The organism is Cupriavidus sp. 05N40, assembly GCF_056397305.1.
Genome location: NZ_JBFTND010000051.1, coordinates 1 through 57671 on the forward strand (window position 1 = coordinate 1; position 57671 = coordinate 57671).

The window sequence follows — 57671 nt, forward strand, 5'->3', positions numbered from 1 at the left end:
GCCGTAGCTTGTGGCCGATCGCGTCAGCACCAGCGGCACCGGCTTGCCGTTGACCATGCCGCTCACCAGCGAGCCGCTCAGCGTGCCGCCGCCCGCCGTGGGCGATCCACCCACGAAATAGTCGAAGGCATTGCGCGCGCTGTTCCAGCTGATATAGCCCTTGGTAGTCGCGGTGCAGGCCGCGTCGTAGGTGATGAAGCCGCCGGTGACCGGATCCGCGCAGGTCTGCCAGGTCGCCGCCGAGGACCGCAGCCGGGCCGAGCCGTTCACCATGCTGGCCGCGCCGCCCGCCACGGCATACTGGATGCCGTTGACGTTGTAGATGTCGGCCACCGCCTTGTAGTCGCTGCTGACGCTCTGGAAGGCCAGCAGCGGCGCGAAGCCGGCGCCTGCCGCGTTGGCCACGCCGCCCAGCATGACACCGCCGCCGGTGAGCGTGAACAAGGCCCCGTTCTCGCCACTGGCGAAAGTGCAGCCGCCCTGCGCCACCAGCTTGCCGCTGCGCGCGGTGCCGGCGGCACGCTGCAGGCTGGCGTCGACGGTCACGGTGTAGTCCAGCGTGGCCGGATCCAGCCGCACCGTCAGCTCCTCGCCAAGCATATTGCCGCCCTTGTAGTTCGTCACCGCGGACGGCAGGTTCAGGCAAGCCTGCGGCGGCCCGCTGGCGCCCGCGCAGCTGTAGTTGATGGCGGCGTCCATGCTGCCCGATCCCTTGTACTTCGGCCACGACGGGTACTGGCACAGCGGCCGCGCGCGGCCATAGGTCTGGGCATTGGTATCCATCACCGTGCGGGTGCCCGGCGCCACGCCCTGCTCGACCCAGTTCTCCAGCGCGGTCAGCGAGTTCCACGCCGGCAGGAAACTGCCGGTGCCATGGCCCATGCCGGGCACGGTGTAGAAGCGGATGCCCTGGTCCACCGCGGCCTGCCCCATGCGCCCCGTCACTGCCTGGAACCAGGCGATGGTGGAGTTCGGGCTGATCACCTCGTCRGCCAGGCCGTGCAGCAGGATCAGCCGGCCGCCGTGGCCGAGGAAGCCGGACAGGTCCGGATTGGTGGCGTCGGTCAGCGCCGAGACCTGCTGCACGCGCGCGACATGGGCGCCCGGGCTGGCGGGATCGAAGGTCAGCGTGTCGAAGCCGGGCACGCGCGTGACGAAGTACTTCACCCACTGGTCGCCGGTCAGGTAGACGTTGGCGTCCGCCGTGGTGGCCGGATTCCCCGGCACCGGCCGCGTACCCAGGTCAYGCGTGGTGAACGGCCCCGCCACCAGCGCACCTTCGAGCAGGTTGTAGCCGCCCGCCACGGTCACGCCGTTGGCGATCGGGTAGCTCAGTTGCAGCGGGTTTTCGATGGTCTTGACGGTGTCGATCTGTGCGTCGGACAGGCAGGTGTCGCCGGTATCGGTGCCGCCCGGGCAACGCAGGCTGGCCAGCACCTGCAGCGATCCCACGCGGCAGCCCTCCACATTGCTGACCACCTGGTCGGCCGCGCCGTCGAGCTTGTCGCAGACGGCCATGGCCGCGCCCTGCACCAGCAACGTCTTGTTGATATTGAGCCAGCCCGCGCCGCCGTTGCGGTAGAGCGCACGGCCCACCGCCACGTTCGACAGGCGCGTGCCGGTGTAGTTGAGCGCAGGCTCGTTGGCGATCACCCCATCGTAATCCGCCGGCCAGCGCTGGATGTAGCTGAGCGCGTCGCGCCCGCCGGTGGAAGTGCCGAGGAAGTAGGCACGATCCGGCGCACGGCCGTAGCGCTGCCTGAGCAGGGCCAGCGCGGCGTCGTGGGTCTTCTTGAGCGTGTCGCCGCCGTAGTTGGCCAGCGCCTCGTCATTGGCGGCGAAGGCACCGTCGGTGATGCTGCCGCTCTGGTGGCCGGAATCGTCGCCCCAGGTGGCGTAGCCGCGCGCCACGGGCGCCGGGTCGTCCGGCAGCGCGAAGCGCACCGTCTCCGTGCCGTCGATCAGCTTGCCGTCGAAGCCCCCGCCGCCGAACTGGATGGCCTTGCCGTTCCAGGCCGTCGGCAGGTTGAGGGCGAAATTGATCCTGGGCGCGCTCGCGTCCACGGGCAGGATCTGCCCGCGTACCGCGCAGTACTCGCCCAGCGTATTGCCGGCCGCGTCGGCGGCTATCAGCACGGCGCTGGCCACCTGCGCGCCGCCGCTGGCCAGCGCCAGGGCCGATGCGGGCAGGCTGGCACTGGCCAGCGCCGTGCAGGCATCCAGCGGCGACAGGGACGGCGCGCCGGGAACCATCGGCGTGCCGGGCGCGTCGCCGCCGGCCGTGCTGCCCGGCACCGTCGACAGCGAGCTTGCGGGATCGTCCCCGCCGCAGCCGGCCAGCAGCAAGCTGGCCGACATGGCGACGATCAACACCGGCCACGCCAGTGCGCGGCCACCACGAACGGTCTTCATCTGGTCTCCTCCAAGGCTCCCGGTTGGAATGGCCCGGGATGTGGAGCGAGACGGTAGCACCGGCGTTGCCGCAGGTAAAATATATGGATATTGCCGTTTCCATATCTGTTAAATATGGATTTGGCATGGGACGGGCTGGCTTTGGCCTTGTGGCTGAAAGGCCGGGCCTGTGTGGGTGTGGGGCTGGAGGCTGGCTCGATGAGCAGCCCATGATGGATGAACTCGCTACGGAGCGCCTGGCAACCCTCGACCGAGGCGGCCGCCACGATGCCGCCCAGGCAGCAATGCCAGCAGAACCACCGGGGCGGCTGCGCTCAAGACGTCCGGCCTTCGATCCTCAAGCGCCCGGGAAGCCATCCTGCCTTCCCGGACAACCTCAATCATCGCTATTGGGTGGCAAATCCGGAAACAACACCTCCGTAAATCCAAACCGCGTAAAGTCCTTCACCCGCATCGGGTACAAGACCCCCTGCAAGTGATCGCACTCATGCTGCACCACGCGCGCATGGAAATCCTCGGCAACGCGCTCGATGGGTGCCCCCATGATGTCGAAACCGGTGTATTTCAGCCGCGTATAGCGCGGCACCACGCCGCGCAGTCCCGGCACGGACAGGCAGCCTTCCCAGCCATCTTCCTGCTCATCGCCAAGCGGCGTCAGCACCGGGTTGATCAGCACGGTCTTGGGCACGGTCGGCGCATCCGGGTAGCGCGGATTGCGGTCGAAGCCGAAGATCACGACCTGCAGGTCCACGCCGATCTGCGGCGCGGCCAGGCCGGCGCCGTTGGCATGGTCCATGGTGTCGAACATGTCGTCGATCAGCGTACGCAGTTCGGGTGTGTTGAAACGCGTGACGGGGCGTGCCACCTGCAGCAGCCGCGGGTCGCCCATCTTGAGAATGTCGCGGATCATGGTTGTTCTCCGGTTCCGGCCTCGGCCAGCAAGGCCAGCATGGCGGCCTCGTCCAGCACGGGCACGCCGAGCGCCTCGGCTTTTTCAAGTTTGCTGCCGGCTTCCGCGCCGGCCACCACATAGTCTGTCTTCTTCGACACCGAGCCGGCCACCTTGGCGCCGGCCGCTTCCAGCCTTTCCTTGGCGTCCTCGCGCGACAGCGTGGGCAGCGTGCCGGTCAGCACGAAGGTCTTGCCGGCCAGCGGCGCCGGCGCGGCGCGGGCGGCCGGCTCGCTCTCCGTCCAGTGCACGCCGGCCGCGCGCAGCTGCTCGATGACTTCCACGTTGTGCGGCTCGGCAAGGAAGCCGGCGATGGATTGCGCGACCACCGGCCCCACGTCGTTGACCTCCAGCAAGGCCGCTTCGTCGGCTGCCATCAGGTTGTCGAGCTTGCCGAAGTGCTTGGCCAGGTCCTTGGCCGTGGCTTCGCCCACGTGGCGGATGCCGAGCGCGAACACGAAGCGGTTGAGCGTGGTCTGGCGCGAAGTCTCGATGGCCGCCACCAGGTTGGTGGCCGACTTGTCGGCCATGCGCTCCAGCGCGGCCAGCTTGGCCACGCCGAGCTTGTACAGGTCGGCCGGCGTATGCACGATGCCGTGGTCCACCAGTTGCTCGACCACCTTGTCGCCGAGGCCTTCGATATCCATGGCGCGGCGCTGCGCGAAATGCAGCAGCGCCTGCTTGCGCTGGGCGGCGCAGATCAGTCCGCCCGTGCAGCGCGCGATCACCTCGCCTTCGAGCTTCTCGATATGCGAACCGCACACCGGGCAGGCCGTGGGCATGACAAAGGCACGCGCATCGGCGGGCCGGCGTTCCGCCACCACCGCCACCACTTCGGGAATCACGTCGCCGGCGCGCCGCACGATCACGGTATCGCCGATATGCACATCCTTGCGGCGGATCTCGTCCTCGTTGTGCAGCGTGGCATTGGTCACGGTGACGCCGCCGACGAACACCGGCGCCAGCCGCGCCACCGGCGTGATGGCACCGGTACGGCCGACCTGCACTTCGATGTCCTCGACCACCGTGGTCATTTCCTGCGCCGGGAACTTGTGCGCCAGCGCGAAGCGCGGCGCGCGCGAGACAAAGCCCAGCCGTTCCTGCTCGGCCAGCACATTGACCTTGTACACCACGCCGTCGATGTCATACGGCAGCGACGCACGGCGTTCGCCCACGCCGCGATAGAAATCCAGCAGCCCCTGCGCGCCGCGCACCACGGCGCGCTCGGCGCAGACCGGCATGCCGAGCGCGGCGAACCAGTCCAGCATGGCACTGTGCGTCTCGGGGCGTGGCCCACCCTGCAGCTCGCCCAGCCCGTAGGCGAAGAACGACAAGGGGCGCCTGGCAGTGATGCGCGGATCGAGCTGGCGCAGGCTGCCGGCCGCGGCATTGCGCGGATTGACGAAGGTCTTTTCCTCGGCCTCGGCCTGCCGGGCGTTGAGCTTGTCGAAATCGCGGCGGTACATGAACACCTCGCCGCGCACTTCCAGCACGGCCGGCAGCGATGCCGCATCGCCGCGCAAGCGCAGCGGAATGGCCTTGATGGTGCGCACGTTGGCGGTCACGTCCTCGCCGGTCTCGCCGTCGCCGCGCGTGGCGGCCTGTACCAGGCGGCCACCCTCGTAGCGCAGCGACATGGCCAGGCCATCGAACTTCAGCTCGGCGGCGTATTCCACCGCTTCGACGGCGCTGAACAGGTCCACGGCGCCTTCGGCCTGCGCGGGGCGCCCCAGGCCCTGCGCGCAGCGACGGTCGAAACCGAGCACGTCGTCGTCCTCGAACGCATTGTTGAGCGACAGCATCGGGATGGCGTGGCGCACCGTGTCGAAAGCCGACAGCGGCTGGCCGCCCACGCGTTGCGTGGGCGACTCCGGCGTCAGCAGGTCGGGATGGGCCGTCTCGATGTCCTGCAGCTCGCGGAACAGCGCGTCGTAGTCCGCATCGGGAATCGACGGCGCGTCGAGCACGTAATACTGGTAGTTATGGCGCTCGAGCTCGGCGCGCAGCCAGTCGGCGCGCGCGGCTGGAGAATCGCCGGCAGGCGCGGGGGCTTGCGCCGCCGCACCGTCTCGTTTGGGACTCATATTGTATTTCCGGATCCGTTGCCGGTCAGGGGCTGAAAATCACAGGCAGAAAATCACAGGCTGAACAAGCGCAGCGCCACCGGCGAGCCGGCAGGCATGCCGCGTGCCTCGAGCTTGTCGTAGAGCGCTTGCAGGTGGCCGAAGATGGCGACGAAGGATGCCTCGCTCAGCGGATGCATATTGTCGTCCACCAATTGTGCGCCCATGCGCTGCGCCAGGCTGTAGCCATACTCGCAGACGGTCTTGAACGGCTTGGTCGCCTGTGCCGCTGACGGTACGTCGAGCAGCAACGTGATCTGGCGGCCGGCCTTGGCGGTGAGATCGTCGCGCAGGAAGTTGGTGTCGCCGAACTGCAGCGTGAACAGGGCGCGCTGCATGCCGTCCGGGCCCGGCTGGTAGCGCGTGAAGCGGGTACCGTCGCGCGACAGCACCAGGCCGTCCTGCGTGGCCACGGTCTGCACGTAGGCAGCCGACCACGGCGCGCCGTCGGAGATCACGTTGACGCCGAGCTGCACGTCGCAGCTGGCGGCAAAGGCGTCCAGTTCGCGGCCATTGGCCACGGTCTCGCTCATGTCGGGCAGCCCGGCCGAGGCGTCGAGCGACTCGGCCAGCGCTTCCACCGCGTTGACGAACTCGGAGAATTCGAGCGCGTTGAGCGCGCCGCCGCGATTGGCCAGCTGCACCGCCACCTGCAGGTCTTCGTACTGGTGGCCGGCGGTGACCGCTTCCCAGGCATTGGACTCGGCGCGCAGCCCTTCCAGGTGCACCTGCTTGGTGCCGGCGCGGCGCAGGCGGCCGGTCAGCGGCAGGATGCGGTCGCCGGACTGCTTGCGCTCCAGGTGCAGCGGCACGATGCAGTCGATCAGCGGATCGATGACGGCCGGCGCGGGCTGGCCGTCGGCCACCAGCGGCTCGGGCTCGCGCGCAGCGGGTTTTGCTTGCTCGCGCGGTGCGGCAGGCGCCTCGGCGGCGGGCACGGTATCGTCCTCCGCCTCGGCGTGCGCGGCGTGCGCATGCTCGTCCGCCGCCCCGGCCTGCGATGCTGCATGGGGGGCCGCTTGCGAGGTCGCAGCGGAAGTGGCCTGGGCTGCCACATCGCCAGGCTCGCGCTGCGCATGCGCGGACGCCGGCGCGGCAGCGATGGCCAGTTCGTCGGCAACGATCTCGTCGGCGTCCGCCGTCGCCGCGGACGCGGCGGCCATGCTCGCCGCCACGGCGGCGGCATCCGGCGGCGACGTCCCCAGCGTGGGTTCGCGCCGCTCGGGCTGGCGGTCTGCCGGGGCCTCGTGCAGCTTGGCGTGGACTTCCGGCGTCACCACCGGATTGACCACCGGCTCGCGCATCGGCGGCAGGTCGTCTTCGGGCTGCAGCGCGCGCGGGCGGCGTGCCTTGCGGATCTGCCACTGGTTATAGGCCACGACCAGCAGCAGCAGGACCACGCCTGCGACGATGAGGGCAGTCTGTAGCGTCATGCTGCCTCCGCCATCGAGATCGCTGCGTCCATGTCCACCGCGACGATACGCGACACGCCCTGCTCCTGCATCGTCACGCCAATCAACTGATGTGCCATTTCCATTGCGATCTTGTTGTGGGAAATGAAGACAAACTGGGTCTTGTCGGACATGCGCGCCACCATATTGGCGTAGCGCTCGGTATTGGCGTCGTCCAGCGGCGCGTCCACCTCGTCGAGCAGGCAGAACGGCGCCGGGTTGAGCTGGAACATGGCGAACACCAGCGCAATCGCCGTGAGCGCCTTCTCGCCGCCCGACAGCAGGTGGATGGTGGAGTTCTTCTTGCCCGGGGGCTGTGCCATCACCTGCACGCCGGCGTCGAGGATTTCGTCGCCGGTCATGATGAGCTTGGCCTGGCCGCCACCGAACAGCGACGGGAACAGCTCGCCGAAGTGGTGGTTGACCTGGTCGAAGGTGCCCTGCAGCATCGCGCGGGTTTCCTGGTCGATCTTGTGGATCGCATCTTCCAGCGTGGTGATGGCGTCGAGCAGGTCGGCCGACTGCGCATCGAGGAAGGTCTTGCGCTCGCGCGCCGCGGCCAGTTCGTCGAGCGCGGCCATGTTGACCGGGCCCAGCGCGTTGATCGCGTTGTTCAGGCGCGTGACTTCGCCCTGCAGGTAGGAAGGCTTGAGGTCCGGCGAGAGCTTTTCGGCCAGCGCGGCTTCATCGACCTCGGCCGTGGTCAGTTGCTCGCTGAACTGCTCCTGGTTCAGGCGCGCGGCCTGTTCCTTGAGCTGGTACTCGGTGATGCGGTCGCGCAGCGGCTGCAGGCTGCGCTCGGCGGCCAGGCGCTGGTCGTCGTACTGGCGCAGTTGCGCCGACAGCGCATCGAGCTCGGTGCGGGCGAGCTGGAGCTTTTCTTCCTTCTCGGCGCGGCGCTCCAGCGCTTCCTGCAGGCCGGTGTGGGCGGTCTGCTCGTTGATGGTCTCCAGCTCGGCGCGCGCGTCTTCCAGCGACTGTTCGAGCCGTTCGGACTGGTCCCCCGCGGTCTGGATATTGCGGCGCAGCTCCTCGATGCGGTTGGCCAGGTTGCGCTCGGCGAACAGCGCTTCCTGCGCGGCGCGCTCGAAATCGCGCAACTGGTGGCGGGCCGACGACAGCTTGCTGTCCAGCGCTTCGAAGGCCATCTGGTGGTCTTCGTGGGTGGCCTGCATCTCGGCCAGCGCGGCGTCGTGCTGCTCGAAGCTGGCCTCGGATTCGGCGCGGATGGCGCGTTGCTCCTCGATCTGCGCGCGGATCTCGTCGAGTTCCTCGCGGATCTGTCCGCTGCGCGCGGCGTAGCGCTCCATCGCCTGCGACAGCTTGAGCACGTCCATCTGCAGCGCGTGCACGCGGCGGGTGGCCTGCTCGCTGCGGCTGCGCGCATCGATCAGCACGGCGCTGGCGTGGGTGTAGGCCGCCTCGGCGCGCACGGCCTGGGACTTGGCCTCGTCCGCCAGCAGCATCTGCGCGCGAGCCTGCTTCTGCAGGTTCTCGATCTCCTGCTCGCGGGCCAGCATGCCGGCCTGCTCGGAATCGGCGGCGTACAGCTGCACCGAACTGCGGCCGACCAGGTGACCCTCGGCCACCACGAAGCTGGCGCCCTCGGGCAGCGTGCCGCGTGCGGCCATGGCCTGGGCCATGTCGGTGGCGGTGTAGATATCGGCCAGCCAGTCCTGCATCACGGCGCGGATGCCGGGCTCGGTGATCTGCACCAGCGCCATCAGCGGGCGCAGGCCGGCCGGGGTTTCCTGCGGGCGCGCGGCCGGCGGCGGCGAATAGAAGGCCAGCTTGGCGGGCGGYGCGTCGGACAGGAAGGACTTGATCCAGTCCAGGTTGGAGACTTCCAGCGCGGCGAGCTTTTCGCGCAGCACGGATTCCAGCGCGTTTTCCCAGCCCGGCTCGATATGGAGCTTCTTCCACAGGCGCGGCAGTTCGGCCAGGCCATGCTTGGCCAGCCAGGGCTGCACCTTGCCTTCGGTCTGCACGCTCTCCTGGAGCTGCCTGAGCGCGGACAGGCGCGCTTCCAGCGAGGAGATCGCGGCAGCCTCGCTCTGCACGCGCGCCTGCGCGGCGCGGCGCTCGCCGTCCAGGCGCGGCACGCTTTCCTCGGCATCGGCCAGGATCGCCTGCGTTTCTTCCTGCACGGCCTCCTGCTCGGCCAGCTCGGCGCGCAGTTCTTCCAGGCGCACTTCGTCGGGGCGGTCGAGACCCTTTTCCTCGCCGGACAGGCGCTCGCGGCGCTGCTCGAGCTGCTGCAGCATCTGGTCGGCGCTGCGCTGCTGCGCGGCTTCGAGCTTGAGGGCCTGCTCGGCCTGCATGATGCTGGCGCGCTGCTCGTTGGAGAGCGTCTGGGCATCGCGCCACTGGGCTTCCAGCGTGGGCAGTTCGTCGGTCTTGTGGGCCACCGCTTCCTGGGCTTCGACCGTGCGGCCTTCGGCCACGGCCAGCTCTTCCTCGGCCTGGGCCAGGCCGTCGGTGGCCTGCTCGGATTTGCCCTGCCACTGCTCGCGCTGCGCGCTCAGCGCGGCGATCTGCGCCTGCACGCGGTTGCGCGACTCCACCACATAGCGGATCTCGGCTTCGAGCTTGCTGACTTCGCCGTTGGCTTCATACAGCGCGCCCTGCGCGCTGTGCATGTTGTCCGAGGCCGCGTAATGCGCAGCGCGCATGGTTTCGAGCTCCGCCTCGACGTGGCGCAGCTGCGCGGTCTGCGCTTCCAGGTCGATCTGGGCCTGCTCGATGGCGCGCTGGTGGCGCTCCTGCTCGGCTTGCGCCTCGTTCTTGCGCAGCAGCCACAGCAGGTGCTGCTTTTCCTCGCCGTCGGCCTGCAGGGTCTTGAAGCGCTGGGCCACTTCGGCCTGGCCTTCGAGCTTCTCCAGGTTGGCGCCGAGCTCGCGCAGGATGTCTTCGACGCGGGTCAGGTTCTCGCGCGTGTCGGACAGGCGGCTTTCGGTCTCGCGGCGGCGCTCCTTGTACTTGGAAACGCCGGCCGCTTCTTCCAGGAAGATCCGCATGTCATCGGGCTTGGCCTCGATGATGCGGGAGATCATGCCCTGGCCGATGATGGCGTAGGCGCGCGGGCCGAGGCCGGTACCCAGGAAGATGTCCTGGATGTCGCGCCGGCGCACCGCCTGGTTGTTGATGTAGTACGAAGAGGTGCCGTCGCGGGTCAGCACCCGCTTGACGGCGATCTCGGCGTACTGGCTCCATTGCCCGGCGGCACGCCCTTCGGGGTTGTCGAACACCAGCTCGACGCTGGCGCGGCCGGCCTGCTTGCGGGCGGTCGAGCCATTGAAGATGACGTCCTGCATGGACTCGCCGCGCAGTTCGGATGCGCGTGACTCGCCCAGCACCCAGCGCACCGCATCGATGATGTTCGATTTGCCGCAGCCGTTGGGACCGACGATGCCGACCAGCTGGCCGGGCACTTGAAAATTGGTGGGATCGACGAAGGACTTGAAGCCCGCCAGCTTGATCGAGGACAGTCGCACGGTTGGTCGTGGGGTATCTAGGGTATTGCAGCGTTCAGGAAAGGCGGGACAGCGCAGAGGCAGTCGGCGCGTGCCGTCTGGGCCTCGCGCCGGGCTCTTGTGCCCGATAGTTGGCGCTAATCATACCATCGCGCCTTCCACGCCCGGGCGCTTTCCGGGCCGCATGGGCGGCCATTTTCCACTGCCCCGTTAAGCCCCGTCCGATTCACTTTGTGCGGTCCGCGCCCTACACTCGGACCAGGCATCGCGCCGCCCGGCGCCTGCCCTCCGTGCGCGGCGGCAACAGGTGGCGGGCAAGTGACAGGGGAGCGGCGGGAAACTTCTAAGGGTTAGTGCTAGTCTCTCCATAGTCAGCGTGATCCCTGATGCCCATTGCAACCAAATCCTGTCGAGCGGGCAGGTGACGCAAAACGGCGTCTCCGGCCCAACGCGGAGTCCGCGCTCCGCGAYACTTCTGGGAGTGTTCAGCATGACCGCCTCGATTCTGGCGACCTCAGACGAAAGATTGACCGGCCCCGGCGCCGGTGATGACAGGCAACGCATGCCCTGGTCCATCGGCGAAATCGACTTCGCCGCCATCGATGTGGCCCGCGTGCGTCCGGACCGCGAACTCTTCTACCTGCTGGTGTCCGCCTCTTTCGTCGAAAGTGGCTCCGACACCTACGCGGGCAACCTCGCCAGCTATTACGCCGCCAACCCCGAGGCGTCCGGCTGGCTTTCCGGGCAGTGGGAAGCCGAGGAACTCCAGCATGGCCTGGCGCTGCGGCGCTATGTGGAGCATGTGTGGCCTGGATTCGACTGGGAGCGCGGCTATGCCCGCTTCTTCGACGAATACCGCCATACCTGCTCGGTCGACAAATTCGAACCCTCCGAGGCGCTGGAGATGGCCGCGCGCTGCGTGGTGGAGACCGGTACCGCCGCGCTTTACCGCTCGCTCGAGCAGGCCAGCGACGAACCGGTGCTGCGCAACCTCACGCGCCGCATCGCCAACGACGAAGTGCGCCACTACAAGCACTTCTACCGCTATTTCAATACCTTCAACGATCTCGAACGGCTGGGCCGGCTGCGCGTGCTGGGCGCGCTGGTGCGCCGCCTGCTGGAAATCAAGAACGAGGATGCGGAGATCGCGCTGCGCAATGTGCTGCGCATCGAGCGCGGCGCGGAGGATATCCCGCAGAAGGATGTGCGCCGGCTCAATTCGCGGGTCAGCGCGGTGATCCGCCGCAACCTGCCGGTCGACATGACCGTGAAGATGCTGCTGCGCCCGCTGGACCTGCACGCCGGCGTCGAGCGCGCCATCCGCAAGCCGCTGGTGGCGGTGGTTTCGCGGGCGATGCTGTACTGAGCGCTTGCCGAAGCTGACGCGGCCCGGCGCCTATTGCGGCTGCAAGACGCATTCGCCCGCGTCCTCGCCCTTGCGCCGCGAACGATGCACCAGTCCGGACAAGGCCCCGGCCGCCACGATGCACAAGCCGCCGGCGGCTTCCTTCCAGCTCAGCGTCTCGGTGGCCAGCCACCACGACGACACCGCCGCGATCACGATCTCGAACAGCATCAGCAGCGAGACCCGGTTGGCCGGCAGGCGCTGCAGCCCATACTGCACCACCGAATTGCTCAGCACCAGCGTGGCGGCCAGGCCCAGCACCAGGGCCAGGCCGCCCCAGCCGATCGCCGGCGCCAGCGCCATGCCACCCGGCTCCAGCCACAGCGCGCACGGCAGCCCGACCGCGGTGCACCCCAGGTAGACCATGATCGTGCGCAGGCGCGCGTCCATGTCCGGGTAGAGCTGCCCGGCCCGGCGCGACAAGACGTTGTTGACCGCGAAACCCATGCCGCCCACCAGGCCGGACCATTCCGCCGCCTTGGCCGGCAGCGGCAGGCCGACTTCGGGCGTCCACAGCATCAGGCCCGCGCCCCCCAGCGCCAGCGCCACCAGCATCAGCCCCGCGGCGGACAGCTTCTCGCCCAGGAACAGGCGTGCGAACAGCGCCGTCCACACCGGCGTCAGGTAGAACAGCAGCAGGACCCGCATCACATGGCCGTTGACGCTGCCCCAGACGAAGCCGGCGTTGGTCACCCCCGCGGCCAGCCCGATCGCCACGAACAGCCAGGACCAGCGCAGCCCGCCCAGGTGGCGGGCAAAGGACAGCAGCGCGATTGCCGCCGCCGCCGCGCTCACCAGCGCCGCCGCCGTCATCCCGCCCAGGCCCCAGCCGGCCAGCACGCGGTAGGGAAACCAGGCGATGCCCCAGACCGAGGCACCCAGCAGGATCGACAGCGCGGACTTGAAGCCGTGCGCGTCGGCCGGGGCGGCGGACAAGGCGGATGAGGTAGGCAGATTGCTCATAAAAACGAAAGGAACCGCCGGCGTGGCGGTTGATTTGTGACGACAAAGGAAAATCGATGGTGCGGGAACGGGCGGCCGCCAGCGGCGCCGGCCCCGCGCCAAGTTGCCGGGAAGCCCGCCGAACCCCCGCACAGAGCGCGGGAGAGCCCGGCAATCCTCTATAATGTCCGGCTTTGAGCCTTGGCCCTGGCGGCCCGAACCTGACCGTGAACCCCCGACTCGACCTGCTCCAGCCCTATCCGTTCGAGAAACTGCGGGCGCTGGTGGCCAACGTGAAGCCGAACGCCGCATTGCCCGCGATCAGCTTCGGCATCGGCGAACCCAAGCATCCCACGCCCGAATTCATCAAGCAGGCGCTCACGGACTCGCTGGCGGGGCTGGCGAATTATCCCACAACGGCCGGTTCCGATGCACTACGACAGTGCATAGCGGCGTGGCTCCAGCGCCGCTACAACCTGCCGGCGGTCAATCCCGCCACCGAGGTGCTGCCGGTGACCGGCTCGCGCGAAGCGCTGTTCGCCTTCGCCCAGACTGTGGTCGACGCCAGCCGCCCCGGCGCGCTGGTGCTGTGCCCGAACCCGTTCTACCAGATCTACGAAGGCGCGGCGCTGCTGGCCGGCGCCACGCCGGTGTTCGCCAACAGCGACCCGGCGCGCAATTTCGCCCCGGCGTTCGACCGCATCTCGGCCGAGACCTGGGCCCGCGTGCAGCTGGTCTACGTGTGCTCGCCGGGCAACCCGACCGGCGCCGTGCTGTCGCTGGACGACTGGCGCGAGCTGTTCGCGCTGTCTGACCGCCATGGCTTCGTGATCGCCTCCGACGAGTGCTATTCCGAAATCTATTTCAAGGAAGGCGAGCCGCCGCTGGGCGCGCTCGAAGCCGCGCGCAAGCTGGGCCGCGCCGAAGGCGCCCACCCGTTCGAGCGCCTGGTGATGTTCTCCAGCCTGTCCAAGCGCTCCAACGTGCCGGGCCTGCGCTCGGGCTTCGTCGCCGGCGACGCCGCCCTGCTCAAGAAATTCCTGCTATACCGTACCTATCACGGCGGCGCCATGAACCCCGCCGTGCAGGCCGCCAGCGTGGCGGCCTGGAACGACGAGGCCCACGTGCGCGACAACCGTGCCGCCTACGTGCGCAAGTTCGCCGAGGTCACCCCGATGCTGGCCGAGGTGCTCGACGTGGCGCTGCCCGACGCGGGCTTCTACCTGTGGGCCGACGTCTCGCGCACCGGCCTGACGGATACCGCGTTCGCCACCCGCCTGCTGGCCGAGCAGAACGTCACGGTGCTGCCCGGCAGCTACCTGGCGCGCGAGGCCGACGGCATCAACCCCGGCGCCAACCGCGTGCGCATGGCGCTGGTCGCCACGCCCGAGGAATGCCTGGAAGGCGCGCGCCGCATCGTCGCCTTCTGCAAGTCGCTCGGCTGAACGCCGAACGCGGCTGCCCCGAATTTTGTTGTAGACAACGATCAACCACTGAAAACACGCATATGACGCAAGCACTGCAAGCCCTGATCGACCAGGCATGGGAAGACCGCGCCAGCCTCTCGCCCAAGTCGGCCCCCAACGACATCCGCGAAGCCGTGGCCACCGTGATCGGCCAGCTCGACACCGGCGCCCTGCGCGTGGCCGAGAAGCAAGGCCGCGACTGGATCGTCAACCAGTGGATCAAGAAGGCCGTGCTGCTGTCGTTCCGCCTGGAAGACAACGCGCCGATGAGCGCCGGCGGCTTCGCCCAGTTCTATGACAAGGTACCGACCAAGTTCGCCGGCTGGACCGCCGACGACTTCGCCAAGGGTGGCTTCCGCGTGGTGCCGCCCGCCGTGGCCCGCCGCGGCTCGTTCATCGCGAAGAACGCGGTGCTGATGCCCTCCTACGTCAACATCGGCGCCTACGTCGACGAAGGCACCATGGTCGACACCTGGGCCACCGTCGGTTCGTGCGCGCAGATCGGCAAGAACGTCCACCTGTCCGGCGGCGTCGGCATCGGCGGCGTGCTCGAGCCGCTGCAGGCCAACCCGGTCATCATCGAAGACAACTGCTTCATCGGCGCCCGCTCGGAAGTCGTGGAAGGCGTGATCGTCGAAGAGAACTCGGTGATCTCGATGGGCGTGTATCTGGGCCAGTCCACCAAGATCTATGACCGCGAAACCGGCGAGATCCACTACGGCCGCGTGCCGGCGGGCTCGGTGGTGGTGGCGGGCAACCTGCCCTCCAAGGACGGCAAGTACAGCCTGTACTGCGCCGTGATCGTCAAGAAGGTGGACGCGCAGACCCGCGCCAAGACCAGCCTGAACGACCTGCTGCGCGGCGACTGATCGCGCCTAGCGCGGAGCTTGCGCGGGCGCCTGCCCGCGCAGGCTCCGCCGTCAGACCGATGCACCCCTTGCGCAAGCGACTCATGGCCCTGGATCCCGCGACCGTCAGCACCGTGCTGTCCCTTCTGCCAACCATTCTCGAGCAGGCCAACAAGACCATCGAGAAGATCAAGAAAGGCCGGCRCAAGGATGGTTCGCCCGAGCATGCCGGGCCCGAATCCCTCGAGGCGCGCGATGGCTCCGTCGCCGCCCGCATCGCCGAGCTCGAAGCCGCCGCCGTGCAGCAGGCCGAAGCCGTCAAGATGCTGGCCGAGCAGCACGCCATCACCATCGAGGCCCTGCGCAAGGAAGCCGCGCGCCTGGACCGCCGCCTGCGCCTGATGACCAGCGTGGCCATGGCCGGCGTGGCGCTGGGCCTGGGCGGGCTCGTCATCGCACTGAACCTGTTGTTCCGTTAATGCTGTTCCGCTAAGCCATCCAAGGCGCACCGCACATCATGACCGTCCTGCTCTACGGCATCCCCAACTGCGACACCGTCAAGAAAGCCCGCACCTGGCTGGACGCCAACGGCGTGGCCTACGACTTCCACGACTTCAAGAAGCAAGGCGTGGACGAAACGCTGCTGCGCGGCTGGCTCAGGCACGTGCCGCTGGCCACGCTGCTCAACCGCAAGGGCACCACCTACCGCGCGCTGTCGGATGCCGACAAGGCGCGCGCCGAGAACGAAGCCGGCGCCATCGCACTGATGCAGCAAAGCCCTTCGCTGATCAAGCGGCCGGTGCTCGATCACGGCGGGAAGATTTCCGTCGGGTTCTCGGCAGACAACTACGCCGGCCTGTTTTAAGCGGCTATCGCAGGGCTGGCGGCCGATTGTTCGCCGTCARCTCCGGGGTACGCCGGCCAGCATCGACAAAGGCGTAGACTCCACGCCCGACACCCCTATTCCGAACCTCGGCCCCGACGCCGCAGACTCGCCATCATGAACCCCACCCTCGCCCTTACCGAAGACCTGATCCGCCGCCGCTCCGTCACGCCCGCCGACGAAGGCTGCCAGGCCGTGCTCGAAACCCGCCTCAAGGCCATCGGCTTCGAATGCGAGTGGATCGTCAGCGGCCCGGACGACTTCCGCGTCACCAACCTGTGGGCCGTCAAGCGCGGCACGCAGGGCAAGGCCGGCAAGCTGCTGGCCTTCGCCGGCCACACCGACGTGGTGCCCACCGGCCCGCTCGAGCAATGGGGCTCCGACCCGTTCCAGCCCAGCCACCGCGACGGCAAGCTCTACGGCCGCGGCGCCGCGGACATGAAGACCTCCATCGCCGGCTTCGTCGTGGCGACCGAAGAGTTCGTGCAGCAGCACCCCGCCCACGCCGGCTCCATCGCCTTCCTCATCACCAGCGATGAAGAAGGCCCCGCGCACGACGGCACCATCAAGGTGGTGGAAGCGCTCAAGGCGCGCGGCGAGCGCCTGGACTACTGCGTGATCGGCGAGCCCACCTCGGTCGACACCCTTGGCGACATGGTCAAGAACGGCCGCCGCGGCTCGCTCTCGGGCAAGCTCACCATCAAGGGCGTGCAGGGCCATATCGCCTACCCGCACCTGGCGAAGAACCCGATCCACCTGGCCGCGCCCGCGCTGGCCGAGCTGGTGAACGAGCGCTGGGACGAAGGCAACGAATACTTCCCCGCCACCACCTGGCAGATGTCCAACATCCACGGCGGCACCGGTGCCACCAACGTGATCCCGGGCCATATCACCGTCGACTTCAACTTCCGCTTCTCCACCGCCAGCACCCCCGAAGGCCTCAAGGCGCGCGTGCACGCCATCCTCGAGCGCCACCAGCTCGACTACGAGCTGGCCTGGACCCTGGGCGGCGAACCCTTCCTGACCGCGCGCGGCGAACTCTCGGAAGCGCTCAGCGGCGCGATCGAGGCGGAGACCGGCGTCAAGACCGAGCTCTCCACCACCGGCGGCACCTCCGACGGCCGCTTCATCGCCAGGATCTGCCCGCAGGTCATCGAGTTCGGCCCGCCCAACGCCAGCATCCACAAGATCGACGAGCACGTCGAAGTGCGCTTCATCGAGCCGCTCAAGAACGTCTACCGCGGCGTGCTCGATCGCCTGATCGCCTGATCGCCTGACCTGACTGACCTGAATACCTGGACCACCGCACCATGGCTACGCCCTCCCCCCTGCAAACCGTACGCGACCTGCTGCGCCTGGYCGTCTCGCGCTTCACCAAGGCCAGGTTGTCGTTCGGCCACGGCAGCGCCAACGCCTACGACGAAGCCGCCTACCTGGTCCTGCACACGCTCAACCTGCCGCTCGACACGCTCGATCCCTTTCTCGACGCGCGCCTGCTGCCCGAGGAAGTCGAGGCCGTGCTGCAAGTCATCGAGCGCCGCGTCACCGAACGCGTGCCCGCCGCCTACATCACCAACGAAGCCTTCATGCACGGCCTGCGCTTCTACGTGGACTCCCGCGTGATCGTGCCGCGCAGCTTCATCGGTGAGCTGCTCCAGGAAGGACTCGAGCCGTGGGTGGGCGATATCGCCGATATCGGCCCGGTGCTGGAGAGCCTGTACGAGGGCGACCTCTACGCCCCGCTGCCCGCAGGCGCCAGGTACGACGTCATCCTCACCAACCCGCCCTACGTCAACGAGACTTCCATGCAGGCGCTGCCGGCCGAGTACCACGCCGAGCCGCGCATCGCGCTGGCGGGTGGGGACGACGGCATGGACGTGGTGCGCCGGATCATCGCCGGCGCCAAGGCGCGGCTGAACCCGGGTGGCGTGCTGGTGGTGGAAATCGGCAATGAGCATGCCAATGTGGAAGCGGCTTTCCCCAACCTCGAACTGATCTGGCTGCCGGTCAGCGCGGGCGAGGAGCAGGTCTTCCTGGTGACCTACGAAGGACTGCCGGGTTAAGCCGGCGCGCAGCGGCGGGAAGCCTTCCTGCCGCCGCGCCTGCCGTCATCGAGGCCGGGCGCAGACTTCGCGCCCGGCCTTCTTTCATGCCTCAGAGCGGCGCAGCGCACGTGAAGTTGCGCTCGTCGTCGATGCTGCCGCTGCCCTTGTAGCGTGCCACCTGCGGATAGGCGCACAGCGGCCGCGTCCTTCCTGCATTGCCCTTCACCGCCGCGCTGCTCGCCAGCCCCCCCACCTTGTCGGTGGCATCGGCCTTGAGCGCGACGATGCGCGCGGGCGCCTGGCCCTTCTCCACCCAGTCCTCCAGCGCGCCGATGGCGTCGAACGCATTGGGGCCGATGCCGCTGCGGCAATGTCMCATGCCCGGCGCCAGGAACAGGCGCGCGAAGGCCGGCGTGTCGCTGACGGTTTTCCCGACCGCCTCGTAGTACTGGATGGTGTCGTAGGCATTGCCGATCGGGTCCGCCAGGCCGTGGTACAGGATCAGCTTGCCGCCGCGCTTGCGGAATGCGCCAAGATCGGGATCAGTGGCATCCACCGTGGCGCCGATGCGCGCCTTCACGATGGCGACGTCACGGTCCCAGTCGAACGAGCGCCAGTCCCAATTGGCATCCTTGAATACCCAATCCTTGAAGAACTCGGTGCGGAACGCCTGCGGTCCTTCGATCGCATAGCCCCAGCCGCCGAGGTAGCCGAACTCGCTGCCCACCGGCCAGCCCGGGTAGATCTGCGCCCTGGTGCGCGGGTTCTGCGCACCGGCGTACAGGCGCCTGAGCGTATCTACCTGCGCCCCGGTCAGGCATTGCGCGCCGTCGGCGTCGTCCTTGCACTGCAGGACCTTGGGATCGAAGCGGCACTGGCGCGGATCGCCGATCAGCCCGTCGGCGAGGCCATCCTGCGCGTCGCAGGCGCTGATCGCCGCCTGGTTGATCAGCGGCAGCTTCGACGGCGGGATATAGCCGGCCTTGGTCTTGAGGTTCTGGGTCGCTCCCCACAGGAAGCCCTGGTTCAACGCGGTCCGGTTGTTGCCGGGCGCGCCCGCGATGATGCCGTCGAAGTCGTCGGGGTAGCGCTGCGCGGCCATCAGGCCCTGCCCGCCGCCGGTCGAGCAGCCGAAGTAGTAGGCGTGGGAAGCGTCGCGACGCTCGAATGTCCTGACGATGGCGCGCGACGCCGCCGCCGCGGCATGGACCGAGCGATAGGCCCAGTCCGCGATCTTCTCCGGGTGGCCCACGCCCCAGTTCAGGTTCTCGTTGCGGTACCCGGCGGCGTCCACATGGCCGCTGTCGCTCGAGATCACCGCGTAGCCCCGCCGGATGGCCGGCTCGAGTTCGTCGTAGCGGATCGAGCCGACGTAGCCGCCGTTGCCGACCACCAGCGTCTTGCCGTTCCACGCCTCGGCGGGCGGCATCCAGAGCTCGAACCCGATGTCGGAGTCCGGCGTGGGCCTGAGCTGGCCGGCCACCCGGCAGAACGCCGGGAGATTGTCGATCTTGTGGCCGTTCGGCAGGGCCAGCGCTCCGGCGGCCTGCATCGCGGCGGACGTCATCTTCACGTCCGGCAGGCCGATATCCGCCAGCGATTCGCAGGCGTTCGCGGCGCGCGCGCCATGGGAAAAGAAAAGCGTGGCCGCCAGCAGCGCTGCGGCCGGGCTCCACTGTTTAAGCAATCTGGGGTTCACCATCATCGGGGGGCTGTCTCGCTCTAGCTCGTTGTCGTTCTGGCTGTCGGTCTGCGCAAGCTGGGAGCGCCGTTCTCGTGCGGCCGGCCCGGGCCGGTCCGGGGACTTGGGGGACGCGGGCGGCGTGGACGGCTTGTGCTCCAGCCATCCCATTCTTGACGAATCGAAGATAAAAGAAAAATGAATTTCTTTTTACCAACAATAAAGTAACGCTTTACCATTGGCGCCTCACCCAGTCCCCGTGCGTGCTTCCAGCGCCATCCCCAGCCACCGGTCATTCCCATGAACACAATCCGCATGCTGAAGACCTTCGTCGCGGTTGCCGACTTCGGCTCGTTTGCCGCGGCTGCCGAGCGCGTCGCCCTCACGCCGGCGGCGGTAGGCTCGCAAATGAAGGCGCTGGAAGACGAATGCAAACGGCCGCTGTTCGACCGCTCCAGGCGCGGCGTCACCTTCACGCCCGCGGGCGTGGCGCTGATCGCGCGGGCACGCCGGCTGGTGAAGGACTACGAAAGCATGCTCGCCGACCAGGTTGGCGAAAGCGAGATTGCCGGCACCGTGACCATCGGCGCGATCGTCTCCGCAATGGGCGCGCTGGCCACCAGCGTGGTCGAGCTGAAGTCGCAGTATCCCGCGCTGGATATCCGCATCATGAATGGCCGTCAGCTCGAACTGCAGGCCAAGGTGCTGGAAGGCGAACTGGACGCCGCCATCCTGATCGAAATGCCCAGGCCCGAGACACGGGAAGCCACCTGGACGCATCTGTACGACGAGCCGCTGATGCTGATTGCCAGCGCCAGGGCCGCACCGCCCGGAGCGGACGCCGTCGCCCTGCTGCGCACGCAGCCTTTCATCCGCTTCGACCGCGCCGCGACCACCGGCATCAAGATCGACCAGCTCCTGCGCCGGTGCGACGTGCAGCCGAACGAAATCGTCGAGATGAATTCGCTGCCCGCCATCGTGGAACTGGTGCGGCAGAACGCGGGCGTCTCGATCGTGCCGGTGCTGCACAACTTCGCGTGGCGCAGCGACGCGGCGCTACGCCTGTTGCCGATTCCGGGAAAGCAGCTCGAGCGCCGCGTCGGCATGCTGGAGAGCACCGGCCGGCTCTATATCACTTCGATCATCCGCGAGCATTTCGTCCGCAAGCATTGCGGCTGACGCGTGGCCAGCCCCGCGCGGGCATTCGATCCGTGCCGAAGCCCATGGGCAAGGGCGCCGGATACGGAGCGCGAGCCGGCTCCCGCCCCGGTTCGTCACTCGCTGGTCACGTTGGCCCTCTTGACCAATGCCGCATAACGCGCCGCTTCGCTCTGGAAGAACTTGGCGGCCGCTTCCGGGGTGCCCGGATTGATCGTATTGCCCTGCTTCTTCATCGCATCCAGAACCTCCGGGCTGGTGAATGCCTTTGCAAACAGCGCCTGGATGCGCCTGGCCTCGGCGGGCGGCAGGCCTGCCGGGCCCACGACGGCAAACCATCCCTCGACGGCATAGTCCGGCAGGCCTTGTTCAGCGATGGTGGGGATCTCGGGCGCCGCGGGCGAACGCGTTGCGCCGCAGAGACCGATCGCGCGCAGCATGCCGCTCTTCAGGTGCGGTGCGACGGCATTGAGCGCCACCACGCCCATCTCCACCTGGCCGGCGATCAGGTCGGTGATCATCGGCCCGGTACCCTTGTAGGGAACGTGGCGGGCCTTGACGTGCGCCTCCTCGAGGAACATTTCGGCGGCGAGCTGGATGATGGTGCCATTGCCTGACGATGCATAGTTGAATGCATCCGGCCTGGCCTTCAACAGCGCAACGAGTTCCTGGACGTTCTTCGCCGGAACCTTGGGATTGACCACCAGCACCAGCGGCGTCGAGCCGATCACGCTGATCGGCGTGAAGTCCTTGATCGCATCGAACGGCATCTTCTTGTAGACGCTGGGGTTGATGACGTGGTTGTTGGAAACGAGTCCCAGCGTGCTGCCGTCGGGCGGGGCCTTGGCCACCGCGGCTGCGCCGGCTATGCCGCCCGCGCCGGGAATGTTCTCGATCACCACGGGCTGTCCGAGGTTCCTGCCCAGCGAGGGGCCGGCAGCGCGGGCGATGGCGTCCACGCCCGAGCCGGCGCTGATCGGCAGGATCAGGCGCACCGGCCGGCCGGTGCCTTCGGCCGCCGCCGGAGCGGCCGGGACGGCGAGCGCGAACGCCAGCGCCGGGATAGCGATGCCGAGTACTGCCCTGCGTGAAAGAAAGGGGGCCATGCTTGTCTCCAGATATTTTTCTGTTCTGATCCGTGCGGCTGCGGGAGCCGTCCGGCAAGGCGGAAGGATTTCAGCCAGGCGTGTGCGCACGCAGGGCGGAAAGGATTTCCTCGTTGTGCTCGCCGATGCCCGGCAAGGGCATGCGCACGCCCGGGCGCCGGCCATCCATCATGAGTGGCAACAGCACGACGTCGGTGGTGCCGCCATCCTCGGTCTGCATCGGCGCCAGTCCCCCGCTCGCCTTGAGGTGCGGATCGTCGAGAAGCTGTTCCGGACGCACGATGGGCGCATAGGGAATGCCGGCGGCTTCAAGCCTGGGCGTGAGTTCGTCCACGCGATGATGCTTGAGAATCTCGCCAAGCCGTGCCAGCAAGGCCGGCCGCACGGCCACGCGCATGGCGTTGGTGGCGAATGCAGGGTCGGCGGCGAGATCGGGCCGTTGCAGCACCTCGCACAGGTTGTTGAACTGCTTGTCGCTCACGGCGCCGATGAACAGCTGCTCGTCTGCGGCCAGCGTGAAGACATCGTAGACGCTCCATGCGGACACGCGGGACGGCATCGGCGGCGGCGGCTCGCCGGTCATCGAAAACTGCTGCATATGCTGGGACGACAGGAACACGCAATTCTCGAACAAGGCGCTCTGCACTTCCTGCCCCTTGCCGGTGCGCTCGCGCTCGCGCAGGGCGGCCAGCACGCCGATGGCSCCGAACATGCCACCCATGATGTCGTTGACCGAGGTGCCGGCGCGCAACGGGCGGCCCTTTGGCCCGGTCATGTAGGAAAGACCGCCCATCATCTGCACGACCTCGTCCAGGGCCAGCCGGTTCTCATAGGGACCGGGAAGAAAGCCCTTGTGGGAGACGTAGATCAGCCCGGGATACTTCGCCGAAAGCGTCGCATGGTCCAGCCCGCATTTGGCCATCAGGCCCGGGCGGAAATTCTCCAGCAGCACATCGCACTGGCCGGCCAGTTCTGCCGCCGTGGCCTGCCCCTGCGGGGTGGTGATATCGATGACGACGCTTTTCTTGTTGCGGTTGAACGAGCGGAAGAAACCGATACCCAGCCCGGGAAGGTTGCGCGTCTTGTCGCCGCCCGGCGGCTCGACCTTGATGACTTCGGCGCCGAGATCGGCCAGGATCATGCCGCAGGTCGGGCCCATCACCATATGGGTGAACTCGAGGACGCGGATGCCGGCAAGCGGCAAGGGGGAATGTTCAGTAGGCATGGGTCGCTCTCAGGCGGTCACGGCATCGGCAAGCGACGCGGAAAAGGTCTTGGGCAGGCCGGCGCGCCACAGGGTGCCGTGCAGGGTTTCACCGTCCAGCCAGCCGGCCACGCGCGCGCGCAGCGCAAGCAGCTTGCCGATATCGGCGCCGGTCGCGAATCCCATGCTCGCGAGCATGAAAGCCAGGTCTTCGGTGGCGACATTGCCGCTGGCGCCGGGGGCGTGCGGACAGCCGCCGATCCCGGCAAGGCAGGCATCAAAGCGCGTGACCCCGGCTTGCAGGGCGGCACAGACGTTGGCCAGGCCGAGGCCGCGCGTATCGTGGAAATGGCCGCACCAGAAGCGCTCGCCGGCAATGGCCCGGGCGCGCTCGAACAGGCTTCGCACCATGGCGGGATCGGCATAGCCGACCGTGTCCGCCAGGCTGACGCGGTCGGCGCCCGCATCCAGCAAGGCCTGCATCAGGCGCAGTACTTCTTCCGGGTCCACGCGGCCCTGTATCGTGCAGCCGAAGGCCGTGCCGACGCCACCTTCGATCAGCGTCCGGGAGCCGGCCGCGTCGCGCGCGGCGCGGATCCGGCCCACCTCGGCCACCACTTCGTCGGGCGTCTTGCGCAGGTTGGCCAGGCTATGCGCATGGCTGGCGGAAAGCGGCACCAGCATCAGGTCCGCGCCGCTGGCGATGGCGTTCTCGGCGCCGCGCAGGTTCGGCACCAGTACCGAGACGAACAATCCCGGCATGGACCTGGCGAAGTCCACCAGTTCCGCGGTATCGGCCAGTTGCGGCAGCAGCCTGGCCGGCACGAACGAGCCGACCTCGATCTCGCGCTGGCCAGCGGCGTAGGCAGCCTGGATCCATTCGCGCTTGGCGGAGGTAGGCAGGATGGTAGCGATGCTTTGAAGGCCGTCGCGCAGCCCCACCTCGCGGATCACCGCCTGGCGGGATGTGCTGTTGGTCGGTGTCGTCATGCGGTCTGTCTCCACAGGTGGCTCCGGGGTTCCGGCTCGATAGGCGAACTGTATGCCGTTCCCGACGAGGCCAGAAGCGGTATTGGAGCAGCACTAACGTTCCGGATCGGAATGTCTCCGCCTGAAAACGTCGGGATCAGCCATTCCACAACGCCGCAGGGATTCCCGAGCTGAGCAATGATGATGAGAATTTCGCGTAAGATTTCCACATCGGAAACTCTGGCAAGGCCTGCGGATGCGTGACCTGGACCTCACCTCGCTGCGCCTGTTCGCCGCCGTTTGCGAGACGCGCAATATGGCGCGCGCCGGCGAGCAGCAGCACATCGTGGCGTCGGCCATCAGCAAGCGGCTGGCGCAACTCGAAGACACCGTGGGCGTCACACTGTTCGAGCGGCGCCGGCGCGGCGTGATCCCGACCGCGGCCGGGGAGATCCTGCTCGAGCACGCGCGCGCCATGCTGGCGGCGGCCGATCGCGTGGAGCGCGACATGGCCGACCACGGCAAGGGCATCAAGGGCCAGGTCCGGCTGCTGGCCACCGTGTCGTGCATGGCCGAATCCCTGCCCGACGATATCGCGGGCTTCCTGCAGGTACCGGCGCACCGGGATATCCGCGTCACCATGGAAGAAAGCCTCAGCCGCGACATCGTCAGGTCCCTGCGCGAAGGCTCGGCATCGCTGGGGATCTGCTGGGATGCCGCGGACCTAGAAGGATTCCAGACCCGGCCCTACCGCACCGATGCCCTGGCGGCGATCGTCCATCCCTCGCATCCGCTGGCCAGCCGCGCGGATTGCACTTTCGCGCAGACGCTTGACTACGACCACATCGGCATGCCGGGGCAGACTGCGGTGCACACCATGCTGGCGCGCGCCGCGGCCATCATCGGCAAGCCGATGGCGTACCGGGTGGTGGTGTCCTCCTTCGATGCCACGCTTCGCTGCGTCCGCGCGAACCTTGGCCTTACCATCGTGCCGCGCGAGGTGGTCGAACCCGTTTCGGCCAGCTTTGGCGTGCAGGTGATCCCGCTCACCGATGCGTGGGCGCAGCGGCGTTTTGCGATCTGCTTTCGCGACGAGGCGAGCCTGTCGCCGGCGGCACGATTGCTGGTGGACTTCCTGATAGCAAGAGCCGCATCCTGACAGGGGCCCGCCAGCCTGGCAAAACCCCGCAATCACGCCGGGGCCGGTCTTTTAAGTCTCGCTTAAGTCTCGGCCCCTAGACTGACAACACTCAAGACAACCCGGACAGGTGGTGCCATGACCCCCCAAGAGATGCAGGCGCTGGAAGGCTTCCTGGCGCAGTTGACCCAGGCCCGAGCAGGCGCAAAGGACCCCCAGGCAGAGGCGCTCATCGCCGATGCCGTCGCCAGGCAACCGGATGCCGCGTACCTGCTGGTACAGCGCGCCATCCTGCTTGACCATGCGCTGATCGCGGCAAAGGCCCAGATCTCTACGCTGCAGGCGCAGTTGCAGATGGCGCAGGCCAGCGGCTCCAGCCGCTTCCTCGCCCAGGAGAACGCCTGGGGAAGCAGCGCCAATGCCGTCAACAATTTCGGCAATGTCGGCAATGTCGGCAATGTCGATCCGGCCGCGGCGCGCCCGGTGATGCCGGCCCCGTCGGGCATGCCTGTCTCCGTATCGCCACCGGCCCAGCCGGTACAGGTGCAGGCACAGCCTCCCCGGCCCGGCTTTCTGGGCGGCGGCCTGGGAAGCACGCTGGGCGGCATCGCAACCACGGCCGCCGGCGTAGCCGGAGGCGCGTTCCTGTTCCAGGGCATCGAGAACCTGTTCCATCGCAATAGCGGGAACGGGAGCGGGAGCGGCTTTCTCGGGCAGCCCGCCGCGGGCGCGCTGCCGGCCGAGTCGACCGTGGTCAACAACTACTACGGGAATGACGACCGCTCGTCGGGCGATGCCCTTGATGCGGGGCTGAGTCGCGGCCTGCCGGATGACGGCGCGGGCAGTGACGACTTCCTGGACGACGACATATTCAATGCCTGACGCGCCCGTCCCGGCGTGAGCGGGGCCGGCGGCTCATGGCCATGCCTCGCATGGCCATGGGCCGCGGCGCCGGGCCCTACTCTTCCTCGTAGCCCTTTCTCAGTTTCTCGTCGACCAGCTTGTCCATTTCACGCCGGGCCCTCTCGTGCGTGTCGAACACCTTCAGGACAGACTGGCCATTCGTGCCGATACGGCCATAGCTCACCGTCATTTCCATTGCGCTCACCGAGATGCGCCAGAACTTCCTCGAGCTGCCTTGCTCGAAGCGAAACCGACGGACCAGGGACGTAGCGGATGCGCCGGGTCCGGCAGCCTCGCCAGGCAGCGCCGGCGAGACCCGGGCGGGATCCGGCGCGCCTGCGCCACCGGGGGACGGCGGGCCGTCGTCCGCTTCGGCATCCGGCGGCGCCTCTTCTTCCTCCCCGACAGTGYCGGCGAGACTGGCCTCGATGCGCGACAGCACGGCTTCCGGATCGCGTATCCAGTCCTTGCCCGGTATGTCGATCACGCGCCAGCCGAAATTGCGCAGGATGGTCGGCCGGAACACGTAGCGCTCCCGCGCGTCGGGCACCTCGGCATCGGGCGCGTCCAGCAGGATCGCCAGCGCATAGTGCCCGCCGGTCGCATCGGCAATGGCCAGGTCGCACCGGAAGCGCGATCGCCCCACATGCTCATGCACGTCGTGCCCGCGCGCGCGCAGCGCCGCCGCGATGGCGCGGCGAACCGGATCCTCCGGGGCCGCCCGGGTAAAAGCGCCCTTGGCGCCGGGATTGAGCCCGCCCAGCACCAGCTGCGAGCGCTCCGACTCGCCATGCGCGCTGGCGTGGGCGAACTGCAGGAACGCGCGCAGCGCCGCGGCGCCATCGTTATGCACGTTGGTGATCGCCTCGGCATGGATGGTCGAGACCACGGCCATGCGGTGGCGGGCCCGGCTGAAGATGACATTGAGCCGTTTCTCGCCGCCGCGCTGGTTGATCGGGCCGAAGTTCATCAGCATCTTCCCGTCCGGCCCCGGGGCATAGCAGATGCTCAGGATGATGATGTCGCGCTCGTCGCCCTGTACGTTTTCCAGGTTCTTCACGAACAGGCCGTTGAACTGGTCCTCGTCCTCGCGCACATATTCACGCTCCAGCCGCATCGCGAAATCCGCATCCTCCAGCGCCAGCACTTCCAGCGCTGCCTCGATTTCGCCCTGCTGGGCTTCCGAGAAGGCCACGATGCCGATGCTCAGGCCAGTCCCGCGCCGCAGGAGCTCGCGCACCATGGCGGCGATGTAGCGTGCTTCCGGCACATTGCGCCGCTGCGCGTAGACGCCGTCGTCGATACGATGAAAACTGACCGGGCGCGCCATCACATGGTCCACGCCGGCAATGACCGGGTCCCCGGCATCGAAGCGGGCATCGGCCGGCGCCTGGCCGGCCTGCTCCAGCATGCGGTCGGGAATGGTGACCAGGCGCCCCTCGTAGAAAGCCGCATTGGAGAAGCTGATCAGCGTTTCGTGCCGGCTGCGATAGTGCCAGGCCAAAAGGGTCGCGGGCAGGTTGCGCGCCGCCTGGTTCAGCAGGCTGTCGGCATCCAGGCTGATGGCGATCCGCTCGCCCTCTTCCTGGACGATGATCTCGTCCGCGTCCTCCGCGCCGGCAGCCGAGAAGAAGCTGGTCGGGGGCAGCTGCATCTCGTCGCCCACGACAACCACCTGCGACGCGCGGCTCAGCGCCGGCACGGCTTCCTCGGTGGGGATCTGGCTTGCCTCGTCGAAGATCACCACGTCGAACAGATCCGGCGAGAGCGGCAGCGTATCCGACACCGAGAGCGGGCTCATCAGCCAGATCGGCTTCAGGTCGTTGATCACCAGGCCGGTTTCGTCGTCGGACAGGTCGCGGATGGAGCGGTAGCGCATGCTCTTGCCGAACTCGTGCTCCAGCTCCCGGCGGCCGGTGGCATAGCGTTTCTTGAATTCCTTTCCGGCCGGATCGAGCTGGGTGGCCGACAGCGACGACTGCCGCACGTGCTCGCTGAACTGGCGATGCAAGGTCGCCCGCACCTGGCGTGCGTTCTGCTCGAGCACGCTCTTCTCGCCGTGGGCCACGCCGCGCGCCGCCGCAGCCAGTGCCGCGCCGTCGAAGCGGGCCAGCTCCGGCGCTTGCCGCTCCAGGCGTTTGAGCGCCTCGTCGGCCACCAGCGCCTCCAGCTCGGCCGGTGCGTAAGGCAGGGTCTGCAGCGCCCCGGCGTATGCCGCGCCGGCGGCGTGCGTGGCGCGCAAGAGCGGCAGCAGGTCCGGCAGTTCCTCCAGATCTTCGCGCAGGTCGCGCAACAGCTCGGCCAGGTCGTCCAGGGTGGCCGCATCGGCAACGGCGAGGCCCGCGCGCACGCGCTGGGCCAGCTTTTCCAGGGCTTGCTGCATCGATGCTTCGGCCTGCGCGGCCACGACCGGGTCGACGGCATTGCGCAAGTGCCCGGCCAGGCGACGGCTGATGCCGGACGAGGCGACGCGTTGCCGCAGCTCGTCCAGCGCCTGCAGGAACGATGGCATGGAGGGTACGCCGTAGCGGGCATGGAAGGCAGCGTCCGCCTGCGCGAGCGCCGCGGCGGCGGCCTGCTCCGCCGCCAGTGCTGCGAGCACCTTGGCATAGCCGGGGTGGATCGCATGGCGCGAGAAATCATAGCGGCGCTTGAGCTCCGCGCGCAGCCGCCACCACGCCGGCTGCAGCCAGCGCATCAGGGAGCCCTCGTGCCTGCGGACCAGGTCCAGCGCCGAAGCCGTGTCGTCCGGGCTCAGCTTGTCGCGCCACTGCGTGGTCGCGGTGGCAGCCTGGGCAAGCGCCGCGGTCTTCTGCTCGAGCTGCGCGCGCGCGCCTGCCAGCTCCGTGGCCGCCGGCGAGCCTGCATCCAGCAGGACCAGGTGGCCGGCCAGGTGATGGTCGAGCAGCCATCGGCTTTCCTGCGCAATGGCCAATGCATCCGTCAGCGAGGTGCCGCCGTCCGCCAGGCGGGCGGTATCGTCGAGCACCGCATCCAGCTGGTCGAACAGGGCTTCGCACTCATCCACCAGTTGCCTGGCCCGCCCGAAGGCGCGCTCATCATCGAGCAATCCGCGCGCAAGCCGGGCAAACGGATGCTCGGCCAGGCTGCGTACGCCAAAGCGCTCCACCAGGCTGCGATGCAGGCGCTGGGCCAGGTCCCGGTGCTTGGTCCAGGTGGCCATGGACGGCAGCAGCTCGCGCTGCGCCTGGTCGGGCGCGGCCGGGGCCGGCGGCAATTCGGCCAGGCGGCGCACCAGCGACCGGATCGTGGTGCCCAGCGACGCTGGCAGGTCCGCCATCGCTTGTTCGAAACGTTCGATGCGCGCCTGCTGCCGTTCCAGCGTGGCCAGGGTCTCGTTGCGCTGGTCCCGCAGCCGTTCGCTGTCGTGCGGCTGCGCGATCCAGCGCTCGTAGCAGGCGCGCAGATCGGTGACGAATGCCTTCTTGTCGGTCTGCGAATCGTGGATCAGGCAACACAGCTCGCCCAGCCCGCTCTGTTTCAGGCGATGGAAGACCACATCCAGCGCGGCGCGCTTTTCGCAGACGAACAGGACACGCAGCCCGCGCCCCGCGTAGTCCGCAATCAGGTTCGTGATGGTCTGCGACTTGCCCGTGCCGGGCGGCCCCTGGATGATGAAGCTGCGCTGGCTGCGGGCCAGGCTGACGGCGGCGTTCTGCGTCGCGTCGGAAGGCACCACGTTCCACTGGTCGCGGATGGCGATCGGCGCCACCGCCCCGGTGTCGACTTCCCGCGGCTCGATCGAGAACACCCGGTCGAATGCCGGATTGCTGGCTTGCTCCTCCAGCAACTGCGAATAATCGCGCACCAGCGACATCTTCCGATAGTTGAAGTTCGCCAGCGTCACCTGGGTCAGGTCCAGGTCCCACGCATAGCGGTGCCCCTCGGACTCCTGCAGCGCGTAGCCGACCTGTTCGGTTTCTGCTGCCTCTGCTGCCCCTGCGGCCTCTTCCGCCGGCGGCGCTTCCGCCATGCGGGCATGGCGCGGCCCCGCCACCGGCATGGCGCCGGCCTGGAAACGCTGCGGCAAGGGGCTCGGCCGCACCAGCGACTCGAACAGCGCCTGCCCCAGCGGACGGTAGTCCTGCGGGTCATAGCTGTAGTCGGGCAGGCTGGCCAGCCCCGCGCGCGGCGCGCGGCTTGCGCCGCGCCGGCGCTGGAACTGCTGCATGCGCTGCATGGCTTTCTGGCGCACCAGCCTGATGGCTGGCTTTTCCAGCAGGCGCAGCTCCACCGAGGGCTCCGACTGCCGGATCTGGGCCAGGATGTCCGCGTGCACCTGCGCGATCGTGGTCTTCTGCAGGTCGACGGTGGCGGGCAGCCGGATATCGTAGAGCTGGCGCAGGTAGTGTCGCAGGACCGGGTTGAACTCTGCCTCGGCGTCCTCGCACTGGATCACGTACTGGTCGCGCACGCCCTTCCTGCGGGTGAGCTCGACCGGCATCCACAACAGCGGCGTGGTGATGCGTTCTTCAGGCGCCTCCTTGAGGTTGTGCCAGCGCAGGAACGCCACCACCAGCCGCAGATTGCCGAAGCCGTACTCGGCGCGGTCGCGCCGGGTTTCCTGGATCAGGCGGTCGAGCGCTACCGGCAGGTAGGGCTGGTCCTCGAAGCGCAGCCAGTGATGCAGGTTCACCGCGCTGCCGGAGGCAACGTCGGCGGCGAAGGGGCCGCCCCAGGTGCAGATATGCTCCGCCCGGATGCTCTCGACCTGGAGCATCATCGGCACGCTCGCCACGGTGAGGTTCACGGTGGCCACGCCGGGCCGGAAATGCAGCAGGCGGTTGCGGCGCGAGAGATCGAAGAGGCGATCGCGCAGATGCGACAGGACCGCGGTGCGGCGCGGCGCCAGGCCCGTCGCCCCGGCCAGCGCGCGCTCGATGTCCAGCGCGGCCGGCTGGTCGCGCCACGCCTGGAGCCTGCGCGCCAGGCCCGACAGGTCGGTGGCGCGCTCGTGGCGGTTAAGCGCCGTCATCTCCACGATGACGCTGGCCACCACCGGATTGAGCCGGTCGTTGAGCTGGAACAGGTTGCGCCGGTGCGCGGCGAACCGCTCCACATCGTGCGCATCGTCGAAGTCCAGGCCGCACGCCAGGCATGCCAGCATCAGCCCCAGGCGGAAGATGTCGGTGATCTCGTCGTGGTGGCCGACCATGATCTCCCAGCTCGCCAGGCCCGGCAGGTAGACCGGACGCGAAATGGGCGCTTCGAGGTCCGGCTGCACATCGAGATCGGCAATCTTCTCGCCGGTGCCGGCGTCCGAGGACTTGCGCAACTCCCCGACGATATTGAGCGCCGAGCCGGGCTGCGGCTGCACGCGATGCACGGCGCCGATGTCCATCCTCGGCCGCTCGCCGCCCGGCTGCCGCAGCTGCAGCGCGCCGGACTCGCCCAGGACGACCGAACCCGCGTCCAGCGTCGCCACCCTGCCTTCGGCATGGAGCCTCGCGACCTCCCCGAACAAGGGAAGCACCAGCACCAGCACATCGTCCGTGGTCAGGGCGGCGCCGTCCTGCGCATCCACCAGGGACCGGAACGAGCTGGGCTCGCCTGTTGCTGCATCTGCCACGTCATTCATGCGTCTGTTGCCTTCGCCAGTTGCTTGTTCAGCCTGTCCAGGTCGCGCTTGCCGAAACGGGCATCGCGCTTGAGGTTGAGCTGCAGTGCCTCGAGGGTGCCCAGCGTGCGCGCGGTCCGCGCGGCATGCAGCAGCGCGGCATCGCGGATATCCGGATCCACCAGGGCGACGTCGAGCATCAGCGCATTCAGGTAGTGGCGCACGCTGTCATCCACCTGCGCGCTCTCGAAGGCGGACAATGCCGCCGGCGCCTCGGTGGCCGACCAGTCGGGGAACAGCGCGCGCACCTGGTTGGCCACCGCCTCGGTACGCAATGCGCCATCGGCCAGGAAGTGAGTGAGAAAGCCCCGCGTGAGCGCCGCCAGCCTGAGCTGGCCCGGCAGGTCGAGCCTGTCCAGCGCCAGCGGCCCCTGCAGCCTGCGCTCCAGCCATGCGTTCAGGTCCCCCGCGCCCTGCCACCACAGGTCGAGCGCCCGCGCCCGGATAAAGGTCTCCGGATGCGTTGCCGCCGCGGTCGCGCCGGCGTCGGCGGCGTCGACCTCGCTGGCCTGCCGCAGATACGCGGCGGCATCGGCGCTGGCAATGCCGGTGTGTACCTTGACCAGCGTGGACACGGCCGGGGCGACCGCGCCCGCCGCCACCGCACCGCCACGATCGGCGAACAGCTCGGTATGCAGGTAGTAGCGCCGCGCGGTCTCGTGGTGGCTCGCCGCGGAGGCCGCGGCCGCCATCGCATCGTTGAGGATGCGCTCGGCGGTGTGGAAGGCGCCCTCGTCGCATGACCAGAGCAGGTAGTGGGACAGTTCATGGCCGAACAGGGCCAGCAATTCTTCCTGCGTCAGGTGTTCGAGCACCGGCCCTTGCAGGATCACATGGACTTCGCCCGGCACGAACAACAGCGAGGCATTCATCTGCTGCCCGCCCGACTGGTAGATGCTGGCCGGCGCGGAGATCCCGAGCCGCTGCATCACCAGGCCGAGCGCTGCGTGCACCTCCGGATGCGCCGCGGCATCGAGACGGTAGGTATCGCGCAACAGGTGCGCACGGACCTCGGCCACATGCTCGTCCCGCACCTTGAAGGAACTCGCCCACGCCCACACATCGGGCTCCTGGCTTTTCAGGTAGTCAACCACGGCCAGGTGATAGGGAAGCGGGACCAGTGCACTGGCGTCCGGCAAAGCTGAATCCATCCCGTCGATTTCCTTATAGCCAAGTCTGGCGCGGCCTGCCGCATCGTCATTCAACGGCAAGGGGCCTGCGCCTCAAGCCACGAAGATACCCGATCCGCTGCCATGACAAAAGCGGGGCCGGCGCCGCTGCCCGCCGCGGTCTGCCCCGCGCCATCATCAACACGGTCATCAGCACCCCCATCAACGGCTGCGCTCCGCCAGCAAGGCGCTCATCCGCTGCGCAAGCGGCGAGACATRAGCGCCAGCCCGGGTGATCACGCCCACGCGCCGGCGCAGGTCCAGTTCCTCGACGCCCACGTCCAGCGCATGCAGTCCGTTCAGCATGGCCTCGTCCCCCCCGCCCTCCTCGCGGGCCAGGTCCGCCAGCGTCAGCTTGCGGCGGCGCTGCAGCGGGTGGGCTTCGTCGGCCACCACGACGAGCCGGTCGTCGAACAGTTCCTGTACCGCGAACTCGCTCGCGCGCTGCATGGGTACCGGCGCGACGGCCAGGTCCAGTTCGCCTGCGATGAGAAGGTCCATCAGCTCCCGCGCAAGACGGCGGCGCAGGCGCAGCTTCGCCACCGGCCGTTCCCTGACGAGTTGCCGGCAGGCTTCCAGCACGAGCGCATTGGGCATGGAGGGCGAATAGCCCAGGCGCAGGATGCCCTGCTCGCCCGTGCGTACCCCCTGCATTTCCTTGATCGCATCGTCGTACTCCAGGCGGATCCGGCGCGCGCGCTCCATGAATTGCACGCCGGCCTGCGTCGGGACCATGCCGTTGGCGGTGCGCTCGAACAGGGGCAGGCCGATCTGCGCCTCCACCCGCTGCACGGCCTTGCTCAGGGCCGGCTGGCTGATGCCCAGCGTTTCCGCGGCGCGCCCGATGCCGCCGTGGGCACTGACGGCCAGCACGTACTCCAGATCCCTTGTCTCCATCTCGGCATTCCAGTTGGTTATGACTTTATAGCCAACGCAGCATTGTAGTGATGCCTCTCATCTTACAGACTGTGCTCAAGAACTACTACGACTACGGAGACACCGATGAGCTTCGCTTTCTTCCTTCGCCGTGCCGCACGGTATTGGGGCGACAACGCCGCCGTGCTGTACCAGGACCGCGTGCTGACCTACCGCCAGCTCGACGAGCGCTCGACCCGCCTGGCCAACGCGCTGCTGGGCCTTGGCCTGGCCCGGGGCGACCGTGTGGCGGTCCAGTCGCGCAACCGCACCGAACTGGTCGAGATCGAATGCGCCTTGTACAAGGCCGGACTCGTCAAGGCGGCACTGAACCCGCGCTTCACCGCGGCCGAGGCATCCGACGTCGTGGAGAACTGCACGCCGCGCGTTCTGCTCGCCGGACCGGGCTACACAGGCTACTCGCCCGCCACGGCGGGCTTCGGCTCGGTCGAGACCTTCATTTCGATCGGCGGCCACGCCGCCGGCTATGGCGACTACGAGTCGCTCCTGGCCGCCGGCGGCACGACCGCACCGGAGATCGCGCCGGCCCCTGGCGACCTCGCCGTGCTGCATTTTTCCTCCGGCTCCACCGGCAAGATCAAGGCCGCCATGCAGAGCTACGGCAACCGCCTGGCGGCGCTGCGCAAGATGCTGCTCGGCATGGACAAGCCGGCGCGGCCGGGCGACCGCCTGGCTTTGATCGGGCCGGTCACCCATGCCTCGGGCATGCTGATGCAGCCCTACCTGTATGCCGGCGCGACGCTGGTGCTGTTCGACAAGTTCGAGCCCGCGCATTTCCTTGCCGAGGTCGCCAGGCTGCGCATCACCCATGTGTTCATGGTGCCGGCCATGATCAATATGCTGCTGGCGGAGCCGACGCTGGCCAGCGCCGATCTGGGCAGCCTCAAGACGCTGGCCTATGGCGCGGCGCCCATGGCGCCGGCGCGTATCCGCGAAGCGTGGGAGCGCATCGGCCCGGTCCTGTCGCAGGGCTACGGCGCCAGCGAATCCACCTCCGGCGTGACGCGGCTGTCGACCGCCGACCATGCGGATGCGCTGGCGCGCCGCCCGCAGCGGCTGGCCTCCTGCGGGCGCGCGCTCGGGGAAACGGAGGTGCGGGTCGTCGACGACCACGGCCAGGAAGTGGCCGGTGACGAGATCGGTGAGCTGATCATCCGTGGCGAAGACGTCTTCCAGGGCTACTGGGGCGAGCCGGAGCTGAGCCGCGAAACCCTGGTCGACGGCTGGCTGCGCACCGGCGACCTCGCCCGCGTCGACGAGGAAGGCTRTATCTACCTGGTCGACCGCAAGAAAGACATGATCATCTCCGGCGGCTTCAACGTGTACCCGACCGAGGTCGAGGCGGCCCTGTACCTGCACCCGGACGTGCTGGAAGCCTGCGTGATCAGCGTACCCGACGACACCTGGGGCGAGAGCGTCAAGGCGGTGGTGACGCTCAGGCCCGGCCGGCAGGCAAGCGCGGCCGACCTCATCGCCCATTGCCGCGCGCGCATCGCCGACTACAAGTCGCCGCGCTCCGTCGACTTCGTTGGCGAGCTGCCCAAGAACGCCAGCGGCAAGCTGGCCCGCAAGCTGGTGCGTGAACAGTACTGGCAGGGTGTCGCCCGCCGCGTCAATTAGCCAACCGGTCAACCAGTCAATTCGTCAACCAGTCAATGCGACATCCAAGGAGAACGGCATGTTCGATAACCTGAGCAACCCCGTGCTGGCCGAGACCCGCGCCGGCATCCGCCGCTATATCGAAGAGGAATTGCTGCCGCTCGAGAAGGAACTCGGGCTCGGCTCCGAAGACGCCTGGCCGAAGGAGGTGCTGCGCGGCGTCTGGCGCCGCTCCAGCGAGCTGGGACTCTATGCGGCCTGCCTGCCCGCCGAACTGGGCGGCAAGGGCCTGAACATCGCCGAGCAGTGCGCGCTCAAGGCGGACCTCGCCGTCAGCGGCGCCGTGCTGGCACCGCATGTGCTGGGAGACCTGGGCGGCCCGCCGCGCGTGGGCAATATGCTCAAGTACGCGACGCCCGCGCAACTGGCGCGCTACTTCCAGCCGGTGATCCGCGGCGAGAAATCAACCTGCTTCGCGCTCACCGAGCCGCATTCGGGTTCGGACGCGCAGAGCATCACCACGAGCGCCGTCGCCGATGGCGACGAGCTGGTCATCAACGGCCACAAGCACTACATCAGCGGCGCGCCGTTTGCCGATTTCGCCATCGTCATGTGCGTCACCGACGCGGCCGCCTCGCCGCCGGCGATCACCGCCGTGCTGGTCGACCTGGACCTGCCCGGCGTCACGGTCAATACCGACTACGTGCCGATGTCGGGCCAGCATATCGACGCCGATATCCGCTTCGAGAACGTGCGGGTGCCGCGCGCCAACATCTTCGGCGGCGAGGGCAACGGCTTCAAGCTCGGCATGTCGCGCATCAATGTCAACCGGCTGCTGCACTGCCCCACCATGCTGGGGCTGGCGACCAAGGTCTATGCATCGTCGGTGGAGTACGCCGGCAGGCGCCGCCAGTTCGGCGGGCCCATCGCGCGATTCCAGGCGATCCAGCACATGCTGGCCGACATGGCGGCCGCGCTGTGGGCCTGCGAAAGCATGATCGCGCAGACCGCCATGCTGGCCGATGGCGGCGCCGACCTGCGCATGAAGGCTGCGGCGTGCAAGCTGTTTGTCTCGGAGCGCTGCTTCGAGGTGGCCGACAAGGCGGTGCAGATCCACGGCAACGTAGGCGTGACGCGCGGCCACCCGGTCGAGCAGGCCTACCGCAAGCTGCGCATGTTCCGGAYCTTTACCGGCACCAGCGAGATCCAGCGCAACACCATCGCCCGCGCGATCCTCGAACCCATGCAGGCGAAGGCTTGAGCGGGCCCGCTGCCCGGCAAGACCGCTGTTTGACAAAGACCGGCGCAGGAATACTGCGCAAGTTGCACGGAGACCACCCATGAACCGCCGATCCTGGCTTGCCACCGCAAGCGCGGCTGCCCTGAGCACCATCTGGACGCCGGCGCGATCCGCCGCGCCCTACCCCAGCCGCCCCATCCGGCTGATCGTACCGTTCCTGGCGGGCAGCGCGCCCGACAATATCGCGCGGACCCTGTCGGTGGAGCTCGGCTCGCAACTGGGCCAGCCGCTGGTCGTCGAGAACATGCCCGGCGCCGGCGGCGTGATCGGCGCGCTGGCATTGAAGCGCGCCGCCGCGGACGGGTACACGCTGGGCATTCTGGCGAATTCGCACGTCATCAACGTGCATATGTACCGCAGCATGCCCTATGACCCCGCGCGCGACTTCACGTCGATCGCCGCGCTTTCCGGCGGCCCGACCGCGCTCGTGGTGCCCGCCGATGCGCCCTACAAGACGGCCGCCGAGCTGTTCGCGGCAATGAAGCGCGCCCCCGGCAAGCTCAACTACGGTTCGGGCGGCAAGGGGAGCATCGCGCATCTGGCGGTCGAGGCGCTGCTGCACCAGACCGGCACCGAGGCGGTCCATATCCCGTACAAGGGCGCCACCGAGATCATCACCGCCATGCTCGGCGGCCAGACCCAATTCGGCATGCCGGTACTGAGCACGGCCACGCAGTATCTGCGCAACGGGCAGATCCGCGCGCTGGCGGTCTCGTCGGCCGCGCGCTCGGTGTATTTCCCGGCGATACCCACGCTCGCCGAGGCCTTGCCGCCCGGCGTGGTCATCGACAACTGGAGCGGCCTGTTCGCGCCTGCGCATTTCCCCGCCGAGCTGACCCAGCGGCTGTTCACGGCCGTCACCGCATTGCAGGCCGGCGGGCGCCTCGACGCACAGCTCAAGGCCAACGCGGGGGAGCTGCGCCGCAGCGCTTCGCCCGCCCAGTTCAACGGCATGGTGACTGCCGATACCACCCGCTACGGCAAGCTGATCCAGTCGATCGGCATGAGCGGCGATCTCAGCTGAAGCACATGGGAGCAAACCAGATCATGAAACCAGAGTGGTCCTGCCTGAAGGACGTCAAGATCGTCGATATCAGCCAGCTGCTGCCGGGCCCCCACGCCACCAGCCTGCTCATGCAGCTTGGCGCCGACGTCATCAAGGTCGAGCAGCCTGGCGTGGGCGATACCTCCCGCCAGCTCGGCCCTGCCGTGTATGCCCAGTTCAACCGCGGCAAGCGCTCCCACGCGCTCGACCTGAAATCCGCCGGAGGGCGCGCCGCGTTCCTGGAGCTGGTGCGCAATGCGGATGCCGTAGTGGAAGGATTCCGCCCCGGCGTGATGCAACGGCTCGGCCTGGGCTATGACGCCCTCGCCGAAGTCAATCCGGCCATCGTGCTGTGCTCCATCTCGGGATTCGGCCAGACCGGGCCCTACGCGGACCACGCCGGCCACGACCTGAACTACCTCGCGCTGGCCGGCTACTGGTCGGTGCCGGTGCAGGTCGAGGACAAGGTGTCCCGGCCGCGCGCCCGCATCTCCGACTACGCCGCCTCCGGCTACGCGGCGCTGGCCCTGGCCGTGGCCGTGATGAGCGCGCGGCAGCATGGGCGCGGGCAGCATCTGGATGTGTCCATCCACGACGCCGTCCTGTCCTGGACAGCCCATGGCGCATGGGCGGCACGCGACTACGAGGCACAGCCCCACGCATCGCCGACCGTCATGCCCGAGAACGACATCTTCGCCACACGCGATGGCCGCCATCTCGCCATGGGCATTCTCGAGAACAAGTTCTGGCTGAACCTGTGCGACGCACTCGGCGCGGCGTTTCCGGCCCTGCTCGACAGCCGTTTCGCTTCGCGCCCCGGGCGCCAGCAGCACAAGCAGGAAGTGCATGGATTGCTCGCCGGCATCTTCCTGGCCAGGACCCTGGCAGAGTGGACCGAAGTGTTCGGCTCGCTCGATATTCCCTTCTCCCCCGCACTGGGCGCGCGCGAGTTGTTTGCCGACCCCCACGTGCAGGCGCGCAATATGATCCGCCCCCTGCCAGGGGAAGACGCCATCACGCTGGGCTTCCCGGTCAGGTTCTCGCTGGGCTTGCCGGCCAGCGACGATCGCGTGGCGGCGCTGGGCGAGCACAACGCCGCGCACGGCGGCGAGGGCACACCACAGGCCTAGGGTTGCGCTGCGGGAGCGGCGGGTGCTTCAAGAACGGCTGCAACCGCCCTCCGGTGGCTTTGTCGCGGTGTTGCCCGGATCGTGCAAGGCAACGGTCATGCCCCCGGCCGGACCGGCGCAGCGCGACGCCGCTCCGGCCACGCTGGCGGTCAGCTTGCCGCGGCCCGGTTCTTCAGTCCCAGCACGTCGATGGGCTCGATGGAGGGGGCCTTGGCCAGCAGCGTATCGGCGTTCGCCATCAGGGCCTGGGCGATGGGTCCGTCCAAGTGCGCCTGGCGGGCCTCTTCGGTTTCGAAGGCATCGAAGATGCCGAAGGTCGTGGGCGACAGCCGCAGGGCAAACCAGATCGGCGTGGCCGCTTCCTGGTTGGCCATCGAGAGGCCGGCCGCGAGAAAATCGGCGACCGCCTGCTCCTTGCCCGGCCTGGCTTCGAGGCGGACGAAAAATGCATGCTTGATCATCTTGGTACTCCTGTCGGTGGATGGGTAGTGCCGCGCGGTGATGCCACTTTACAAGCTTGCGTTGCGCGCCAATACTGTCTCGATTGACAACTTTGATATCGATCCTGCCATGCGGATTGCCGTTCTCGTGCTGGAAGGCGTGTTCGATACCGGACTTGCCACCGTGCTCGACGCCCTGACCACCGCCAACCAGCTGGCGCAGGCGACCGGTGTGCAGACGCCGGGATTCGACATCACCCTGGTCGGCGTGCGCCCCACCGTGCACAGCGGACTCGGGATGCAGGTGCCGGTGCGGCCCGCCGCCGAGGCGCCCGCGCCGGACTGGGTGATCGTGCCTGCGCTGGGCGCCAAGATGCCCGATGCGCTGGTGCCCGCGCTCGGCCGTGACGACGTGGCCGACGCGCTGGCCTTGCTGCGCACCTGGGCGAGCGGCGGCGCGCGCATGGCCGCGGCATGTATCGGCACCTTCGTGCTGGCGGAAAGCGGATTGCTGGACGGACACGAGGCGACCACCACCTGGTGGCTGACACCGCTGTTCCGACAGCGCTACCCCGCCGTGCGCCTGGACGCCCATCGCATCGTGGTGCCGAGCGGCGCCGTGCTGACCGCCGGCGCGGCGCTGAGCCATGTCGATTTGGCGTTGTGGCTGATCCGGCAGAACAGCCCCGAGCTGGCGGCGCTGGTGGCCAGCTACCTGGTGGTGGATTCGCGCACGTCACAGTCCGCCTACATCATCGCCGACCACCTCGCGCACGCCGATCCGCTGGTGGAGCGCTTCGACCGCTGGGTGCGCGAGCGGCTCGATACGGCGATCATCCTCGACGAGGCGGCCGGTGCGCTGGCCATCAGCAAGCGCACCCTGTCGCGGCGCCTGTTCGACGTGCTGGGCAAGACCCCGGTCGAGTACATCCAGGACCTGCGCATCGAGCGCGCGGTACACCTGCTGAAAACGAGCAAGCACAGCGTGGACCGCGTCGCCGAGCAGGTGGGCTACGCCAGCGGTGTCACGCTGCGGACGCTGCTGCGCCGGCGGCTGGGCAAGGGCATCCGGGAGTTGCGGGCATAAGCGGCCAGCGCCGGCGTGCGCCGTACCTCCCGCGATGGATCTCGAAACCAGAAAACTGCCTTGCGGGCGGCGCCTCTTATCCGGCGCGTGGCGGCTGCCTACACTCCAGCCATCGCAAACAGCGTCAGCAAGGAGTGCTCACCATGTCGATCCGCAAGCTCGCCATCGTTCGATTTCAGGATGGCGCAGTGAGCGACGCAGGCTGGCGGGCCAGCGCCATGCGCGCCTCCACCCGCTTCATCAGGTGCTCCACCCACCCGCGCACCAGCGTATCCGACGCGACCGCCGGCAGCGAGCCGGCGATCACCCGGTACACCTTCTTGCGCCCGATCTTGGAGACCTTCGCCGGGTCCAGCCACTCGGGGTTGTCGACCAGCAGCAGCAACGTCTCAAGACCGATGACGATCGGCCAGATGCAAGCCAGCCGCAGGCGGACCGCCGACCCGGGAATCGCGAGCGTGTAGTCGAGCGCCGCGCGGTAGTGCTGCAGCGTCAGTTGCAGCAGATCAAACAGTAGCGGCCGCGCGCGCAGGGAATTGCCCGCCTGCAGCAGATCCTGCGGACTCAGGCCGTGCCGCTCCAGCGCCACCGCCGGGAGATAGCAGCGGCCGATGCGCAGGTCCTTGCCGCAGTCCCGCAGGACATTGGTCATCTGCAGTGCCTTGCCGAAGCGCACGCCCCGCTCGAGCATGGTCCCGGATTCACCCTTGAGGACGCCCGGCATGTGGGCGTAGGTCATCGTGGTCCAGAACTCGCCGACGCATCCGGCGACCAGGTAGGTGTACCGGTCCAGCTCCTCCATCTCCCGCAGTGCGACGATGCGGCCGGAGGATTCGTCAGGGAAGGTGCGCAGGTCGAATTCCATGCCGGAAGTCAGGGTCGACACGATTCCGCGCACGGCCTGCCGGTCCGACTCGCCGAGCTGGGGCAGGATCGCCAGCGCGGGACCGAGCGATTCGAGCAGGAGCTTCTCGTCGGACTGCTGCTGTTGGCCGGCGACCTCCTCCGTCATGCGGCGCATGAGCGCCGGATCGCCGGCGGCGCCGTTGACCTGGTCGCGAAAGGACAGCAGCAGGGCCAGCCGTTGCGCCGGCGGGATCAGCGATGTGTCTGCAATCGTGTCGGCGGCGCGCGCCAGCAGGTACGCCAGGCCGATGGGATCGCGCATCCCGGCCGGGAGAATGCGCAGCGTGAGATAGAAGGAACGCGATACGCCCTTCAGCAGCGGGCCCAGAAGAAAGGCCCGGGTTGGATTTGGCATGGACGGGGATGCGGCGGTGCCGGCAGATTTGGCTCCGCCGAATTGTATACGGCAAGCGCGCACCAACGGCGCACGCTTGCCGCTGGCGCGCCCCTACCAGCCGGCCAGGGCCTTGACGGCAGCCTCGCGCACCTGTTCCACCACGCCTTCGCGCCAGTCGTCGGCGTCGCCGTAGAAGGCGTGCCACATTGCCTGGCGGATCAGGTTGCGCTGGCCTTCGTCCGCTTCCGGATGCACGTGCAGCCAGTGGTCGCCGCGCAGCGCATCGAGGACTTCGCTCACCGGCAGGGTGCCGAATTCCAGGGCGATGCCGTTGTAGTCGAGCGCCGGCAGGGTCTGCGGCACGGCGAGCCACGCCATGCCGTTGAGATTGGGCGAAGCCGACGTGCCGTCGTAGATGGAGGTGACGTTGCTGCCCCAGATGCCACGCGCCTTCGCCAGCGGCTCGGCCTTGTCCGGCCCCATGTAGATGGGTTCGCCGTAGCCCCAGGGCCCCAGGCCGGTATGGATGTCGAGCCAGCGCAGCGCCTCGCGGCCGGCGCCAAAGCGCGCCAGGACGCGGCGCAGGGTGTAGTTGCTCCAGGTGGCCTTGCTGCCGCCGAAGAACAGGCCCTCCGGCGCGTGATACTGGCCCGCGCTCACGGCGGCCTGGTACCAGGGCAGGCCCTTCTCGGCCACGGTCTTCATCAGCGCGGCCTGGTCGCTCTCGGACGGCGGCCAGTGCCCGGGCAGCAGCATCGGTGCCACCTCGGCATAGGGCGCGTTCTCGGGCAGCGGCCCGGTGAAATCCATGAAATTGCGGTTGAGGTCGACGTTGTCCTCGTTGACACGCCGCATATGCGAGAAACCGTAGGGATTGACGGCGTGCACCATCAGCAACGCCACGCCGGCATCGGCGAAATCCCGGAGCAGGTCCGCATCGCCGAGCAGCGCGACCTGCGCGCCGGAGCCGCAATACCCCTCCACGCCGTGCATGCCCGAAGTGACCATGAGGAAGCGCCGGGCCTCGGCATCGCCCACCCAGGCGACATCCATGGCGAGCTCCTCGTCCGCGCAGCCACGCTTGGTGGGATGCGGGAAATCCGTCAGCGCGGCGCCGGCCGAGCGGGCGACCTCGCGGAATTTCTGCCTGGCTTCGGCATAACTGCGGGAAAAGCTGGTATGCAGGGACATGACAGCGGATTTCGCGCCTGGCGAGAAGTGTGGGGGGTGCCGCTATTAAACGCCAACTCGGCGGCTATTGCCATCAGGGCAGGCATCCCGGGCCATGCGCGAGGCCGCGGCCAGCCCGGCTGGCGGGCTAGCCCTTGTCCGCGCGGGCCTTGTCCGGTCGAGCCTTGTCCTGGCCGGCCTCGCGCAACAGCGGCGAGCGGAAGGCGTGCGGATGCAATTCGATGCCCGCCGCGGCAATCTGTGCTGCCGACAGCACCAGGTGGCGCGCCAGCCAGTCATGGATGCTGCGCAGGAAGCGCTGCTGCTCCAGGCGGTTGGATTCGCGGATCACGCGCTCGAGCTTGACGTGCGCGGTGTACACATCCAGCAGGTTCACGCTCTTGAGCTTGGGCGGCGTGGTAGCGCTGCGCTCGATGGCGAGGATGCGCCTGACCTGGGCCTCGGGCAGCTCGCCGGCCTCCAGGTAGGCCTGGTAGACCTCCTCCAGTGCCGGGAAGCGCACCGTAGGCTGCACGCGGGGCACGCCGGCCACCTTTTCCATGCGCAGCACGAGATAGCGGAGGGCCTCCGCGCGGCGCCTGGCGGCGTCGGCGGCAGCGTCACGCTTGCCACCGGGGCGGCGCGCCCGGGCCGCGACCGGAGCGGTCAGCTCGAATTCATCCGCCGACGGCGGCGTCGCCGCGGGCACCGGCGAGCCGGCGTCGCGCTCGGTGTAGTCGGGCACCAGGTCGAGCAAGCCCGGCTCGGCCAGCACGGCGCGCGCGCAGTCCTCGCCAAACGGGTGCTCGTGCCCCTGCGCGTCGCGCAGGATATACGCCTGCCCGTTGCCGAAGCCGTGATGCCGGGCGCGCCCCACATGCTGGTGGCAACGCGTGGCCGGGTCGACGAAATCCTTGCGTACGGGGGTCCAGCTTTCGCTGTTGACTGCGGTCATGAATCAGCGCTTGCCTGCCGGCGCGCGGCGCGGTGGAATGTTGCGTAACGGCCCGGCTGGTCGCACCTGGCTCCGGGACCTGGCCATGCGGCCAGGCCGCCATTGTCCACCATCGCGCCCCGCCGGGCCAGCGCGCCCTACTTCAACATGAACGACATCGCCGACAGGCAGTTGAGCATGCGCACCGCCGCCTGTACCGAGGCGGCTTCGAACACCAGCGTCACGCCGTCCACGCGTTCGAGCGTGGGCCACTGGCAAAAGAGGTCGGCGTAGGCCGGGCTCTGCGTCTGCAGGCGGCATTGCACCGGGCCGGGAATGCGCAGTGGCCGGCCGCCGGCTTCGCGCACCGACTGCTGGACCGCCGCAGCGATGGCTTCGCGCGACGCCCCGGGCGACAGCGTGTTGCCGCTGCCGTGGCCGCCGGCTTCCTTGGTGCGCACGTAGCGTACCCAGGGCATCAGGGGACGCGTTTCCTCGACGAAGACATCGTCGCCGCTGGCCATCAGCACGGGTACGCCGAACTCGCCGGCCAGCGCGCCGTACAAACCGGCCTCGCCCATTTCCTGGCCGGCCAGCCAGATGCGGGCGAAGGCACTGCTGTTGATGGTGTGGGCCAGGATGCCGCGGCTCTGGGCGCGGCCGTGGTAGCCGATCATGCACACGCCGTCGCAGCCCTGCACGCCGGCCATCATGCCGAGATAGCGCGGCTTGCCGAGCACCAGGCGGGCGCGCGGGTCGAGCTGGTCGGGCAGCAGGTTGCGAAAGCCCCCGTGCGAGTCGTTGACCAGTACCTCGGTGGCGCCACCGGCAAAGGCGCCCTGCACCGCGGCGTTGGCCTCGGCGGTCATCCACGCGCGGGCGCGTTCGTATTCGCCATTGCCGGCGCGGACCTGCTCGGCGTGGAAGACGCCGGCGACGCCTTCGATATCGGTGGAGATCAGGATCTTCATCGCGGTCTGGTGCGGTTCTGTGCGGATAATCAGTTGGTGGGTGTCGCCGCATGGCGCTGCAGCCATTGCGGCAATTCGGGCATCAGTTCGCGCAGCGCGGTGCGGCGGTGGCCGTCGCGCCCGGTCACGCTTTCGGCCTGCCACAGCGCGCCCAGGATGGCCTGCTCGACGCTGTCGGCAGCGGCCTGGAACAAGGCATCGAGCCGGGTTTCATGCAGCATGGCCAGTGCCGGCATGGGCGCGTGCGCCTGCTGCGGCACGGTGTAGGCCGTGGAAAATGCCAGCGCGATGTCGCCGGAGCCGTGGCCGAACACCGAGCCGGTGCGTGCCAGCCCGGCACCGGCGCGCAGCGACAGGCGGCGCAGCTGGCGCGCGTCGAGCGGGGCATCGGTGGCGACGATCATGATGATGGAGCCCTTCTCGGGCCCGCCTTGCGTCTTCACTCCGGCCTGCGCCTGCAGCCGCGCGGCCAGCACGCCGCCAAGGCGCGCGCCGGCCACCGTGAAGTTGGGCAGGATGCCGAAGTTGGACTGCACCAGCGCGCCAACATGATATTGCTCCACCTGGCGCGAGGCCGAGCCGATGCCGCCCTTGAGCCCGAACGAGGACATGCCCCGCCCCGCCCCGACCGCGCCCTGCGCGAACTCCACCGCGGCCGCGGCGCAGGCCTGCGCGTAGTGCGCCTCCTGCACGGCCATGGCCTGGATATCGTTCAGGTAGCCGTCGTTGCACTCGAACACCAGCGGATTGACCGTGGGCCAGGCGCGGCCGATCTCCGGGTTGGCGGCGATGGCCTGGCGGATCTGCGCCTGCGCCAGCGCGCCCACCGCGAAGGTATTGCTCAGCGCGATGGGGGTTTCCAGCACGCCGAGCTCCTCCACCTGCACCAGTCCCACGCTCTTGCCGAAGCCGTTGAGCACGGTGGCGGCGGCCGGCACCTTGTCGGCGAACAGGTTGCCGGCGTGCGGCAGCACCACGGTGACGCCGGTCTGGCAGGCGCCCTGCGCCAGCGTGCAGTGGCCCACCGCCACGCCGGGCACGTCGGCGATGGTGCCGCGCGCGCCGGCGGGCAGCGTGCCGATATGTACCAGGTCCGGGACCGGGCCGGGGATCAGGTCCGGGATCAGGTCGGTGGCCATGCCGCGCTCCTGCCTTTAGCGGCGGTCGATCTTCGGATCGAGCGCGTCGCGCAGGCCGTCGCCCAGCAGGTTGAACGCCAGCACGGTCAGGAAGATGGCCAGGCTGGGGAAGATCGCCACGTGCGGCGCGGTGACCATGTCGGCGCGCGCCTCGTTGAGCATGGCGCCCCATTCCGGCGTGGGCGGCTGCGCGCCCAGCCCGAGGAAGGACAGGCTGGCGGCGGTGATGATCGAGGTGCCGATGCGCATCGAGAAATACACCACGATGGACGAGATGGTGCCCGGCAGGATGTGCCGCATCAGGATGGTCCAGTCGGAGGCGCCGATGCTGCGCGCGGCCTCCACATAGGTCAGGCGCTTGAGCATCAGCGTATTGCCGCGCACCAGGCGAGCGAAGGCCGGGATGCTGAACACCGCCACGGCGAAGATCACGTTGGTCATGCCGTTGCCGAGGATGGCGACGATGCCGATGGCCAGCAGGATGCCGGGGAAGGCGAACAGCACGTCCGAGACGCGGCTCACGATGCGGTCCCACCAGCCTTCGTAGTAGCCGGCCAGCAGTCCCAGCACGGTGCCGACGATGGCGCCGATGATGACGGAGAAGAAGCCCGCGGCAAGCGAGATGCGGGCGCCGGCCAGGATGCGGCTGAAGATGTCGCGTCCGAGCGAATCCACGCCGAACCAGTGCGCCGCCGAGGGGCCGGCGTTGAGCGCGTCGTAGTCGAAGAAATTCTCGGGATCATAGGGCACCAGGTGCGGCGCGAAGATTGCGATCGCCACCAGCAGCAGCACGAACACCCCGGCGCCCAGCGCCAGGTGCTGCTTGCGGAATTTGCGCCAGAACTCGGTCCAGGGCGTGCGCACGGCCTCCTGGGCGGTGGCGGGAGCGGCGGCGTTGCCGTCGGCGGGCGTGGAAAGCTGGGTCATGCCGGCCTCTCTTTATTTGTAGCGGATGGCGGGGTTGATGACGGTGTACAGCACGTCGACCACCAGGTTGATCAGGATGAACTCGAGCGAGAACAGCAGCACCTCGGCCTGGATGACCGGGTAGTCGCGCATCTCGACCGCGTCCACCAGCAGGCGCCCGAGCCCGGGCCAGTTGAAGACCTTCTCGACCACGATCGAGCCGCCCAGCAGGAAGCCGAACTGCAGGCCCATCATGGTGACCACCGGAATCATTGCGTTGCGCAGGCAGTGCTTGGCCACCACCAGGAACTCGCCCACGCCTTTGGCGCGCGCGGTGCGCACGAAATCTTCCTGCAGCACCTCGACGAACGAGGCSCGCGTGAAGCGSGCCATSACSGCGGCCACSGCGGCGCCCAGCGTSAKCGAGGGCAGGATGTAGTGCTTCCAGGAATCGGCGCCGATGGAGGGCAGCCAGCCCAGCTGCACGGAGAACACTTCCATCAGCAGCATGCCCAGGGCAAAGGCCGGGAAGGAGATGCCGGACACCGCCAGCGTCATGCCCAGGCGGTCAGGCCAGCGGTTGCGCCAGACCGCGGAGGTGACACCGATCACCATGCCGAAGATCACCGCCCACACCATCGAGGCCAGCGTCAGGTACAGGGTCGGCATGAAACGGTCGCCGATCTCCTCGCTGACCGGGCGCTTGGTGCGCAGCGAATTGCCGAACTCCCAGCGCACGGCGTTCGAGAAGAATTGCACGAACTGCTCGGGCAGCGGCTTGTCCAGGCCGAGATCGCGGCGCACCAGCTCCACCGTGGCCTGGTCGGCCTCGGGGCCGGCCGCGAGCCGGGCGGCATCGCCGGGCAACAGGTGGACGAACATGAAGACCAGCACTGCCATGATCAGCAGTGTGGGAATCACGCCCAGGAATCGTTTGAGAAAGTAATTCAGCATGATGCACCGGAAAAATAAAAGACCGCGGGCCGCCCGCCCTGCCCCCGCATCTGTGGGCAGGCGGCCGTGCACGGCTTGCTGCGCTGTACTGCCGGGTTACTGCGGAGGTACTGCCGGGCCCGGCCACGGGCGCGGCGGCGAACCGGACGCGCCCGCATGCCGGCGACCCTTATTGCTTGATGTCGATCTCGTCGAAGTTGAACGAGCCATCGGGCATCACGTAGGCGCCGGTCAGGCGCTTGGCGCGCGCGAACAGCACCTTCTCGGTCACCAGGAAGGCCCACGGCGCGTCCTTCCAGATCTGCTCCTGCGCATCCTTGTACAGGCGTGCCTTCTCGGCGCGGTCCGTGGTGCGCAGGGCGCCGGCGATGTCGGCGTCGACCTGGTCGTTCTTGTAGTAGGCGGTGTTGAGCAGCTTGGGCGGCATCGATTCGGAAGCCAGCAGCGGGCGCAGCGCCCAGTCCGACTCGCCGGTCGACGACGACCAGCCCACGTAGTACATGCGCACGCCGGCGTCTTCCGGCTTCTGCACGCTTTCCACCTTCTCCACGCGCTGGCCGGCCTCGAGCGCCTGCACCTGCGCCTTGATGCCGACCTGCTGCAGCTGCTGCTGCACGAACTGGATCACCTTTTGCGCGGTGGTGTGGTTATAGGCGGACCACAGCGTGGTCTCGAAGCCGTTCGGGTAGCCGGCTTCCTTGAGCAGCGCGCGCGCCTTGGCCGGGTCGTACGGCCACGGGCCCAGCTTCTCGGCATAATCCACGCCCGCGGGCACCACGCCGTCGGACGGCGTGGCGTAGCCGGCGAATGCCACCTTGGCCAGTGCGTCCTTGTTGATGGCGTAGTTGATGGCCTGGCGCACCTTGGGGTCGTTGAACGGCTTGACCGTGGTATTCAGGCTCAGGTAGCGCTGGATGATCGACGGCGAGGCGATCAGGTCCACCTTGGGATTGCTCTTGAGCACCGCGGCCTGCTCGAACGGGATGCTGAAGGCGAAGTCCGCCTCGCCCGTCTGCATGATGGCCGCGCGCGTGTTGTTGTCCACCACCGGCTTCCAGGTGATGGTGTCGATCTTCGGATAGCCGGTCTTCCAGAAGCCGGCGAACTTCTTGCCCTTCAGGTGATCGGGCTGCTTCCACTCGACGAACTCGAACGGGCCGGTGCCGACCGGGTGGAAGGCGATGTCCTTGCCGTACTTCTGCAGCGCGGCGGGCGAGATCATCACGGCCGACGGGTGGGCCAGCACGTTGATGAACGGCGAGAACGGCTCTTTCAGCGTGACCTTGACGGTGTTGGCGTCGATCACGTCGGTCTTGGCCACGCGGTTGAACAGCGTGTAGCGCTTGAGCTTGTTGGCCGGGTTGGTGACGCGGTCCAGGTTGGCCTTGACGGCGGCAGCGTCGAAAGTGGTGCCGTCGTGGAACTTGATGTTCTTCTTGAGCTTGATGGTGTACGTCAGGCCGTCCTTGCTGGCTTCATAGCTTTCGGCCAGCACGTTGACCAGCTTCATGTCCTTGTCGAGGCCGAACAGGCCCTGGTAGAAGGACTTGGTGGCGGCCTGCGACAGTGTGTCGTTCGAATCGTACGGGTCCAGCGTGGTGAAGGTGGAGTACACCGCCATCACGGCGTCCTTGGCGGCAAAGGCGGGGCCTGCGCCGAGCGCGGCCAGGGCCAGGCCACCGGCGATCAGCTTGGAAGGGGCCAATCGGGTCATCATCCGGGTCATCTTGGATTCTCCTTGGGAAATGCGTTGGTTCACTTCGGTTCGGTTCAGTAGGCGCCGCCGATGGCGTGCCGGGCGACAAAATGGCGGGAGGCGTTGCTGCCGGCGACGGCCACCAGCGGCTTGACCAGCGGCTCGTCGCCAAGCGCGCGGATGGGGCTGGGAATCTCGTCGGACAGCGGCTCGCGCTGGAGGTGGCGGCGCGCCGGGTCGGCGATCGGCACCGCCGACATCAGCTTCCTGGTGTACGGGTGCTGCGGGTTCTCGAAGATCGCGCGGCGCGGGCCGATCTCGACGATCTGGCCCAGGTACATCACCGCCACGCGGTGGCTCACGCGCTCCACCACCGCCATGTCGTGCGAGATGAACAGGAAGGCGATGCCCATTTCGCGCTGCAGGTCGAGCATCAGGTTGACGATCTGCGCCTGGATGGAAACGTCGAGCGCGGAGACCGACTCGTCGGCCACCACCACCTTGGGGTTCAGCGCCAGGGCGCGCGCGATGCAGATGCGCTGGCGCTGGCCGCCCGAGAACTCGTGCGGGTAGCGCGACGCATGCGCGGCGGTCAGGCCCACCTTTTCCAGCAGCCATGCCACGCGCTGCTCGGCTTGCTTGCCGCTGGCCACCTTGTGCACCAGCAGCGGCTCCATGATCGAGTAGCCCACCGGCACGCGCGGGTCGAGCGAGGCGAACGGGTCCTGGAAGATGAACTGGATATTGCGGCGCAGGGTCTGCAGCGCGCCGCCCTTCATCTGGCTGATGTCCTGGCCGTTGAATTCGATGGTGCCGCTCTGGCTGTCGACCAGGCGCAGCAGCGAGCGGCCGGTGGTGGACTTGCCGCAGCCCGATTCGCCCACCAGCGCCAGCGTTTCGCCCGGGTACAGGTCGAAGCTCACGCGCTCCACGGCGTGCACGCGGCGCGCCACGCGGCCCAGCAGGCCGCCCGGCACGTCGAAGCGGGTCACCAGGTCGTGCACGCGCAGGATCGGCGAAGCGCCGGCCGGCACCGTGTCCTGCGGCACTTCGGGCGCGGGCGGCTCGCCCTGGTCGAGCTGCACCAGCGGGAACTTGGCCGGCCAGTCGGTGCCGCGCATGGCGCCGAGCTTGGGCACGGCGGACAGCAGCGCGCGCGTGTACGGATGCGCGGGCCTGGCGAAGACCTGCTCGGAGGCGCCCTCTTCGACGCTCTCGCCGCGGTACATCACCAGCACGCGGTCGGCCACCTCGGCCACCACGCCCATGTCGTGGGTGATGAAGACCACGCCCATGTCCATCTCGGCCTGCAGATTGCGGATCAGCTGCAGGATCTCGGCCTGGATGGTGACGTCGAGCGCGGTGGTGGGCTCGTCGGCGATCAGCAGCGCCGGCTTGCACGACAGCGCCATGGCGATCATCACGCGCTGGCGCATGCCGCCGGAGAGCTGGTGCGGGAAACGGTCCAGCACGCGGCGCGCCTCGGGGATGCGCACGATCTCCAGCATGCGCAGCGCTTCGGCGCGCGCCTCGGCGCGGCTCTTGCCCTGGTGCAGGCGGATCGACTCGGCGATCTGCTCGCCCACCGGGAAGACCGGGTTGAGCGAGGTCATCGGCTCCTGGAAGATCATCGCCACGTCGCTGCCGCGCACGCCGCGCATGGTGGCACTGTCGGCGCTGGCGAGGTCGAGCACCTGGCCGTTGCGGCGGCGCAGTTCCATGCTGCCGCTGGCGATCTTGCCGCCGCCATGCTCGACCAGCCGCATCAGCGCCAGCGAGGTCACCGATTTGCCCGAGCCGGATTCGCCCACCACGGCCAGTGTCTCGCCGCGGTCGACGTGGAAGCTGAGGTTGCGCACGGCCTCCACGGTGCGTTCCGAGGTGGAAAAGCGCACGGTGAGATCGTTGACGGAAACCACCCGCTGCGGTGGCAGGACGATGCCCGACTTGGAAGAGGATGCTGCAGCCACTTGGCCCCCTTGATACCTGTTGATGCCTGTTGATGCCGAGGTTGTTGCTTCGCGCGCCCCGGCGTGCCGGCGCGCGCTGCCTGCCCTAGCCGTAGATCCACACGTTGACCGCCTCGCCCACCCGGGCGAAGCCGCGGTACATGCCTTCGGTATTGAACGGCAGCGTGACGTTGCCGGCGCGGTCCACCGCGATCAGGCCGCCGCGGCCGTCGATGGCCGGCAGCTTTTCCATCACTACGCGGCGCGCGGCTTCTTCCAGCGGCAGGCCCGCGTAGCGCATCTGCGCCGCCACGTCGTAGGCAGCCACGGCGCGGATGAACATCTCCCCGGTGCCGGTGGTGGAGACTGCCGCCACGTCATCGGCAAAGCAGCCGGCGCCCACGATGGGCGTGTCGCCCACGCGGCCCACCTGCTTGTTGGTGACGCCACCGGTGGAGGTGGCCGCGGCCAGGCGCCCCTGCGCGTCGCATGCCACCGCGCCCACGGTGCCGAACTTGTTGTCGGGGTCGATGGGCTCGGCTGCCCTGGTGGCGGCCAGCGTGGCGGCATCGTGGTCCAGCGTCGTGCCGGTGGTGGCGCGGGCGCGCTCCCATTGCTCGTGCCGCGCCTGGGTGAAGTAGTACGCTGGCTCCACCAGTTCCAGGCCCTGCGCCAGGGCAAAGGCCTCGGCGCCATCGGCGGCGAACAGCACGTGCTCGCTTTTTTCCATCACCGCGCGCGCGGCCAGCACCGGGTTGCGCAGGCGCTTGACGCAAGCCACCGCGCCGGCGCCCAGCGTGGCGCCGTCCATGATGGCGGCGTCCAGTTCGTAGGTGCCGGCGTGGGTCAGCACGGCGCCGCGGCCGGCGTTGAACAGCGGGCAATCCTCCAGCAGGCGCACGGCCTCGGTCACGGCGTCGAGCGCGCTGCCGCCATCGGCCAGCACGCGCTGGCCGGCTTGCAGCACGGCGGCGAGCGCGTCGGTGTATTCCGCCTCCTTGGCGGGGCTCATGGCGGCACGGGTAATGGTGCCGGCGCCGCCATGGATGGCGATCACGGGGGTGTTCATGGTGTTCACGATGCGTTCGGGGTTGTCTTCTTGCGGCGTGCGGGGGCGCTCCTGGCGCGCCCTTCGGCTGCTTCGTCGGGGCGTGGCTCGCGTGCGTCGCGGCCCTGCCCGGGCGGCGCGCCGTGCAGCCACGGCAGCAGGAATTCGGTCATCTCGGCGGCAGCCTTGACCGCATGCGCGGCGCGGTGCGCCACCGCGCCGCACAGGCCTTCGATAAAGGCCAGCACGGCTGCGTCCGAGTTGGCGGAGAGCTGGCGGCCGGTGTGCGCATACAGCGCGATGTCGGCCAGCGCCGCCAGCGGCGAAGTAGGTCCGTCGGTCAGCGCCAGGATGCGCGCGCCGTGCGAGCGCGCGCGCCGCGTGATGGTCACGGTGTCATACACATAGCGCGGGAAGCCGATCACGATCAGCAGATCGCTGGGCTGCAGCTTGAACAGCGCGCGCGCCGCGGTGGACGCRCCACCCGAGCCCGAGACCGAGATCACGGTGCGGCAGGACAGGTCCAGCCCATGCTGGAGCAGCCCGGCCAGGAAGCCGCTGGCGCCGAAGCCCACCACGAAGATGCGCTCGGCCGCCAGGATCGCTTCGACGGCGCGCTCGCAGGTCTCGGCGTCGAGCGCGCGGCGCGTGGCTTCGAGATTGCGCACGTCCTCGTCCAGCGAGGCGGCGATGACGGCGGCCACCGTGGCCGGCCGCTCCAGTCCGGTGCGCAGTTTCTCGACGGGTGCAAGCGTGGCTTCGAAACCGCGCACCAGCTCGGTGCGGAATTGCGGATAGCCCTCGAAGCCCAGCGCATGGGCGAAGCGATTGGCGGTGGCGACCGACACTTCCACCGCCGCGGCCAGCTCGTCGATGCGCATGGTGGCGGCGCGGAACTGATTGCCCAGCACGTATTCGGCCATGCGCTGGTGCGCCGGCGTCAGCGCGGGCAAGGCGCGGGCGATGCGCTCGGTGATCGAGCCGTTGCCGTTGCCGGTCTTGCCGGAAGTGCCGCTGTTACCGTGGTTGCCGAGGGACATGGGATGTTGCTGGGTTGGCCGGGATGCGTCATGCACGAAAACAAAGCATGCAAAGGATGCGCATCAATGTAAATAAATTTACACGCAAAACACGCGCCATGAAAATAGAGTTTTACGTGGCCAAGGGTTTGTACCTAGACGAACCCCCGTCCCGGGGCCCTTCCGGACCGCATGCGGGCCCTTGGCGTCACTGCCGGGCGGCGTGTCCGGCATGCGCCGTCCATTCGCGGGCATCGCCATGCGAAGCGGCTACAATGCCGGGTTGACCCGTGCCATGCCGGGCCGGACCGTCCGGCCACGCCGGCCATCGCTCCCTCTCCAGCTTTCCCCTCCCGTGATCCGAATCGACCAGCTTGTCCTCCAGCGCGGCACCAAGGTGCTGTTCGACCACACCAGCGTGACGCTGAATCCCGGCGAGCGTGTCGGCCTTGTCGGCGCCAACGGCAGCGGCAAGTCGACCCTGTTCGCCATGCTGCGCGGCGAGCTGCATGCGGATGGCGGCGACGTCTTCATCCCGCCGCAATGGCGCACTGCGCATGTGGCGCAGGAAACCCCGGCGGTCATGCGCAGCGCGGTGGAATACACCATCGACGGCGACACCCGCCTGCGCGACATCGAGGCACGCATCACGGCTGCCCAGGCCAGCGGCGACGGCACCGCTGAGGGCGACGCCCACGCGGCGTTCGCCGATGCCGACGGCTACACCGCGCCGGCGCGCGCCGAGGCGCTGCTGCTGGGGCTGGGCTTCACGCTGGCGCAGGTATCGCAGCCGGTGGCCTCGTTCTCGGGCGGCTGGCGCATGCGCCTGAACCTGGCGCAGGCACTGATGTGCCCGTCCGACCTGCTGCTGCTCGACGAACCGACCAACSACCTGGACCTGGACGCGATCGTCTGGCTGGAAGACTGGCTGGCCCGCTACCCGGGAACGCTGGTAATGATTTCGCACGATCGCGAATTCCTCGATGCGATCTGTAATGTCACGGTGCATATCGAGAACCAGCAGCTGCGCCGCTACGGCGGCAACTACACCCAGTTCGAGACCCTGCGCCTGCAGCAGATGGCCTTGCAGCAATCGGCCTACTCGCGCCAGCAGAAGGAGATCGCCCACCTCGAATCCTTCATCACCCGCTTCAAGGCCAAGGCCACCAAGRCGCGCCAGGCGCAGAGCCGGGTCAAGGCGCTGGAGAAGATGGAGCGCCTGGCGCCGGTGCATATCGCCGCCGGCTTTGCCTTCGAGTTCCGCGAGCCGGACGCCGCGCCCAACCCGATGATGGTGCTCGAGGGCGTGGACTGCGGCTACCCGCCGCCCGCGCCGGATGCGCCGCCCGTGACCATCCTGCACAACCTGTCGCTGTCGATCCAGACCGGCCAGCGCATCGGCCTGCTGGGCGCCAACGGCCAGGGCAAGTCCACGCTGGTGAAGACGCTGGCGGACACGCAGGAGCCGCTGGCCGGCAAGATGCGCCAGGGCAAGGGGCTGCAGATCGGCTACTTCGCCCAGCACCAGCTGGAAACGCTGCGCGACCATGACTCGCCGCTGCAGCACCTGGCGCGGCTGGCGCCGGACACGCGCGAGCAGGAACTGCGCGACTTCCTCGGCAGCTTCAACTTCCGCGGCGACATGGCTACCTCGCCGATCGAGCCGTTCTCCGGCGGCGAGAAGGCGCGCCTGGCGCTGTCGCTGATCGTGTGGCAGAAGCCCAATCTGCTGCTGCTCGACGAGCCCACCAACCACCTGGACCTCGACACCCGCGAGGCGCTCACCATGGCGCTGGCGCAGTTCGAGGGCACGCTGATCGTGGTCTCCCACGACCGTCACCTGCTGCGCGCCACCACCGACCAGTTCATGCTGGTGGGCGAAGGCACGATCAAACCCTTCGATGGCGACCTGGACGACTACCGCGACTGGCTGCTGCAGCAGGCCGCCGCCAAGCGCAACGCCGCCACCGCGGACCGTGCCCCGGCCGGCGGCGACAGCGCGGCGGGCGGCACCAACCGCCGTGACCAGCGCCGCGCCGAGGCCGACGAGCGCCAGCGCCTGACCCAGCTGCGCAAGCCGCTGACCAAGGAACTGGAAAAGGTGGAAAAGCGCATGGCCGTGCTACAGCAGGCCAAGGGCGAGATCGATGCCTTCATGGCCGACGAGGCCAGCTATGCCGAGGCCAACAAGAGCAAGCTGATGGAGATGCTCAAGCGGCAAGGGGAAGTCGGCGGCGAGCTCGATACGCTGGAGGAGCGCTGGCTCGAGCTGCAGGAGCAGATCGAACAGATCGTCTAGGGTCGCCTGGACGCGCAAGGGAAGGATCCCGGGGGCGCCCGCCCCCGGATACGCCGCGGCTGCGCGCCGTTGCGCAGACGATGCCGGCGCTCAGCGGTAGTTCTTCTCGCGCCGGATCATGCCGATCGCCAGCGTCGCCGTCAGGATGAACAGCCAGATCAGCGACCAGGCCGGAATCGACAGGCCAAAGATCGGGGGCAGCGGCGTGGTGCACATGCCGTCCGAGAAAAACACCTGCGGCAGCAGCTTGGCCGTCGGCAAGCGGTTGACCCAGTTCTCCAGCGGGTCGATGCCGCAGCTGGCCTTGGGGTTCAGCAGCAGCGACACGTGATAGCCGGCCACCGCGATGCCACCCACGCCGGACAACATGCCCAGCCCCTGCCACAGGCTGCGCGTGTTCTGCGCGATGGCGGCCAGCAGCGAGAACAGGCCGATGGCGACGAAGGYGAAACGCTGCATCACGCACAGCGGACACGGCTGGTAGCCTTCCACATGCTGCAGGTAGAGGGCATAGCCGACCAGCCCGAACGAGATCGCGGCGATCAGCAGGAAGAAACTGCGGGAATTGGCTTGCATGGTTCAGTAGCAAAAAGGGCCGGACGATGCCACCCGGGCTGATCCGTCGGGATCCGTTGCCGCGGGCCCGTCCATTGGTGCGCCGCCCGGCCATTTGCCGGACGTGCGCAATGCGAGGCTCATTATTACCGATTTTGTGTTGCACGCCTTGCCATTCCGGCGCGGCCGGCGGCGTGCCGCTTGCGGCGGATTGACGCAGATCATGGCCTTGCCGCGCGCGCTCGCACGCCCGCGCGCGGCGGGCTCAGGCGGACGTCGGGCCGCCTTGCGCCCGCCACCGCGCCGCGGCCAGGCGGTACAGCCAGTGCGCCCGCAACGGGCTGCCCTGCGCCACGGCCGGATGGTCGAAGGTGCCGTCGGGCACCATGCCGACCCGCTCCATCACAGCCCGCGAGCGGACGTTGGGCAGTGCCGTGAACGAAACGATTTCCGCCAGGCCCAGGCGCCCGAACCCGAAGCGCAGCGCGGCCCGCGCCGCCTCCGTGGCATAGCCCTGCCCCCAGTATGCATGCGCCAGGCGCCAGCCGATTTCCACGCAGGGCGAGAACGGCAGCGTGGCGGCGGGCTCGTGCAGGCCGACGAAACCGATGAATGCCCCGTCCGCCTTGCGCTCGGCCGCCCACAAGCCCCACCCGCGTGCCGCGATCAGGTCCTGGCAGCGCAATGCCATGGCATCGCTGGCAGCGCGCTCCAGCGGCGCCGGGAAGCAGGCCATCACCAGCGGGTCCGCATTGAGCGCGGCGAACGGCGCGAAATCCGCGTCGCGCCACTGGCGCAGGCGCAGGCGCGCGGTCTCCAGGGTCACCGGCCCGGCTCCGCTTGCGGAGCCGGCTGGCGCCTGATCGTGCTGGCCCGGCATGGCGTTCACTCGAGATGACGGACGCGGTCGATGGCCTGCTCCAGCCGCTCCACCGCCAGCACCTCGAGGCCGTCGATCTTCTGCTTGGGCGCATTGGCCTTGGGAATGACCGCCGTGGTGAAGCCGAGCTTGGCGGCTTCGCGCAGGCGGTCCTGCCCGCGCGGACTGGGCCGGATCTCGCCGGCCAGGCCGACTTCGCCGAACACCACCAGCCCGCGCGGCAGCGGCTTGTTGCGCATGGAGGAATGGATGGCCAGCAGCACGGCCAGGTCGGCCGCCGGCTCGGCGATCTTGACCCCGCCCACGGCGTTGAGGAACACGTCCTGGTCGAAGCAAGCGATGCCGGCATGGCGGTGCAGCACCGCCAGCAGCATCGCCAGGCGGTTCTGTTCCAGCCCCACGGCCAGG

44 protein-coding genes (1 of these 44 running past the window's edge) are annotated in these 57671 nt (G+C 68.4%); 16 read left to right on the forward strand and 28 right to left on the reverse strand.

Going from position 1 to position 57671, the window contains the following annotated elements; genetic code table 11:
- The 5 genes from AC1DO7_RS14330 to smc form a co-directional block, all read right to left on the reverse strand.
- A partial coding sequence (locus AC1DO7_RS14330; protein WP_477116262.1) for a tannase/feruloyl esterase family alpha/beta hydrolase occupies positions 1-2412 on the reverse strand: 2412 nt, incomplete at its 3' end.
- 376 nt (positions 2413-2788) lie between these two features.
- Entirely contained in the window at positions 2789-3322 is a 534-nt protein-coding gene (def, locus tag AC1DO7_RS14335) for a peptide deformylase (protein ID WP_441613468.1), read from the reverse strand.
- Positions 3319-5445 carry an NAD-dependent DNA ligase LigA gene (gene ligA / locus AC1DO7_RS14340; protein ID WP_441613467.1) on the reverse strand — a complete coding sequence of 709 codons (2127 nt, stop codon included), beginning with the start codon at positions 5443-5445 and terminating at the stop codon, positions 3319-3321. Before ligA ends, def begins: the two co-directional genes overlap by 4 nt.
- 53 nt (positions 5446-5498) lie before the next feature.
- Positions 5499-6917, reverse strand: coding sequence for a cell division protein ZipA C-terminal FtsZ-binding domain-containing protein (locus AC1DO7_RS14345; RefSeq protein WP_441613466.1), 1419 nt, complete (start codon positions 6915-6917; stop codon positions 5499-5501).
- Positions 6914-10429, reverse strand: a complete 3516-nt coding sequence (gene smc, locus AC1DO7_RS14350; protein WP_441613465.1) for a chromosome segregation protein SMC — start codon at positions 10427-10429, stop codon at positions 6914-6916. Before smc ends, AC1DO7_RS14345 begins: the two co-directional genes overlap by 4 nt.
- Positions 10430-10970: 541 nt before the next feature.
- On the opposite strand from smc, the gene AC1DO7_RS14355 reads away from it, so the two are divergent.
- Complete coding sequence (locus AC1DO7_RS14355; RefSeq protein WP_441613464.1) at positions 10971-11774, forward strand: ferritin-like domain-containing protein; 804 nt, start codon at positions 10971-10973, stop codon at positions 11772-11774.
- Positions 11775-11804: 30 nt separating this feature from the next.
- Here AC1DO7_RS14355 and AC1DO7_RS14360 read toward each other — a convergent pair whose 3' ends face one another.
- Positions 11805-12776, reverse strand: a complete 972-nt coding sequence (locus AC1DO7_RS14360) for a DMT family transporter (RefSeq protein WP_441613463.1) — start codon at positions 12774-12776, stop codon at positions 11805-11807.
- Between the two features lie 206 nt (positions 12777-12982).
- Here AC1DO7_RS14360 and dapC point away from each other — a divergent pair, with 206 nt between their 5' ends.
- The 6 genes from dapC (at position 12983) to AC1DO7_RS14390 (ending at position 18015) form a co-directional block, all read left to right on the forward strand.
- Positions 12983-14200: a succinyldiaminopimelate transaminase gene (gene dapC / locus AC1DO7_RS14365; protein ID WP_441613462.1), complete on the forward strand. Its 1218-nt coding sequence runs from the start codon at positions 12983-12985 to the stop codon at positions 14198-14200.
- A gap of 62 nt (positions 14201-14262) precedes the next feature.
- The gene (gene dapD / locus AC1DO7_RS14370; protein WP_441613461.1) at positions 14263-15090 is read left to right on the forward strand and encodes a 2,3,4,5-tetrahydropyridine-2,6-dicarboxylate N-succinyltransferase; all 828 of its coding nucleotides are present in this window, start codon (positions 14263-14265) and stop codon (positions 15088-15090) included.
- Positions 15091-15173: 83 nt separating this feature from the next.
- Entirely contained in the window at positions 15174-15548 is a 375-nt protein-coding gene (locus tag AC1DO7_RS14375) for a hypothetical protein (RefSeq protein ID WP_477116263.1), read from the forward strand.
- A gap of 38 nt (positions 15549-15586) precedes the next feature.
- The gene (locus tag AC1DO7_RS14380) at positions 15587-15934 is read left to right on the forward strand and encodes an arsenate reductase (RefSeq protein ID WP_441613459.1); all 348 of its coding nucleotides are present in this window, start codon (positions 15587-15589) and stop codon (positions 15932-15934) included.
- Positions 15935-16069: 135 nt separating this feature from the next.
- Entirely contained in the window at positions 16070-17221 is a 1152-nt protein-coding gene (gene dapE / locus AC1DO7_RS14385) for a succinyl-diaminopimelate desuccinylase (protein WP_441613458.1), read from the forward strand.
- A gap of 41 nt (positions 17222-17262) precedes the next feature.
- A complete protein-coding gene (locus AC1DO7_RS14390; RefSeq protein ID WP_477116264.1) occupies positions 17263-18015 on the forward strand; it encodes a 50S ribosomal protein L3 N(5)-glutamine methyltransferase in 753 nt (250 codons plus the stop codon).
- A 91-nt stretch (positions 18016-18106) separates the two neighbouring features.
- Here the strand turns inward: AC1DO7_RS14390 and AC1DO7_RS14395 are convergent, their stop codons facing one another.
- Positions 18107-19849, reverse strand: a complete 1743-nt coding sequence (locus AC1DO7_RS14395) for a tannase/feruloyl esterase family alpha/beta hydrolase (RefSeq protein ID WP_477116265.1) — start codon at positions 19847-19849, stop codon at positions 18107-18109.
- 129 nt (positions 19850-19978) lie between these two features.
- On the opposite strand from AC1DO7_RS14395, the gene AC1DO7_RS14400 reads away from it, so the two are divergent.
- The gene (locus AC1DO7_RS14400) at positions 19979-20857 is read left to right on the forward strand and encodes a LysR family transcriptional regulator (RefSeq protein ID WP_441613455.1); all 879 of its coding nucleotides are present in this window, start codon (positions 19979-19981) and stop codon (positions 20855-20857) included.
- 95 nt (positions 20858-20952) lie between these two features.
- Here AC1DO7_RS14400 and AC1DO7_RS14405 read toward each other — a convergent pair whose 3' ends face one another.
- From AC1DO7_RS14405 to AC1DO7_RS14415, 3 genes are all read right to left on the reverse strand, one after another.
- Positions 20953-21942 (reverse strand): tripartite tricarboxylate transporter substrate binding protein, encoded by a 990-nt coding sequence (locus AC1DO7_RS14405; protein ID WP_441613454.1) that lies wholly within the window; start codon positions 21940-21942, stop codon positions 20953-20955.
- Positions 21943-22012: 70 nt separating this feature from the next.
- Positions 22013-23167, reverse strand: a complete 1155-nt coding sequence (locus tag AC1DO7_RS14410; RefSeq protein WP_441613453.1) for a CaiB/BaiF CoA transferase family protein — start codon at positions 23165-23167, stop codon at positions 22013-22015.
- 9 nt (positions 23168-23176) lie between these two features.
- Positions 23177-24136, reverse strand: coding sequence for a hydroxymethylglutaryl-CoA lyase (locus AC1DO7_RS14415; RefSeq protein ID WP_441613452.1), 960 nt, complete (start codon positions 24134-24136; stop codon positions 23177-23179).
- A 235-nt stretch (positions 24137-24371) separates the two neighbouring features.
- Here AC1DO7_RS14415 and AC1DO7_RS14420 point away from each other — a divergent pair, with 235 nt between their 5' ends.
- Entirely contained in the window at positions 24372-25274 is a 903-nt protein-coding gene (locus tag AC1DO7_RS14420; RefSeq protein WP_441613451.1) for a LysR family transcriptional regulator, read from the forward strand.
- A gap of 117 nt (positions 25275-25391) precedes the next feature.
- On the forward strand, positions 25392-26135 hold the full coding sequence (locus tag AC1DO7_RS14425; protein ID WP_441613450.1) for a DUF2076 domain-containing protein: 744 nt from the start codon (positions 25392-25394) through the stop codon (positions 26133-26135).
- A gap of 76 nt (positions 26136-26211) precedes the next feature.
- Here AC1DO7_RS14425 and AC1DO7_RS14430 read toward each other — a convergent pair whose 3' ends face one another.
- From AC1DO7_RS14430 to AC1DO7_RS14440, 3 genes are all read right to left on the reverse strand, one after another.
- The gene (locus tag AC1DO7_RS14430; protein WP_477116266.1) at positions 26212-31755 is read right to left on the reverse strand and encodes an AAA domain-containing protein; all 5544 of its coding nucleotides are present in this window, start codon (positions 31753-31755) and stop codon (positions 26212-26214) included.
- A complete protein-coding gene (locus tag AC1DO7_RS14435) occupies positions 31752-32945 on the reverse strand; it encodes a M48 family metalloprotease (RefSeq protein ID WP_441613448.1) in 1194 nt (397 codons plus the stop codon). The genes AC1DO7_RS14430 and AC1DO7_RS14435 overlap by 4 nt, the downstream gene beginning before the upstream one ends.
- 180 nt (positions 32946-33125) lie before the next feature.
- Entirely contained in the window at positions 33126-33860 is a 735-nt protein-coding gene (locus AC1DO7_RS14440; protein WP_477116267.1) for a LysR family transcriptional regulator, read from the reverse strand.
- Positions 33861-33965: 105 nt separating this feature from the next.
- Here AC1DO7_RS14440 and AC1DO7_RS14445 point away from each other — a divergent pair, with 105 nt between their 5' ends.
- From AC1DO7_RS14445 to AC1DO7_RS14460, 4 genes are all read left to right on the forward strand, one after another.
- Positions 33966-35519 carry an AMP-binding protein gene (locus AC1DO7_RS14445; RefSeq protein ID WP_477116268.1) on the forward strand — a complete coding sequence of 518 codons (1554 nt, stop codon included), beginning with the start codon at positions 33966-33968 and terminating at the stop codon, positions 35517-35519.
- A 58-nt stretch (positions 35520-35577) separates the two neighbouring features.
- Entirely contained in the window at positions 35578-36759 is a 1182-nt protein-coding gene (locus tag AC1DO7_RS14450; protein WP_477116269.1) for an acyl-CoA dehydrogenase family protein, read from the forward strand.
- Positions 36760-36838: 79 nt separating this feature from the next.
- Positions 36839-37822, forward strand: a complete 984-nt coding sequence (locus tag AC1DO7_RS14455) for a tripartite tricarboxylate transporter substrate binding protein (RefSeq protein WP_441613444.1) — start codon at positions 36839-36841, stop codon at positions 37820-37822.
- Between the two features lie 23 nt (positions 37823-37845).
- Positions 37846-38973 (forward strand): CaiB/BaiF CoA transferase family protein, encoded by a 1128-nt coding sequence (locus AC1DO7_RS14460; RefSeq protein WP_441613443.1) that lies wholly within the window; start codon positions 37846-37848, stop codon positions 38971-38973.
- A gap of 149 nt (positions 38974-39122) precedes the next feature.
- Here the strand turns inward: AC1DO7_RS14460 and AC1DO7_RS14465 are convergent, their stop codons facing one another.
- Positions 39123-39434 carry a putative quinol monooxygenase gene (locus AC1DO7_RS14465; protein WP_441613442.1) on the reverse strand — a complete coding sequence of 104 codons (312 nt, stop codon included), beginning with the start codon at positions 39432-39434 and terminating at the stop codon, positions 39123-39125.
- Between the two features lie 109 nt (positions 39435-39543).
- Between AC1DO7_RS14465 and AC1DO7_RS14470 the strand changes: the two genes are divergently transcribed.
- The gene (locus AC1DO7_RS14470) at positions 39544-40500 is read left to right on the forward strand and encodes a GlxA family transcriptional regulator (protein ID WP_441613440.1); all 957 of its coding nucleotides are present in this window, start codon (positions 39544-39546) and stop codon (positions 40498-40500) included.
- Between the two features lie 175 nt (positions 40501-40675).
- Here the strand turns inward: AC1DO7_RS14470 and AC1DO7_RS14475 are convergent, their stop codons facing one another.
- The 11 genes from AC1DO7_RS14475 to AC1DO7_RS14525 all read right to left on the reverse strand — a co-directional run bounded on the left by AC1DO7_RS14475 (position 40676) and on the right by AC1DO7_RS14525 (position 53550).
- Complete coding sequence (locus AC1DO7_RS14475) at positions 40676-41761, reverse strand: phytoene/squalene synthase family protein (protein WP_441613439.1); 1086 nt, start codon at positions 41759-41761, stop codon at positions 40676-40678.
- Between the two features lie 93 nt (positions 41762-41854).
- Positions 41855-42934, reverse strand: coding sequence for a M14 family metallopeptidase (locus tag AC1DO7_RS14480; protein WP_441613438.1), 1080 nt, complete (start codon positions 42932-42934; stop codon positions 41855-41857).
- 127 nt (positions 42935-43061) lie between these two features.
- Positions 43062-43868, reverse strand: coding sequence for a hypothetical protein (locus tag AC1DO7_RS14485; protein ID WP_441613437.1), 807 nt, complete (start codon positions 43866-43868; stop codon positions 43062-43064).
- A 137-nt stretch (positions 43869-44005) separates the two neighbouring features.
- Positions 44006-44818, reverse strand: a complete 813-nt coding sequence (locus AC1DO7_RS14490; protein ID WP_441613436.1) for a M55 family metallopeptidase — start codon at positions 44816-44818, stop codon at positions 44006-44008.
- Between the two features lie 29 nt (positions 44819-44847).
- Entirely contained in the window at positions 44848-45957 is a 1110-nt protein-coding gene (locus AC1DO7_RS14495; RefSeq protein WP_441613435.1) for a DmpA family aminopeptidase, read from the reverse strand.
- A gap of 15 nt (positions 45958-45972) precedes the next feature.
- A complete protein-coding gene (gsiD, locus tag AC1DO7_RS14500) occupies positions 45973-46884 on the reverse strand; it encodes a glutathione ABC transporter permease GsiD (protein ID WP_441613434.1) in 912 nt (303 codons plus the stop codon).
- Between the two features lie 12 nt (positions 46885-46896).
- Positions 46897-47817 (reverse strand): glutathione ABC transporter permease GsiC, encoded by a 921-nt coding sequence (gsiC, locus tag AC1DO7_RS14505; protein WP_477116270.1) that lies wholly within the window; start codon positions 47815-47817, stop codon positions 46897-46899.
- A gap of 169 nt (positions 47818-47986) precedes the next feature.
- Positions 47987-49534, reverse strand: a complete 1548-nt coding sequence (gsiB, locus tag AC1DO7_RS14510; RefSeq protein WP_441613574.1) for a glutathione ABC transporter substrate-binding protein GsiB — start codon at positions 49532-49534, stop codon at positions 47987-47989.
- A gap of 53 nt (positions 49535-49587) precedes the next feature.
- On the reverse strand, positions 49588-51483 hold the full coding sequence (locus AC1DO7_RS14515) for a dipeptide ABC transporter ATP-binding protein (protein WP_441613432.1): 1896 nt from the start codon (positions 51481-51483) through the stop codon (positions 49588-49590).
- A gap of 85 nt (positions 51484-51568) precedes the next feature.
- Positions 51569-52531, reverse strand: a complete 963-nt coding sequence (locus tag AC1DO7_RS14520) for an isoaspartyl peptidase/L-asparaginase family protein (protein WP_441613573.1) — start codon at positions 52529-52531, stop codon at positions 51569-51571.
- A gap of 5 nt (positions 52532-52536) precedes the next feature.
- Positions 52537-53550, reverse strand: coding sequence for a MurR/RpiR family transcriptional regulator (locus AC1DO7_RS14525; protein ID WP_441613431.1), 1014 nt, complete (start codon positions 53548-53550; stop codon positions 52537-52539).
- A gap of 334 nt (positions 53551-53884) precedes the next feature.
- Here AC1DO7_RS14525 and AC1DO7_RS14530 point away from each other — a divergent pair, with 334 nt between their 5' ends.
- Complete coding sequence (locus tag AC1DO7_RS14530) at positions 53885-55828, forward strand: ATP-binding cassette domain-containing protein (protein ID WP_477116271.1); 1944 nt, start codon at positions 53885-53887, stop codon at positions 55826-55828.
- Between the two features lie 90 nt (positions 55829-55918).
- Here AC1DO7_RS14530 and AC1DO7_RS14535 read toward each other — a convergent pair whose 3' ends face one another.
- From AC1DO7_RS14535 to radA, 3 genes are all read right to left on the reverse strand, one after another.
- Positions 55919-56404: a disulfide bond formation protein B gene (locus tag AC1DO7_RS14535; RefSeq protein ID WP_477116272.1), complete on the reverse strand. Its 486-nt coding sequence runs from the start codon at positions 56402-56404 to the stop codon at positions 55919-55921.
- 244 nt (positions 56405-56648) lie between these two features.
- Positions 56649-57263, reverse strand: coding sequence for a GNAT family N-acetyltransferase (locus tag AC1DO7_RS14540; protein WP_441613428.1), 615 nt, complete (start codon positions 57261-57263; stop codon positions 56649-56651).
- Between the two features lie 5 nt (positions 57264-57268).
- Positions 57269-57671 carry the 3' portion of a DNA repair protein RadA gene (gene radA / locus AC1DO7_RS14545; protein WP_441613427.1) on the reverse strand. It continues 959 nt past the right edge of the window, so 403 of the gene's 1362 nt are visible here — the last part of the coding sequence; its start codon lies off the right edge, out of view; its stop codon occupies positions 57269-57271.

Bases quoted from the DNA above. Each gene is read 5' to 3' on its own strand.
- dapD (WP_441613461.1), top strand. From the start codon at position 14,263: ATGACGCAAGCACTGCAAGCCCTGATCGACCAGGCATGGGAAGACCGC.
- AC1DO7_RS14495 (WP_441613435.1), bottom strand. From the start codon at position 45,957: ATGGCCACCGACCTGATCCCGGACCTGATCCCCGGCCCGGTCCCGGAC.
- AC1DO7_RS14420 (WP_441613451.1), top strand. From the start codon at position 24,372: ATGCGTGACCTGGACCTCACCTCGCTGCGCCTGTTCGCCGCCGTTTGC.
- dapE (WP_441613458.1), top strand. From the start codon at position 16,070: ATGAACCCCACCCTCGCCCTTACCGAAGACCTGATCCGCCGCCGCTCC.
- gsiD (WP_441613434.1), bottom strand. From the start codon at position 46,884: ATGACCCAGCTTTCCACGCCCGCCGACGGCAACGCCGCCGCTCCCGCC.
- AC1DO7_RS14355 (WP_441613464.1), top strand. From the start codon at position 10,971: ATGCCCTGGTCCATCGGCGAAATCGACTTCGCCGCCATCGATGTGGCC.
- AC1DO7_RS14480 (WP_441613438.1), bottom strand. From the start codon at position 42,934: ATGTCCCTGCATACCAGCTTTTCCCGCAGTTATGCCGAAGCCAGGCAG.
- AC1DO7_RS14520 (WP_441613573.1), bottom strand. From the start codon at position 52,531: ATGAACACCCCCGTGATCGCCATCCATGGCGGCGCCGGCACCATTACC.
- AC1DO7_RS14460 (WP_441613443.1), top strand. From the start codon at position 37,846: ATGAAACCAGAGTGGTCCTGCCTGAAGGACGTCAAGATCGTCGATATC.
- AC1DO7_RS14485 (WP_441613437.1), bottom strand. From the start codon at position 43,868: ATGACCGCAGTCAACAGCGAAAGCTGGACCCCCGTACGCAAGGATTTC.
- AC1DO7_RS14490 (WP_441613436.1), bottom strand. From the start codon at position 44,818: ATGAAGATCCTGATCTCCACCGATATCGAAGGCGTCGCCGGCGTCTTC.
- AC1DO7_RS14400 (WP_441613455.1), top strand. From the start codon at position 19,979: ATGAACACAATCCGCATGCTGAAGACCTTCGTCGCGGTTGCCGACTTC.
- AC1DO7_RS14475 (WP_441613439.1), bottom strand. From the start codon at position 41,761: ATGCCAAATCCAACCCGGGCCTTTCTTCTGGGCCCGCTGCTGAAGGGC.
- AC1DO7_RS14470 (WP_441613440.1), top strand. From the start codon at position 39,544: ATGCGGATTGCCGTTCTCGTGCTGGAAGGCGTGTTCGATACCGGACTT.
- gsiB (WP_441613574.1), bottom strand. From the start codon at position 49,534: ATGATGACCCGATTGGCCCCTTCCAAGCTGATCGCCGGTGGCCTGGCC.
- AC1DO7_RS14465 (WP_441613442.1), bottom strand. From the start codon at position 39,434: ATGATCAAGCATGCATTTTTCGTCCGCCTCGAAGCCAGGCCGGGCAAG.
- AC1DO7_RS14380 (WP_441613459.1), top strand. From the start codon at position 15,587: ATGACCGTCCTGCTCTACGGCATCCCCAACTGCGACACCGTCAAGAAA.
- AC1DO7_RS14435 (WP_441613448.1), bottom strand. From the start codon at position 32,945: ATGGATTCAGCTTTGCCGGACGCCAGTGCACTGGTCCCGCTTCCCTAT.
- AC1DO7_RS14345 (WP_441613466.1), bottom strand. From the start codon at position 6,917: ATGACGCTACAGACTGCCCTCATCGTCGCAGGCGTGGTCCTGCTGCTG.
- ligA (WP_441613467.1), bottom strand. From the start codon at position 5,445: ATGAGTCCCAAACGAGACGGTGCGGCGGCGCAAGCCCCCGCGCCTGCC.
- AC1DO7_RS14455 (WP_441613444.1), top strand. From the start codon at position 36,839: ATGAACCGCCGATCCTGGCTTGCCACCGCAAGCGCGGCTGCCCTGAGC.
- AC1DO7_RS14415 (WP_441613452.1), bottom strand. From the start codon at position 24,136: ATGACGACACCGACCAACAGCACATCCCGCCAGGCGGTGATCCGCGAG.
- AC1DO7_RS14425 (WP_441613450.1), top strand. From the start codon at position 25,392: ATGACCCCCCAAGAGATGCAGGCGCTGGAAGGCTTCCTGGCGCAGTTG.
- AC1DO7_RS14405 (WP_441613454.1), bottom strand. From the start codon at position 21,942: ATGGCCCCCTTTCTTTCACGCAGGGCAGTACTCGGCATCGCTATCCCG.
- def (WP_441613468.1), bottom strand. From the start codon at position 3,322: ATGATCCGCGACATTCTCAAGATGGGCGACCCGCGGCTGCTGCAGGTG.
- AC1DO7_RS14540 (WP_441613428.1), bottom strand. From the start codon at position 57,263: ATGCCGGGCCAGCACGATCAGGCGCCAGCCGGCTCCGCAAGCGGAGCC.
- AC1DO7_RS14360 (WP_441613463.1), bottom strand. From the start codon at position 12,776: ATGAGCAATCTGCCTACCTCATCCGCCTTGTCCGCCGCCCCGGCCGAC.